Annotated in this window: 47 protein-coding genes (1 of these 47 running past the window's edge); 19 read left to right on the top strand and 28 right to left on the bottom strand. The window is 49.2% G+C overall.

From position 1 onward, the window contains the following. The 16 genes from H164_RS0105425 to H164_RS0105345 form a co-directional block, all read right to left on the bottom strand. Positions 1 to 93, bottom strand: partial view of a sodium-dependent transporter gene (locus tag H164_RS0105425; protein WP_019967677.1) — the beginning only. 1,266 nt of this gene lie to the left of the window's left edge; 93 of the gene's 1,359 nt are visible here — the first part of the coding sequence; its start codon is at positions 91 to 93; its stop codon lies off the left edge, out of view. A gap of 152 nt (positions 94 to 245) precedes the next feature. Further along, positions 246 to 602 carry an MmcQ/YjbR family DNA-binding protein gene (locus H164_RS0105420; RefSeq protein WP_019967675.1) on the bottom strand — a complete coding sequence of 119 codons (357 nt, stop codon included), beginning with the start codon at positions 600 to 602 and terminating at the stop codon, positions 246 to 248. A 4-nt stretch (positions 603 to 606) separates the two neighbouring features. Next, complete coding sequence (locus H164_RS0105415) at positions 607 to 1,110, bottom strand: CYTH domain-containing protein (protein WP_019967674.1); 504 nt, start codon at positions 1,108 to 1,110, stop codon at positions 607 to 609. Further along, positions 1,107 to 1,256, bottom strand: a complete 150-nt coding sequence (locus H164_RS15675; protein WP_008564423.1) for a hypothetical protein — start codon at positions 1,254 to 1,256, stop codon at positions 1,107 to 1,109. The genes H164_RS0105415 and H164_RS15675 overlap by 4 nt, the downstream gene beginning before the upstream one ends. A gap of 44 nt (positions 1,257 to 1,300) precedes the next feature. Then, complete coding sequence (prfB, locus tag H164_RS0105405) at positions 1,301 to 2,428, bottom strand: peptide chain release factor 2 (protein WP_008564422.1); 1,128 nt, start codon at positions 2,426 to 2,428, stop codon at positions 1,301 to 1,303. After that, positions 2,425 to 4,236: an AMP-dependent synthetase/ligase gene (locus tag H164_RS0105400; RefSeq protein ID WP_019967673.1), complete on the bottom strand. Its 1,812-nt coding sequence runs from the start codon at positions 4,234 to 4,236 to the stop codon at positions 2,425 to 2,427. Before H164_RS0105400 ends, prfB begins: the two co-directional genes overlap by 4 nt. Positions 4,237 to 4,645: 409 nt before the next feature. Continuing rightward, positions 4,646 to 7,426: an outer membrane beta-barrel protein gene (locus H164_RS0105395; protein WP_019967672.1), complete on the bottom strand. Its 2,781-nt coding sequence runs from the start codon at positions 7,424 to 7,426 to the stop codon at positions 4,646 to 4,648. Positions 7,427 to 8,710: 1,284 nt separating this feature from the next. Continuing rightward, positions 8,711 to 9,565 (bottom strand): DUF3108 domain-containing protein, encoded by an 855-nt coding sequence (locus H164_RS0105390; protein WP_238315083.1) that lies wholly within the window; start codon positions 9,563 to 9,565, stop codon positions 8,711 to 8,713. Positions 9,566 to 9,595: 30 nt separating this feature from the next. After that, positions 9,596 to 11,704 carry an Ig-like domain-containing domain gene (locus H164_RS0105385; protein WP_026356248.1) on the bottom strand — a complete coding sequence of 703 codons (2,109 nt, stop codon included), beginning with the start codon at positions 11,702 to 11,704 and terminating at the stop codon, positions 9,596 to 9,598. 31 nt (positions 11,705 to 11,735) lie between these two features. Further along, a complete protein-coding gene (locus H164_RS0105380; RefSeq protein WP_019967669.1) occupies positions 11,736 to 13,274 on the bottom strand; it encodes a GH3 auxin-responsive promoter family protein in 1,539 nt (512 codons plus the stop codon). 165 nt (positions 13,275 to 13,439) lie between these two features. Next, on the bottom strand, positions 13,440 to 14,507 hold the full coding sequence (locus tag H164_RS0105370) for a bifunctional methionine sulfoxide reductase B/A protein (RefSeq protein ID WP_019967667.1): 1,068 nt from the start codon (positions 14,505 to 14,507) through the stop codon (positions 13,440 to 13,442). Positions 14,508 to 14,591: 84 nt separating this feature from the next. Then, positions 14,592 to 14,876 (bottom strand): helix-turn-helix domain-containing protein, encoded by a 285-nt coding sequence (locus H164_RS0105365; protein ID WP_238315075.1) that lies wholly within the window; start codon positions 14,874 to 14,876, stop codon positions 14,592 to 14,594. A gap of 28 nt (positions 14,877 to 14,904) precedes the next feature. Next, on the bottom strand, positions 14,905 to 15,228 hold the full coding sequence (locus H164_RS0105360; RefSeq protein ID WP_248616183.1) for a type II toxin-antitoxin system RelE/ParE family toxin: 324 nt from the start codon (positions 15,226 to 15,228) through the stop codon (positions 14,905 to 14,907). An 89-nt stretch (positions 15,229 to 15,317) separates the two neighbouring features. Then, positions 15,318 to 15,863: an RNA methyltransferase gene (locus H164_RS0105355; RefSeq protein WP_019967664.1), complete on the bottom strand. Its 546-nt coding sequence runs from the start codon at positions 15,861 to 15,863 to the stop codon at positions 15,318 to 15,320. Beyond that, a complete protein-coding gene (locus H164_RS0105350) occupies positions 15,860 to 16,273 on the bottom strand; it encodes a SufE family protein (RefSeq protein ID WP_008564413.1) in 414 nt (137 codons plus the stop codon). Before H164_RS0105350 ends, H164_RS0105355 begins: the two co-directional genes overlap by 4 nt. Positions 16,274 to 16,484: 211 nt before the next feature. Beyond that, positions 16,485 to 17,738: a peptidase U32 family protein gene (locus H164_RS0105345; protein ID WP_019967663.1), complete on the bottom strand. Its 1,254-nt coding sequence runs from the start codon at positions 17,736 to 17,738 to the stop codon at positions 16,485 to 16,487. Positions 17,739 to 17,778: 40 nt separating this feature from the next. Here H164_RS0105345 and H164_RS0105340 point away from each other — a divergent pair, with 40 nt between their 5' ends. Continuing rightward, entirely contained in the window at positions 17,779 to 18,798 is a 1,020-nt protein-coding gene (locus H164_RS0105340; protein WP_019967662.1) for a C1 family peptidase, read from the top strand. Positions 18,799 to 19,201: 403 nt separating this feature from the next. Here the strand turns inward: H164_RS0105340 and H164_RS0105335 are convergent, their stop codons facing one another. The 4 genes from H164_RS0105335 to H164_RS16055 all read right to left on the bottom strand — a co-directional run bounded on the left by H164_RS0105335 (position 19,202) and on the right by H164_RS16055 (position 22,588). Then, positions 19,202 to 19,720: a hypothetical protein gene (locus tag H164_RS0105335; RefSeq protein ID WP_025829633.1), complete on the bottom strand. Its 519-nt coding sequence runs from the start codon at positions 19,718 to 19,720 to the stop codon at positions 19,202 to 19,204. A 78-nt stretch (positions 19,721 to 19,798) separates the two neighbouring features. Further along, positions 19,799 to 20,923 (bottom strand): AAA family ATPase, encoded by a 1,125-nt coding sequence (locus H164_RS0105330; RefSeq protein ID WP_019967660.1) that lies wholly within the window; start codon positions 20,921 to 20,923, stop codon positions 19,799 to 19,801. A gap of 313 nt (positions 20,924 to 21,236) precedes the next feature. Then, positions 21,237 to 22,274, bottom strand: coding sequence for a Holliday junction branch migration DNA helicase RuvB (gene ruvB / locus H164_RS0105325; protein ID WP_008564408.1), 1,038 nt, complete (start codon positions 22,272 to 22,274; stop codon positions 21,237 to 21,239). A 191-nt stretch (positions 22,275 to 22,465) separates the two neighbouring features. Beyond that, positions 22,466 to 22,588, bottom strand: coding sequence for a hypothetical protein (locus tag H164_RS16055; protein WP_019967659.1), 123 nt, complete (start codon positions 22,586 to 22,588; stop codon positions 22,466 to 22,468). Positions 22,589 to 23,387: 799 nt separating this feature from the next. On the opposite strand from H164_RS16055, the gene H164_RS0105310 reads away from it, so the two are divergent. Beyond that, the gene (locus tag H164_RS0105310; protein ID WP_019967657.1) at positions 23,388 to 24,287 is read left to right on the top strand and encodes an SPFH domain-containing protein; all 900 of its coding nucleotides are present in this window, start codon (positions 23,388 to 23,390) and stop codon (positions 24,285 to 24,287) included. Between the two features lie 37 nt (positions 24,288 to 24,324). On the opposite strand, the gene H164_RS0105305 is transcribed toward H164_RS0105310, so the two are convergent. Next, on the bottom strand, positions 24,325 to 25,386 hold the full coding sequence (locus H164_RS0105305) for a M20 family metallo-hydrolase (protein ID WP_019967656.1): 1,062 nt from the start codon (positions 25,384 to 25,386) through the stop codon (positions 24,325 to 24,327). 276 nt (positions 25,387 to 25,662) lie between these two features. Here H164_RS0105305 and H164_RS0105300 point away from each other — a divergent pair, with 276 nt between their 5' ends. The 6 genes from H164_RS0105300 to H164_RS0105270 all read left to right on the top strand — a co-directional run bounded on the left by H164_RS0105300 (position 25,663) and on the right by H164_RS0105270 (position 37,978). After that, complete coding sequence (locus H164_RS0105300) at positions 25,663 to 26,964, top strand: glycoside hydrolase family 28 protein (RefSeq protein ID WP_019967655.1); 1,302 nt, start codon at positions 25,663 to 25,665, stop codon at positions 26,962 to 26,964. Positions 26,965 to 27,007: 43 nt separating this feature from the next. After that, a complete protein-coding gene (locus tag H164_RS0105295; protein ID WP_019967654.1) occupies positions 27,008 to 30,007 on the top strand; it encodes a SusC/RagA family TonB-linked outer membrane protein in 3,000 nt (999 codons plus the stop codon). A 21-nt stretch (positions 30,008 to 30,028) separates the two neighbouring features. Further along, complete coding sequence (locus H164_RS0105290; protein WP_019967653.1) at positions 30,029 to 31,663, top strand: RagB/SusD family nutrient uptake outer membrane protein; 1,635 nt, start codon at positions 30,029 to 30,031, stop codon at positions 31,661 to 31,663. 635 nt (positions 31,664 to 32,298) lie between these two features. Next, positions 32,299 to 35,067, top strand: coding sequence for a TonB-dependent receptor (locus H164_RS0105280; RefSeq protein WP_019967652.1), 2,769 nt, complete (start codon positions 32,299 to 32,301; stop codon positions 35,065 to 35,067). 96 nt (positions 35,068 to 35,163) lie between these two features. Beyond that, positions 35,164 to 36,438: a DUF4876 domain-containing protein gene (locus tag H164_RS0105275; protein WP_019967651.1), complete on the top strand. Its 1,275-nt coding sequence runs from the start codon at positions 35,164 to 35,166 to the stop codon at positions 36,436 to 36,438. Then, complete coding sequence (locus tag H164_RS0105270; RefSeq protein WP_019967650.1) at positions 36,428 to 37,978, top strand: DUF6850 family outer membrane beta-barrel protein; 1,551 nt, start codon at positions 36,428 to 36,430, stop codon at positions 37,976 to 37,978. The genes H164_RS0105275 and H164_RS0105270 overlap by 11 nt, the downstream gene beginning before the upstream one ends. A 20-nt stretch (positions 37,979 to 37,998) precedes the next feature. Here H164_RS0105270 and recO read toward each other — a convergent pair whose 3' ends face one another. Beyond that, positions 37,999 to 38,718, bottom strand: coding sequence for a DNA repair protein RecO (recO, locus tag H164_RS0105265; RefSeq protein WP_008564397.1), 720 nt, complete (start codon positions 38,716 to 38,718; stop codon positions 37,999 to 38,001). Between the two features lie 217 nt (positions 38,719 to 38,935). Between recO and rpsT the strand changes: the two genes are divergently transcribed. Further along, on the top strand, positions 38,936 to 39,190 hold the full coding sequence (gene rpsT / locus H164_RS0105260) for a 30S ribosomal protein S20 (protein WP_008564396.1): 255 nt from the start codon (positions 38,936 to 38,938) through the stop codon (positions 39,188 to 39,190). Positions 39,191 to 39,546: 356 nt separating this feature from the next. On the opposite strand, the gene H164_RS0105255 is transcribed toward rpsT, so the two are convergent. Together H164_RS0105255 and argS are read right to left on the bottom strand one after the other, a co-directional pair. Then, positions 39,547 to 40,479, bottom strand: coding sequence for a DUF559 domain-containing protein (locus H164_RS0105255; RefSeq protein ID WP_019967646.1), 933 nt, complete (start codon positions 40,477 to 40,479; stop codon positions 39,547 to 39,549). Positions 40,480 to 40,668: 189 nt separating this feature from the next. Next, on the bottom strand, positions 40,669 to 42,486 hold the full coding sequence (gene argS, locus H164_RS0105250; RefSeq protein ID WP_019967645.1) for an arginine--tRNA ligase: 1,818 nt from the start codon (positions 42,484 to 42,486) through the stop codon (positions 40,669 to 40,671). 440 nt (positions 42,487 to 42,926) lie between these two features. On the opposite strand from argS, the gene H164_RS16050 reads away from it, so the two are divergent. Beyond that, on the top strand, positions 42,927 to 43,049 hold the full coding sequence (locus H164_RS16050) for a hypothetical protein (RefSeq protein WP_262502948.1): 123 nt from the start codon (positions 42,927 to 42,929) through the stop codon (positions 43,047 to 43,049). A 274-nt stretch (positions 43,050 to 43,323) separates the two neighbouring features. Here the strand turns inward: H164_RS16050 and H164_RS0105245 are convergent, their stop codons facing one another. The 3 genes from H164_RS0105245 to H164_RS0105235 form a co-directional block, all read right to left on the bottom strand. After that, positions 43,324 to 45,585 (bottom strand): thiol protease/hemagglutinin PrtT, encoded by a 2,262-nt coding sequence (locus tag H164_RS0105245; RefSeq protein ID WP_019967644.1) that lies wholly within the window; start codon positions 45,583 to 45,585, stop codon positions 43,324 to 43,326. Positions 45,586 to 45,884: 299 nt separating this feature from the next. After that, positions 45,885 to 46,679 carry a hypothetical protein gene (locus tag H164_RS0105240; RefSeq protein ID WP_019967643.1) on the bottom strand — a complete coding sequence of 265 codons (795 nt, stop codon included), beginning with the start codon at positions 46,677 to 46,679 and terminating at the stop codon, positions 45,885 to 45,887. Next, a complete protein-coding gene (locus H164_RS0105235; RefSeq protein ID WP_019967642.1) occupies positions 46,676 to 47,776 on the bottom strand; it encodes an AAA family ATPase in 1,101 nt (366 codons plus the stop codon). Before H164_RS0105235 ends, H164_RS0105240 begins: the two co-directional genes overlap by 4 nt. 343 nt (positions 47,777 to 48,119) lie before the next feature. Between H164_RS0105235 and H164_RS0105230 the strand changes: the two genes are divergently transcribed. The 9 genes from H164_RS0105230 to H164_RS0105190 all read left to right on the top strand — a co-directional run bounded on the left by H164_RS0105230 (position 48,120) and on the right by H164_RS0105190 (position 57,005). Next, the gene (locus H164_RS0105230; protein WP_025830286.1) at positions 48,120 to 49,787 is read left to right on the top strand and encodes a sigma-70 family RNA polymerase sigma factor; all 1,668 of its coding nucleotides are present in this window, start codon (positions 48,120 to 48,122) and stop codon (positions 49,785 to 49,787) included. Between the two features lie 91 nt (positions 49,788 to 49,878). Beyond that, positions 49,879 to 50,946, top strand: a complete 1,068-nt coding sequence (locus tag H164_RS0105225; RefSeq protein ID WP_019967640.1) for a radical SAM/SPASM domain-containing protein — start codon at positions 49,879 to 49,881, stop codon at positions 50,944 to 50,946. Positions 50,947 to 50,951: 5 nt separating this feature from the next. Next, the gene (locus tag H164_RS0105220; protein ID WP_019967639.1) at positions 50,952 to 52,016 is read left to right on the top strand and encodes a Gfo/Idh/MocA family oxidoreductase; all 1,065 of its coding nucleotides are present in this window, start codon (positions 50,952 to 50,954) and stop codon (positions 52,014 to 52,016) included. A 50-nt stretch (positions 52,017 to 52,066) separates the two neighbouring features. Further along, positions 52,067 to 52,597: a hypothetical protein gene (locus H164_RS0105215; RefSeq protein WP_025830285.1), complete on the top strand. Its 531-nt coding sequence runs from the start codon at positions 52,067 to 52,069 to the stop codon at positions 52,595 to 52,597. A 531-nt stretch (positions 52,598 to 53,128) separates the two neighbouring features. Next, entirely contained in the window at positions 53,129 to 53,455 is a 327-nt protein-coding gene (locus tag H164_RS0105210) for an NINE protein (protein ID WP_019967637.1), read from the top strand. 207 nt (positions 53,456 to 53,662) lie between these two features. Then, positions 53,663 to 54,301 (top strand): orotate phosphoribosyltransferase, encoded by a 639-nt coding sequence (gene pyrE / locus H164_RS0105205; protein WP_019967636.1) that lies wholly within the window; start codon positions 53,663 to 53,665, stop codon positions 54,299 to 54,301. 163 nt (positions 54,302 to 54,464) lie between these two features. Further along, the gene (locus H164_RS0105200) at positions 54,465 to 54,875 is read left to right on the top strand and encodes a hypothetical protein (RefSeq protein WP_019967635.1); all 411 of its coding nucleotides are present in this window, start codon (positions 54,465 to 54,467) and stop codon (positions 54,873 to 54,875) included. Positions 54,876 to 55,102: 227 nt separating this feature from the next. Then, complete coding sequence (gene argH, locus H164_RS0105195; protein ID WP_019967634.1) at positions 55,103 to 56,440, top strand: argininosuccinate lyase; 1,338 nt, start codon at positions 55,103 to 55,105, stop codon at positions 56,438 to 56,440. A gap of 4 nt (positions 56,441 to 56,444) precedes the next feature. After that, a complete protein-coding gene (locus H164_RS0105190; protein ID WP_019967633.1) occupies positions 56,445 to 57,005 on the top strand; it encodes a hypothetical protein in 561 nt (186 codons plus the stop codon). A 406-nt stretch (positions 57,006 to 57,411) separates the two neighbouring features. Here the strand turns inward: H164_RS0105190 and H164_RS0105185 are convergent. Continuing rightward, a partial coding sequence (locus H164_RS0105185) for a transposase (RefSeq protein ID WP_019967632.1) occupies positions 57,412 to 57,671 on the bottom strand: 260 nt, incomplete at its 5' end.

Raw genomic sequence — 57,671 nt, 5'->3', positions numbered from 1 at the left:
GAAACGCCAAATGTTTCCAAGCCCTACAGCCGACCCGGCTGTGGCCAATATCACGCCAATCTTGCTCCCGAAGTTTACTCTTTCTTCTGACATTTCATCATGGTTTGATGGAATACTGACGACAAATTTATAAAAAATATTCCGCTTTTATGGTATAATAGAAAGAATATATTGCCTTTTTGTTGCTGTTTGTCATTGCAGGATAACGTTCAATCATATTATGTGAGATGGCAAACCGTGCTCCATCAGTCGGCCAACGACAGATTTTCGCGGGCTTTCTTGGGCAGTTTTCCAACGATGTTCACATAAGATTGGCGAATGAGTTGCCTGACTAACCCGTCGTCAAGCCGTTCAATGAAGAGGTCGCTCCAATGTTCTTTGTTCAAGTGATAGGCCGGCCGGATAGCGTCAAAGCGTTCTCTCAGCTCGCGAGCCGTGTCGGGTTGTATGTTGACGGCTATGCGTGGCTCAGGCGATTCGAGCCAAATCAGTACGAACCATTTGCCATGTATGCGGAAAGAAAGCCAGTCGCTGGCAAACAGGTCTTCGGTAACTTCGGGGTGAAGCGACAGGACATAGGTGCGGATTTCTTCTATATTCATAAGCCTATCGGTATGCTTCGGGCAGCGACTCGCGCCATAGTTTGAAAGGATAATGCAGCATGTGCGAGTTATAGAAGCGTTTGTCGCCCGTCACTTCCATGCCGATGAAGTCGGGTTTCTCGTAAGATTCTTCAGCGTTTTGCAGTTCCACCTCAGCCATAACGAGCCCCTCATTGTCGCCATGGAACTCATCCACCTCGAAGATATGGCTGCCGCACTTCACCAAATAGCGGTGTTTATCGATCACACCACCCTTACAAAGCATCATCAGATGGGCTGCTTCGTCGACAGAAATCTCCTTTTCGAACTCGTAACGTGACAGTCCGTTGTCGGTAGAACGGCTCTTGATGGTTAGAAAAGCCTTGTCACCTCGGAGCCGAATGCGCACAGTTGCGCCCTCAGCTGGAATGTAACCTTGCTTGATGTGCACACAGTTGAAAGCGGCATCTCTATAGTTTCCGCCTTTCTTGACAAGGAACTTACGTTCTATTTCCAGCCCGCTACTCATTGCATGGCAACCATAATAATCAGATAAAGGACGGCAAGAGCTATCAAACCAATGAATATCCAGTTGACGATATTCTTGCCTTCCGACTCTTGTTTCTTCTGATAGGCTTCGCGTTTTGCCTTTCTCAATGTTTTGTTATTACTCATTGTGTCAGTCTTTTAGATTATTATTTTTATTTGTTTCTCCATCTCTACGCTTCCTTTTCGGCGTCGGTTGCCGCGAATTCCATCAGATATGCCTTGATGAAACCATCTATTTTGCCATCCATTACGCCGTCAACATCAGACGTTTGATAGCCGGTTCTGTGGTCTTTTACACGCCGATCATCGAACACATAGCTGCGAATTTGGCTGCCCCACTCAATCTTTTTCTTCCCTGCTTCCACCTTTGCTTGCTCTGCTTGCTTCCTTTTTAGCGCCCTATCATAGAGCTGCGACTTCAACAGAAGCATGGCTTTTGCACGGTTCTTCGGCTGGTCTCGCGTCTCGGTATTCTCAATCAAGATCTCTTCATGCTCCCCTGTATCGGGGTCTTCATACTGATATCGCAGGCGAACTCCAGACTCTACCTTGTTCACATTCTGCCCTCCTGCACCGCCAGAGCGGAATGTATCCCAGCTCACCTTGGCCGGATCGACATACACTTCGATGGAATCATCGACCAAAGGTGTGACAAACACGCTCGCAAAACTGGTCATTCTCTTTCCCTGCGCATTGTAGGGCGAGACTCTCACCAAGCGATGAACGCCGTTCTCGCACTTGAGATAGCCGTAAGCGTCGCCGCCTTCGATGGTCATAGTGACGCTTTTAATGCCGGCTTCGTCGCCGTCTTGAATGTCAGTTATCTTCACTGTGTAGCCGTGGGCCTCGCTCCAACGCTGATACATGCGCATCAACATCTCGGCCCAATCCTGACTTTCGGTGCCACCCGCGCCCGAATTGATTTTCAATACCGCGTCCATAGCGTCCTCTTCTTGGCGCAACATGTTTCTCAACTCCAAGTCCTCGACGGCCTTGATGGCCTTGGCATAGTCGGCATCCACCTCTTCTTCGGTCACCATTTCGTCCTTATAGAAGTCGAAAGCCAGCTGAAGTTCGTCGGTCAACTCACGGCAATGGGCATACTCTTTCAGCCATTTCTCAATGCCTTTTACCTTTTTCATCTGCGCTTCGGCACGCTTGGGATCGTCCCAAAAGTCGGGAGCTTGCGTACGCAACTGCTCTTCTTCGAATTCTATTTTCTTTTGGTCGATGTTCAAATATCGCCGCAATGCGTCGGTACGTTCAACGATATCTTTCAACTGATCTGCTGTAATCATACTTCTTCGTACATTTTATCAATCTTCTCAGCATAGTTTTTATAGATTACAGGTCGCCGCAATTTGAGCGTATTCGTCAGTTCTCCGCTCTCCATCGAGAAGTGATGAGACAGCAAAGTGAAGCGTTTGATTTGCTCATATGAGGCCAGTTGCTGTTGCAAAGTCTCGATACGGTCTTGCATCATGGCGTGGATAGCCTCACTGTCGCACAGGTCTTCGCGACTCGAGAAAGGGATATTCCGCTCGCGAGCCCAGTCTTCAAGCAATCGAAACTCGGGCACAATGAGAGCCGAAACGAACTTTCTTTGGTCGGCAACCACGGCAACCTGATCGATATACTTATCCACAAGAAGCAGCGATTCCACCAGTTGTGGGGCCACATACTTGCCATTCGACGTTTTAAAAAGGTCTTTGATACGTTCTTTTAAGAAGAGTTCTCCGTTCTTGAGATAGCCGGCATCGCCCGTATGAAAGAAGCCATCGGCATCGAAAGCCTCTGCATTTATCTGGTCACGGTGATAATACCCGCGCGTAATCGTGGGGCCTTTAAGCAACACTTCGTCGTTATCTCCGATCTTGATTTCAAGTCCTTCGATGGGCCTTCCCACCGACCCAATCGTGTAAGGCTCGCCTTTATGGTCGCAAGAAACGGTAGCGAGGCTCTCCGTCAGACCGTAACCAACGATCATACAGATGCCGACTGAGTGGACAAACTCTTCCACTTCGGGCGACACATAAGCTCCCGCCGTGGGAAAGATGTTGGGATTTTCCAAGCCAATCTGCTTGCGCACAAGACTCAAAATGGTCTTGTTGACGAGCTGATATTCAAGTTCCAAGGCCAGCGGAACACGCTTTCCGCGACTCAAATATTCGATGTTTCGCTTCCTTCCTACGCTCAATGCATGCTGAAAAACCTTGCGTTGAACGGCATTGGCCTCGTCAATTCTCGACTTGACTGCAATATATACCTTCTCCCAAAAGCGCGGAACGGCACTCATACTCGTTGGATGCGTCTCGCGCATGCTTTGCTGTATCTCGTTCGGATAGGTGTTGATGATGAGCTGTGCGCCCTCCGTCAGTGACAGATATGCCCAACCTCGCTCGAAAATATGCGTCAACGGGAGGAAGCTAATCACGCGGTCTTGCTCGCCCACAGGCACACATTTGTCATTAGCTTCCATGGCTGCGTGATACTGTCCGTAGCTCAATATCACGCCTTTGCTGTCACCTGTCGTCCCACTTGTATAGAGAATGTTGCATATATCCTCGTCGTTAGCCTGTCCCCATAGCTGCTCCACCTCGCTTTGCCGGGGCAACTTCTCGCCCAAGGCAATGAAATCATCGAAATAAAGTGCGTGAGGGTCGTGCGTACTGATGCGCACACTGGGGTCGAAGATGATGATTCTTTCGAGCGAAGGGCACAGTGCAAAGATGCGATGGGCCTTGTTGTACTGCTCTTGTTCACCCACGAAAAGGAAGCGAACCTGCGCATCATTGACCATATATTGTATCTGTTGCTCGCTCGTTGTGGCATAAAAAGGAATCGAAACCACGCGAACACCGTAGGCTCCGAAGTCGGTATAGAGATACTGAATGCAGTTTTGTGCAAACACAGCAATGTTCTCTTGCGGCTTGACCCCAAGGTTCAAGAGGGCGTTGCTGACCTGTTTCACACGCAAGGAGAACTGATTCCACGATACTGTCTTCCACTCCAAGCTACCGAAACTGCGGAAGGTAAGCGCGTCACGCTCCCCGTATTTCTTGGCTTGCTCATGTATCAACACCGAAAGATGACATTTTGTTTGCATAGCAAGATACTCTTTTAATGATGCAAAGATAGCAGAATTGAGTGAAACCGCAAAGGAAAACAGTTTTTTATTCCGTTTCCCCTGCGACATCGTTAATAAGTTTTTGGTTGGCGGACAGGCGTGTCGACGACAGAACAAAGGCCTTTCAGATGTTCAAATGCGGCATATTCCTTGCCTGATATTGGTGCTTTCGATAAATCCTGTGGCGTAAATATTTCGCTGAGAGGGGGATGTCGTTTCGCTGAGAGGGGGATGTCACGAGCGTGAGACCCGGGTCTCGTGCTCGTGAGACCCGGGTCTCGCCAGCGCGAGAGGGGGATGTAATTGAAAAGAGAGCCCCCTCTGACGGGAAAAGGGATAACAGCTGCGTTGAAACGGGCGTGGAAATAAGCCGCTCCGGGGGCGCGTTTCACCTCTTCGGCTTGGGGTCTAATTGATAACCAAACGAGAGCGAGAGGTAATGATGATTGGTTTCATACCACTTTTCCGTGCGGCTATAGGCTTCGGAACGGCTCATGAAGTTGACTTCCCGGTTGAAAATGTCGGCCATTTCCAAGGCAATTGTGGCCTTGTTTTTCAGGAAACGATAAGTCGTCCTCACCGTCCAAAGCAGACGATGCCCGTCGAAACCGGCCACATTGCCTGCGCGATAGACATCAATCAGGTTGGATATCAAACGGAACTGCCCCGCTTTCACGGTCGTTTCCAAGCCATAGAAACTCCTTATCCAATAGGAATTGTTGGCCGAAGCCACCGGATAGCGATAGCGGTTATAATAGTATTCGACGTAAGGACGAATGATCCAGTGCTCGCTTTCATAGGTCACTTCCAACTTATCCGTGAACGAAAAGCGATGAATGGGGTTGAGTTGAAGCGGCCGACTGAAGTCTTTGGCGAGCAGATAGCCGTGACCTTTCGCCCACTCCACAGCCACGTTGTTGTGCACCCGCCAGTAAACGCCGAGGCCTTGGTCGTAATCCAAACCTGCTTTATAGCTGTTCCCACCCCGCACATTCATGGGTTTGGCACGATAAACGCCCGTGGCATCGTCATACGAAAAGGCCGTGGTCAGCGGATTGACCGTGTGCTTGTAGTCAACGGAGAACAGGAGATTGAGTTGCTTCCGTGGGAACATTCGATGGTATTTCAGGCCGAATGAATGGTCGTGCTGACGCTTCAAAGCGGCGTTACCGTAGCTGATATAGAGCGGATCGGTGGTGTCTTCGTAGGCCAAAGTGGACAATAATGCAGGCAAGGTCGTCGTGTAGTTCCAACTCAAATCAAGCCCTTCTTTACGCCCGTTCTTCCATAGCAGTTTCACTTCGGGGCTGAAAACGCTGCTCGTTCTGCGGGCCACGGTGTCGAGACGTCCGCGGTGATAGGTCGTCTTTTCGCTCGTTTCGGCCCACGAAAGCAGGGGTTTCAGCTTCAAACGCTCGGAGAGACTGACGGTGGTTCCAAGCTTCATCGTGTTGTTCCACGCGTGGGTACGCTCACGGAGCGAGTTGGTTTCGTCGACCGTCGTGGGCACGTCGCCCCGTAGTTTCGCGGCGTTGGTGTCGGCATAGAAGTCGATCCGATGGTGCAAATCATCATAACCGACGCTGTTAGAGAGGTCTACAAGAAGCTTTTCCCCAAGCCAATAGGAGAGCGAAGCCGTGAGATGCGACTTCCATTCGGTGTCGGGTTTACGGCCATATTGCCACAACTGCGTCTCATTTCCCTGTTGCCAAATGCTCCGGTTATAGTGTTCGCGGCTCAATGCATGGGCAAAATTAGTCGTAGCCTGCACGCCGTAGCTTCCTTTCCGGCCCATGAAGTGCGTCCAATGCAGGTCCAGCTGGACATCGCCCTGCTCTTTTATGGACGATTGATAGCTGCGGTCGCGCATCACAAGATGGCGGTAGAGGTCTGAACCGGGCCCTGCAGCAAAGCTTTCTTCAATGGGAAAGTCGCCGAAACGGTAGGGATTGGTGTCGAAGCGCGCCCGGAGCATCTCGCTGTGACGGTCGGTTTTGGTGTAACCTACGGCTGCCGAGTATTCAAATTGATTGATGGAATCGGTGTAAAAGAAGCCTTCCGAGAGCAGTTTCGGGGCCAGTTCGTGGCTGTCGTAACTGTTGCGGGAGAGCGAAAACGACCGCTCTTGCCCCGGAAGAAAGTAGTCGGTGCTCTCGAAATCGGTCCCCCAACCATCGCGATGTGCCATACTCGGCCCCACGTTCACATAGTTGTTCGTCTCCGCATCAGTGCCTTTCGTCTCCCAATTGTACTGATAATTGGCCGTGGCATACTGGTTCCGACCATAGTGATCGATGTCCCATGCCGTGTACCATTCGTGTCCCAGTTCGGTGGCTAAGTTCTCATTGTTCAGGTTTCCGAATAACATCACGGGGTTCTTGTCGCTCAATTGGAACGCACGGGCCTCGAGTTTATACTCCCGTTTGGTGCGGACATTGCCAATGGCATAGCCATACCACTTGTCAAGAAAGCCCGGCTTCACTTGTATATCGAGCACTTGTTCGGCGTTACCGTCATCATTTTGCGTGTGTTTGGCCAGCTCCGACTGCTTGTCATACAGCTTTATCTTCTCGGCAACCTCGGCAGGTAACTGGCCCACAAGGCTGCTTCCGCCGAAAAGATCCTTGCCGTTCATCATCAAACGAATGGGCTTTTCGTTCCAAAAAAGCTTGCCGTCGCGTTGCTCAACGCCCGGAAGTTTGCGGATAAGTACGTCGAGTCGGTCGCCATCTTTCAGCTTGAAGGCCTCCGGATGAAACACAACTGTGTCGCCAACCATCGTGATTCGCGGCATCTTTGCACTCACTTCGACCTTCTGAAGCATGATGGCTGTGGGGCGAAGAGCTATCGTTCCGATGTTCAAAGTGTCCTTGCTTTCCATGCCATATACGTATCCCACGCTGCGATGCAGCCGATAACCGATGAACGAAAACGTGAAGACAGTGCGCCCTTCGCGCCACATCTTGAGCTTGAAATGCCCGAGGCTGTCGGTCTCACCCATCATAATATTGCTCCAATCGTCGCTCTTTGTCTCGGCTTTGACGCTGACTCCGACCAGCGGCCGGCGTGTTTCGGCGTCCACAACAATGCCTTCCACCGTGTCGGCCTGCAAGGACAAGACCACGTGGAGGCTATAAACGAGCAGCAATATCCTAAGCCATCGTTTCATCTTTCAAAACCATTGATGCGTGTTTTCACTGTTTTCATTCGTTTAGGGTATCGGTTTCACGTCGTCATATCCATGAAAAACCTACACACAAATATACGTATTTCCGATAAAATCGATGTTATCTCTCTCCGAAATTAAAGAACATTAACTCGTCCCCCTTGCACATTTTCGGCGTAACGGTGGGGTGTGAATGTCGGAATTAAAGGGCGTTAACCCGGCAGATTGGCCTTCAGGCAATTTCAATCTCCGTCACTTTACCTCGCGATATGGTCGGGATTGCATGTAGGGACGCACGGCTCGTGCGTCCCTACATGCCTCTTGTCAACAGTTCATCTTATCATTTTGCTAATCATAAAGTTCAAAGGTCAAAGTTCAATATTCAAAGTCAAGGTCCCTACATGCATTCGAACGGTTTGTAATCTCAGTCATATTGCGCGGTAATCTCAGCCATTTTAGCGCGTAATATGGCTGACATTGCGCGGTAAAATGGCTGAGATTGGAACGCAGGATATAAGTTGTTGATTTCCAATGTCAAAGGCCTTGAATTTTATTCTCCTAACCGCAAGCGGTATATTGATGAAAATCGTAGAATATCCAAGCATGTTTTATAAATCAATAGGACTTATTTCCTTTTATATTATTCTCTGGTGTTTTTTATATACCGCTTGCGGTTAGGCGATAAAAGACCTTTCATCTCCATTTTACCTGATTTGAGCAAAATGGAAGATGCTTGCGGTTAGGCAATAAAAAGACTTTCATTGGGAGTTAGAAAACCTTTCATTGGAAGAAAACGCAACGCCCTTGGCGTTAGCTTCTTGCTCGTTGCTCGGTGACAGGGTTGACGTGCAACGTCAACCCTGCCCTATAAACAACGAAACCGCCATGCGGTTTACGATATGCGTATTGGGAACGTAGAGCACAAAGAGAGGATAAATAACAAAACTACAGTACGGTTTACTATAAACGTATTGAAAATGCAGAACATAAAGAGAGGATAAATAGTGAAACCGTAGTGCGGTTTGTTGGTTGCGTGCCCATATTTCCCCCGCACTTCACTCGCCTTCGCATGAAAAACGCTGTAAGCATGTAGGGACGCACGGCTCGTGCGTCCGCTCAAACAACCGAATGAGATAACAAGAGCAAGGCGTTCGTTCCGCCCCAACAACCGAATTAAAGAACGAAAACAAGGCTTTCTTCCCGTTCGATGCAGACAAACAAACGGGTAAACAAGTGGATGAAATCACGGGAAGGGAAAAATGGCGGAGCAATATGCCTTCCGGGGCATCAATTGCGCTGGCCTTTCATGTCGTAAAGGAATGCTTTGGCCGAGCCGAAACGCAGGAACATGTCGAGCCGAATGGGGATATGATTGTAGTCATCAGTCACATAAAAGTCGACAATACGCTTGTATTTCTTGTCTTCGAGCTCAAGATAAGCCAGCCGAAGACATTGGTATTTCGTGCCATTGTCGGCCTTTACGGTTGTTCTTCCATCGAAACGGATCTGCGCCGGCGTACGGTCATCGCCGTCAACAATAGGGAAATTGACCACGAAACCCTCTTTCCAGTTGGCAGGATTAAAGGAACGAGCCCGCATAAAGATGCTCATCATGTCGTAGACACAGTCGTTGTAGCTGTTCCTTGCCCACGAATGCGTGCCATCGTTGTGCATTCGGTGCTGACGCACATGACATTTGCCGCCACTGTAGCTATAGAACACTTCGTCGACGGTGTAACGCTTCCCTTCGCGGGCTCCTTTGCGGAAGTAAAGCGGTTCCATTTCGAGGCTATTGTAGCAAAGTAGTGTGTCACGCAGCACAAAGAAGTTATCAAGTCGGCCGTTTCCGCGTGTGGTAAGGCTGCAACGGTAGGCAGGCTTACCCTCATAGCGGCTCTGAACGGTGTACATGCCGGCCGTTCCCGCCTTTACCCACAGGAATTTCCAGTTATAATAGAGGTTATAGGACAGTTGTTCGCCCGATTTAAAGGCTGTGTTCCGGAACGTACAATCGCTTCCTTCGCCTGCTATGGCGGGCAAAACACTCCACAACAGCAGTGCCGCAAAACAGCAACACCTAAGCGCGAGGGTCTTATGATGGGCCATAGGACCATGCATTCCAAAGGATTTCATTACGTTCATCATAATATTTTAGGGGATTAAAATGGTCGTTCAAGGGGTGTAGGTGATGCCCAATTGTCGGGCACGCTCGGCATTCCGGCGCTGAATGGTCTTCTGTTTGTCGGCCTTCTGCTTGGTGATTTCGGTGGGTTTCTGCCTGTAAAGTGGCGTAGCCTTCGGGTTCCAGGTCTCCGTCATGTCCCATTTGGCCTTGCATTCAATCTTTCCCGGATAGTAAAAAACAGCCTCCGGTTGGCGGTCGGCAGCGTAGTCTCCCGTGTCCCAAAGGCCATTATGGTTGCTGTCTACAAAGAGGCGGAGGTAGTAAGTGTCAGGTTTCAGATAGAAAAACTCGGCCTGTCCGTTTGCAGTTTGAGCCTCTTTGACCACGTTGTCGTTGCGGTCGAGCAGCTGAACGACGCAAGACAGACTGTCCATACCATTGAGGGTGACGAGCAAGGTGCCGTATTCATCGTTGCTCTTCACCTTCAATCCCTGTTTGAACTTCTTGGTCACGGCCCCATAGATGTCCGTAAAAGCAGCGCTATCTGCCTCAAGACTATACTCCCGACCGGGCTTCCATTCGCCCAAAAGCTCGTAGTTCATGCCGTGTTCGAGCGTCTTGCTGCGCACAAGTCGGCCCTCGTCATCGCGTCGGGCAACGGGTTGAAAACGGTAACGTGCCCTATACCAGAGGGTATCTACCTTTGTATAGAGGTGTATCTTGGTTGTATCTGCGGCGGCAAGTGGCGTATTGAACTGTATCTGCACGTTCTTGTCGGGGTCGAAATCGGTTGAAGATTTGACGTTGATGGCCAGAGGTTCGCGTGGCATCTCCGTCTCAAAAGGGTCTCCTTTCTTCTTTGCTTTCTCCTGTTTCTTCTGCCATTTTTCGTAAGCGGCCTTCTGTTGTTTCATTCTTCGCTCGTAGGGCTGCTTTGAAAGCACCTCCATCGTGTCGGTATGCTGCACGAGTTGGCCCAAAGAATCGGTCATCAGGTAAGACAGTTCCATGCGCAACGTGTCTTGATTGACCAACGCCGTGTCGCGCAACCAATAGTTGATGCTGTCTTTTCTGACGTTCGGAATGACCACGAATGCATTGTTTTCATTGAAATTCAGGCCCTTTATGCGAGGCAATTCGGCGTTACCATAGCTGAATTTCACGGTGAAATGATTGGCTTCATTGCGAGTGACGCCTTGCAAATAGCGGTTGGTGAGCGTCTCGGTAAAGGCACAAAGCGTCACGTCATCGGGCAGGAAATGCTTGTAACCCACGCGCTTGATGTCGGCAATATGCAGAGAATCGGTCCACAAGGTGTCCTGTCTTGTATCGTCTTTCACCGATGTTGTGATGATATCATGGCTGAAACCGATGGTCTCACCCTTCTGACTAAAGCGATAATTCCCGTCCATATCCTTCAAAGCATACACGCGATAGCTGCCTTGTTTCACGCCTTTGATGACGAAATGTCCGCGACTGTCGGTCCTTCCGACACGCAACATGGGTTGCTTTTGGAATGCCGAATCGGCCGTGTTTGCATAAAGTCCCACGAGAATGCCCTTGACCGGTTCGAGGTTTTCGGCTGCAACAACGTAGCCAGACACCTCCATCGTGTCGATTACCGCACCCGTAGAGAAGCTGTAAGTGTAGTTGCCGAGCGGGTTACCTTCATTGTTGTCGCTGATGGCATCGCTGAAATCAATCGTATAAGTGGTGTTGGCTTTGAGCGAATCCAGCAGCTTTATTTCGATATTTTTGCCTGCAGCTTTGATCTCAGGTGCCTGTAATTGCGGTGGAGAAACAATGACATTCTCGCTCGCATTGTCTATTTTGATGAATTCATCGAAGTTGATTTTCACTTTCCGTGTGCCTACATTCACACCCTTGTCGGCCGGACTTGCTCCGATAACCCTTGGCGGTTTCTCGTCATACCAGCCTCCGTCGGGGTTGCCCATGCGGGCGCAAGAGGAGAAAACCATCAAAACAAATCCCAAAACCAAGGAGAAGCCTCCCCCAATCCCTCTCAAGTAGGGGAGAATAAACAGCGAACGGTTTACTCGGGCTGCGTTTTGGAGTTCCTTAACCCTTGCTATAGCAATAGAATTGAATAGCAAACGGTTTACTGACAGCGTTATTTTCTTTATGTATTTCCACATATCTCTCTTGTTTTCTTTCGTGAGATAAGTCTCAATCCGATAGGCGTTCGCCTCCTTTGGAGGGGCCGGGGGAGACCTCCATCACCTCTTCTATCACCTTCCGGCTGTTACTCAACCTCGGAATCTTATGCTGTCCGCCAAGCTTTCCCTTGGCTTTCAGCCAGTCGTTGAACTGCCCCGGCCGTGCTTTGATGACCTCGAGAGGCTGCAAGGTGATGTCATGGAAACGCTTGGCCTCGTAATCGCTGTTCACTTCCTGTAGTCTTTTATCAAGCAATGCTGCAAATCTTTCGATTGAATCCGGCTCCTTTGCGAACTCAATGAGCCATTGATGGCGACACTTGGCACGGCTATCCATGTAGACAGGTGCAGCCGTATAGTCGCTGATTTCGGCCCCTGTTGCGTGGCAAGCATAGGCTAATCCCTGCTCTGCATTGTCCATGATGAGTTCCTCGCCAAAGGCATTGATGAAGTATTTCGTGCGCCCTGTGATGACAAACTTATAGGGATTCGTACTCGTGAAGCGCACGGTATCGCCAATAACATAGCGCCACAGGCCGCAACTTGTCGTGATGACCATCGCATAGTTGACGCCTTTCTGTACGCCTTCCAGTGGAACGACCGTCGGATGCTCGCTATCGAACGTGTCCATGGGAATGAATTCATAGAACACATCATAGTCCGACATGAGCAAAAGGCTCTTGTCTTGTGGGTCGCTTTGAATGCCGAAGAACCCTTCACTGGCGTTATATGTCTCCATATAATGCATCTTCGGGCTCGTAATCAGCTGTTCGTATTGCGACCGATAAGGCGTAAAAGCGATGCCTCCATGGAAGAAAACTTCGAGGTTGGGCCACACTTCTTCAAGGTGTTTCTTGCCAGATAGCTCCATGATACGCACCAAAACGCTCAGCATCCAACTGGGGACTCCCGAGATATTCGTAACGTTTTTGTGAAGACATTCGCGTGCGATACGGTCGCGTTTCAGTTCGAAATCGCTCAAGAGGGCAGTCTTTTTCTTCGGCACTCTAACGAGATTTGCCAACGGATTTATATGTTCTATGAGTATCGAACTCAAGTCTCCAACGAGCGAATCTGCCACATTATAGTTCGGAGAATGGCTACCCCCAAGGATTAAACTTCGCCCATCAAAGAGGCGACTTTCAGGGGTATTGCGCAGGTAAAGCGCCACAACATCCATGCCTCCTGCATAGTGTATGTGGTCCAATCCAGCCTTTGTAATGGGGATAAACTTGCTTTTATCGTTGGTTGTTCCTGAAGATTTGGCAAACCATCTCACGCGTCCCGGCCACAACACGTTGGCTTCTCCGTGGCGCATGCGGTCGATGTCGCCTTTAAGTTCCTCGTAAGTGTTCAGGGGAATGCGGCGTGCAAAATCATCATAATTGCCGGTTTGCATGCCGAACCTGCGTCCGTATTCGGTCTGCCTGCCATGTTCAACGAGTCGTTTCAGCACCTTTTGCTGCATACTCACGCCCTCATTGGCATAGCGTTCCAAATCCTTTTGTCGCGGAAGGAAGAGCTTTCCTACGATATTTGTCAAACTCATGCTTCGTAATTCGATTTATCCTGCAAAAGTAGTTCAATCTTTTGGAATGGCATAAGGATTTGTTCTTTTTTATCTTCTTTTAGGGCTTTCCTCCTCACATATAGGAAATGAAGCGGAATAAAGCAAAGAACAGGCCTCTTCCGGTTGCCATCTCGGCCCTGCTTTTTATTTTTTCATCTTTGCTTTACGGGCTTCTTCGAACAATTTTTGAGGAAGGTGGCAATAGCCACTGGGGTGTTTATCGAGATAATCCTGATGATATTCCTCGGCCGTATAGAAGTTCTTGAGCGGCTTTACCTCTACTCTTATCGGACTACCGAACTTCTTTTGCTGCTCAATAAACACTTTATTGATGGTCGGGAGGTCGTTTTTATCGACGTAATAGATGCCTGTTCGGTATTGTGTTCCGCGGTCGTTGCCTTGCTTGTTCAATGATGTTGGATCGATAGCTTTGAAATAAAGGTCGAGAAGAAAAGCCAAACTGATGACCTTAGGGTCGTATTTCACATGGACAGTTTCAGCGAACCCCGTTCCATCTGTGCATACTTCTTCGTATGAAGGACGCTCGGTATGACCGTTGGCATAGCCCACTTCGGTTTCCTTAATGCCCTCAACTTGCTTGAAATAGTGCTCTGCTCCCCAGAAACAACCACCAGCAAGATAGATTTCCTTCAGCGGGTGAAGCATCTTCAAGTAGGCACCATAGCCCGCTTTCTGCATCTGTTCCTCGGGCACGAAGCGCAGGGAAGCACTGTTGATGCAATAGCGTTGGCCGCCTTTCTCACGCGGTCCGTCGTTGAAGACGTGTCCCAAATGCGCATTACCAAGCTTGCTTCGTACTTCAGTACGCGTCATGCCATGCGTCCGATCGACGTGCATCGTAAGCAGGTTCTCATCAATCGGCCGCGAAAAAGCAGGCCAACCGCAACCCGAATCATATTTATCGGTAGAGATGAAGAGGGGCTGTCCTGTGGTGATGTCCACGTAAATGCCCGGTCGGAACTCGTGATCGTAGGCATTGGTAAAGGGCCGTTCGGTGGCAGCATGCTGCGTCACGTCATATTGTTCTTGCGTAAGCATCGTGCGAAGCCGCGCATCATCGGGCCTCACATAGCGGTTGGTGTCGTTGATTTCCATAGACTTTGCTTTGTTTTTCGTTTCAGTTTGTCCGTTACCATGGCAGGCAAAGAGGAGCAAAGAGAACATTAAAAAGAGCTGATAAACAAACTTCATGATATTTTTGACCTGAAAATTATGTTTGTTTGTAGGCTATTCATTCATAAAAGAATTTGCTTGGAATAGGCAACAAATAGCAAACTAAAGTACATTAAATGTAATACGACGACCTAATCCCGCAAAGATACGGAACAAAGTTGAAAGCTGTATGTCGGTATGTCCGTTCTCAATGCGTGAGATATAACTCTTCTTTGTTCCTATACGATGGGCCAATTCCTCTTGTGTAAGACCAGCCTTGCGTCGTTCTTCCTTGAGTTGTTCGGCAAGACAAAAGGCTTGTGCCTTACTTTCAAACAGGTCTCTGTCTGGTGTTCCCTTACATCCATACTCCTCGTTCAATAGCTCATCAAACGAAATACAGTTCATTATTTTTTCCTTTTTTCCCTTTTCCATCTTATAACTCCTCTTTGTCTCTGAAATATTCTCTCCTTAGTCGCTCGGCCATCTTTATTTCTTTAGACGGCGTTTTCTGTGATTTCTTTTGAAAACCTTGGAATAAAACCACAACAGAATCCACGTCCATACAACAGAACACCCTGTATATATTCCCGCCATATTCAGCACGTATCTCATAAAGACCATCTGAACCTTCTATGTTACGAAAGAACTTTGAAGGGATAATCTTCAAGGTTTCAACCATATACAAGGAATAGTTAATCTTATCACGCACTGCTTTTGGCTGGCTAATATAAAATTCTTTGAAGTATGTTTTATACAACTTGATGCTTCGTATCTTATCCAAGGCGATGGCAATTAGACTTCAAAGATAACCAATTAAGTAACAACTGCCAAATATTTCCTTATATTTTATCTCCCTATCAGCATCTTTCGCGCGAATTCCCACATGACAATGCCGGCCGTGGTGCTCACGTTGAGGCTGTGTTTTGTGCCGAACTGCGGGATTTCAAGGCAGCCGTCGCTCATGTCAACCACCTCTTGTTTGACGCCTTTCACCTCATTTCCCAAGATAACGGCATAGCCCTTGGCACCCAACTTCGGGTCAATCGTGAGGTCTTGCAACATCATACTACCCTCCACTTGCTCTACACTATAGACAAAATAACCGTCGGCTTTCAAAGCAACGACAGCCTCTTCGGTGCGCAGGAAATATCGCCATGCAACGCTATCCTCGCCTCCTAACGCCGTTTTATGTATCTCTGCGTTCGGCGGAGTGGCTGTAATTCCACAGAGATATAGGCCTTCTATGCGGAAAGCATCACCCGAACGGAACACGCTTCCCACGTTATACAGGCTGCGAACATCGTCCAGAACGACCACCAACGGCAGCTTTTTTGCTTGCTTGAACTCGGCCGGTGAGAGCCTGTTCATCTCTATCGTGCGCAGCTTTCTCATTGGTTATACACCAAAGCATAGGCCTTGATGCGCTTCACCATGGCCAATAGTCCGTTGCTACGCGTGGGACTGAGGTGTTCGCGCAGCCCGATTCGGTCGATAAAATACAGGTCGGCATCGAGGATTTCCTGTGCCGTATGCCCACTGAGCACCTGTATCAGCAGGGCAATGATGCCTTTCACGATGAGTGCATCGCTGTCGGCCGTGAAGCAAAGCAGCCCATCTTTCATGTCGCACTGTATCCAAACACGACTCTGGCAGCCGTCTATGAGGTTGCTGTCGTTCTTATATTGCTCGTCGAGCGGTTGCAGTTCGTTGCCCAAATCAATGAGCATCTGATACTTGTCCATCCAATCTGTGAACTCGTCGAACTGTTCTATTACTTCATCTTGTGCTTCGTTGATCGTCATAAAAATTAAATTGAAAGCCAAACCTCGGCAGCCTCTCTCCCAACCCCTCCCCGAAGAGGGAGGAGAGTGATATGCCTTGAAAGGAGAAAACCGTTCTTTTATTATTTAATTTAATCGTTTTAATATCTCTATTTACAACTTACCGCGAACGTAAGTCATTCTACTCCCCTCCCTCTTCGGGGAGGGGTCGGGGGAGAGGCTGTTGGGGGTGTCATGCTTGCGTGGTTTGTTTTATTTTAAAAATCTTGTCATTCGGCCTCACTTTCCCCGCTACTGGAATCGAAACCCTTGTGCCTTGCTCCGCTTTCTCAACGGGTTGAAGGTCGAAACGGATTTCATCGGCCGTGAGATACATCACGCCCGTGGTCGGCCCCGTGATAAGTAACTTCTCTCCTTTATTAAAATGGGTGGCTTCAACGGCCACTTCGGCCACATTGAGCTTTGAAAAATACTTCACAATCTTGCCAACGAGCACTTTCTTTTCAGGGGCCACGCTACCGTAATGCTTGTTCCATTCGCCCAGTTTCTGCCCTTGATAGTAGCCATCCCAAAAGCCACGGTTGAAAACGGTGGCCAAACGAGCGTCCCATTCGTCCTTTTTCGCCTCGGTGAACGAGCCATTGAGCACCGCTTCGATGGCCTCTTTGTAGCATCGAACAACGGTATATACATATTCCGGTCCACGCGCACGGCCCTCAATCTTGAACACCCTGACGCCCGCTTCCATCATCTTGTCGATGAAACGCACGGTCTTCAAATCCTTCGGACTCATGATATATTTGTTGTCCACCTCTAATTGGTTGCCCGTTTCGGTGTCGGTCACAGTGTAAGAGCGGCGACATATCTGCACACATTCGCCGCGGTTGGCCGACCGATTGGCGTCGGCAAGACTCAAATAGCACTTCCCGCTCACGGCCATACACAGTGCTCCGTGGCAGAACATCTCAATACGAACAGGCTTTCCCATGGGACCGCAGATATGTTGTCGCTCGATTTGCTCGTGAATTTCCTTCACTTGATCCATGTTCAGCTCGCGGGCAAGCACGCTCACATCGGCAAATCGGCTGTAGAACTTCAGGGCTTCAACGTTCGAAATGTTGAGTTGTGTGGAGAGGTGCACCTCTTCTCCCACCTCGTTGCAGTAGACCATCACGGCAACATCGCTGGCAATGACGGCCGTGATGCCTGCTTCTTTGGCCGCATCGATGATTTCGCGCATCGCGGCCATGTCGTTGTCATAGATAACGGTGTTCACCGTCAGGTAAGTCTTGATATTTTGCGCGCTGCAAGTGGCGGCTATCTCGCGCAAATCGGCGATGGTGAAGTGGTTGGCCGAGTGCGAACGCATGTTCAACCGGCCTATTCCGAAGTAAACGGAGTCGGCTCCGGCCTGAATGGCTGCCATAAGGCTCTCCCGGGAGCCCACCGGAGCCATCACTTCATAATCGGATAAATTCCCTTTCATGGCTGCAAAATTAATCAATTTCTTTGTAACTTTGCGGGATATGAAGAAAATTCTTGTCCTCTCGATAGGCGCCTGCCTGCTCGTTTCGGCCTGTTCGCGACCCCGGAAGGCCGAAGCGGGCCACTTGGAAAGCGCAACCGGCAACCCGTTCACGACGGACTTGCTGCTCAAAACCACGCCCGTGAAGCAGCAAGACCGCAGTCCGCTCTGCTGGGCCTACGCCATGTTGGCCACCATCGAGACCAATCATCTGATGCAAGGTGACTCGGTCAACCTGAGCATCGACTACATGGCACGCTGCTTGCTCACCGAGAGTGTGCGCCGTTATTACCTGTCGCGCGGCACAAGCCCCATCAACCTGCGTGGCATGGGCACCCGTCTGCTCGCCTTGCTGGAGATTTATGGCGCCTGCCCCTACGACTCCTATCATGCCGAATCAGCCAACTACAACGTCATTGTCCGCCGATTGGAGCAGGCCGCACGCGCATCTCGTTCACTTACGGCCCTCGATCAAAGGGCCAATGCCATTCTCGATGCTGCCATAGGTTACCTTCCCGGCAAGCAAGTTCACATGCTTGGGGCCGACTATACGCCCCGGGAATTCGCACATAGTGTGTGCCGTAGCGGTGAATATCAGGCCATAACGAGTTTCACCCACCATGCTTTTGGCACCCAATTCGTGCTCGAAGTGCCCGACAATCTCAATGCCGACCGCGTGCTCAACCTGCCACTCGACACGCTGATGCAGTTCATTGTGGATCGCTTGCGCAGCGGAAGAGCCGTCTATTGGGAGGGCGATATCACCTCGCCCGGCTTCGATTTCGCTGCCGGAACGGCCGAAGTAGGGCATCCTGTCACGCAACAACAACGCCAACAAGCCTTCGAAAGCCTGCAAACTACCGACGACCACGCCCTTGAACTCGTGGGATTGGCCCACGACAAGCAGGGCCGACGCTATTTTATCGCGAAGAACGCATGGGGAACGGCCAACCGTTTCGGTGGTTTCCTCTACCTTAGCGAAGATTATCTGCGCCTGAACACTGTGATGGTAGTGGGTTGATTGTCCAATCTCGCCCATTTCACCGCGTAATCTCAGCCCTATTAGACGCTAATCTCACCTATTTTGCACGCTAAAATGAGTGAGATTGAAATGCAGGCTGCAAGCCGTTGATTTTCAGTTGAATGCATGTAGGGACGTACGGCTCGTACGTCCACTCATGTTATAGTTGACAGTTGACGAATATACGGGTGAACAAGTTGATTGTTGCGTGGCATGTAGGGACGCACGGCTCGTGCGTCCACCCCGACACTCCTGCATACTTGCTTGCAATTCAGCTTGAGCGGACGCACGGACCGTGCGTCCCTACATACCCATCATGGCAAAATTGGTGCGCAAAATGGGGAAAATCAGTTGGCAAGATTGTTGAAGAGACGGACCGGCCAAGGCCGTTGTTCTTGCAGTCTCATGGTTGAAAGCTCTTGTTCAGCCGATGTGTGAATTCAAGGAAGGCCGGAGAAAATTTGATTTGCACTGACGTAGAATAGACAATGCCATCTTTTTCCTCGCCGGTTTCGTAATAATAAACCTTTTCCTTCCCTTTCTTAAACACATGAACGGAGAGAATGGGCCAGTCAGTACTACCATATTTGTAGGGTTTTGTCCACAAAGTATCTGGCTTTGAGCATTCAACAAAGAGCTGACGCGCCAATCGTTGAATGACCGGAATATCGTTAGGAGCAACCTTTCTGACAGGTTCAAAGAGATGAGGGCAATCGTTCCCAAGGGTATCATGAAAGAAAACGCCATGCAATATCGTGAGCGTGTCGCTGTGATCAATGACATATCGTGTTGTTCCTCCCATTCCACAGTATTCCACATGAATAGAATCGGCCTTCCCTATTCCCTCACTTTGCTGAATTGAACCACAACTACTGACAAAGAACAACCCTATCATTGCCAGACTATAAAACATTTTTTTCATACGCGTTACAGTCATTTAAAACTACGATTTGCAGACGATTTACTCCCCTCTCCTTGGAAAGGGGCTGGGGTGAGGCTTCTATAACCGCGCAAGCCACAGGCCGAAGAACCTGTCATAGACCATAAAACCTTCGGGTTTGCGGTAGATGAACTGCCGATCGATGAGTGCATTCAGGGCCGTGCGCACCGAACTCGTGGCCTTCAACCCATATTTGGCAATGAATTCGTGGGCAAGTGGGGCCGCAACAATATCCTCCTTGGCCACAGCAGCAATGAGTTTGGCTTGTATTTCGGTCAGCGAAGCATAGTAATTTTCGTAGACTGACTCTTGTTCGTTGACGAGTTCATAGATGATTTTATCGATGAAATCGGCCGAAATCGCCGTTTCTTGGTATTGATAAGCCCGGTTCAAGATGGCTTGGACATACCATGTGATGCCGTCTACCTTATGATATAGGTAATCAAAATCGGCTTTGCTGACGGTCCGTTTCTGTGCTTTTAGAAAGCGATTGGCAAAGGAAAGGTATTTCTCGGCAGGCACATTACGGAGCAACATGATTTGCGAACTCTGGAAAAACGGGCGGTTGGCCGAGGTGAACATCTCTTCCATGAGGTGCTGCATGCTGCCCGCAAAGATGAAATAAACATTGGGTAGGAACTGAATATACGAGCGCAAGGTGGCCTCGATGCCTTGATGATTGTAGGAAAGTATCTGTTGAAACTCGTCAATGGCCACGTAACAGCGGTGGTTCGACTGCTGCATATAGTCGAAAATACGCTTCAGGGTCTGCGCTTCTTCATTGGGTCGGATATCAAGAGACACCGTGGGAAGCCCGGTAAGTTGGTCGAAACTCACCGTGGGGCGCAGGCTTCCGAAGAACGCTTGCAGTCTTTTGAGCGCCGATTGCGACGTAGTGTCGAGCCTTCCGAGAATGTTTCGCGCCATGAGTTGCACCATCTGTTCGAGGTTTTTCGTAGCGAAAATGTCGATATAAAAGCATTTTGCGTGCTTGTCTTGCCGCTCTATCTGATCGAAAACATGCTTGATGAGGCCCGTCTTCCCCACGCGTCGCGGTGCAATCAGGGTCACATTGCGCTCGTTCTGCAGTGCTTCGATAAGCTGACGGCTCTCGTTCTCGCGGTCACAAAAGTAGCGGCTACCTTTGTATCCATAGGTGATAAAGGGGTTATTGATGGTCTTCATTTCAGTGATATTGCGGATTTTACGTTGCGCAAGTTACGCAATTAGATTGAAAAATGCAAGGAAAAGCCTCACCCCCACCCCTCTCCGAAGAGCGAGGGGAGTGATATGTTTTCCTCTTATATCCACTACTGTGAGTCATTTACATGTGTATTATCATTTATATACAGATATATTATATTCTATGACCCATAAAATTATCGCCCTACATATGCTGAATAGTATTCAGATTTAGCCTATCAGTCTCCAATTCCCAAGGCTTTTTACTCCCCTCCCTCTTTGGCGAGGGGTTGGGGGAGAGGCTTTTTGGGGGCTTTTATTGCTCAAACAAGTCGGGCTGCATCACGTTTCCCGCATAAGAATTACGGCCAAGATGTTCGTAGGCCAATGGGGTTGCCATGCGACCGCGTGGGGTTCGCTTGATGAAACCCTCCATGATGAGGAACGGTTCGTAGACTTCTTCGACGGTACCGGCATCTTCTCCGATGGCTGTTGCAATGGTACTGACGCCCACAGGCCCCCCTCTGAACTTATCGATAATCGTGAGTAGGATTTTATTATCAATCTCATCGAGTCCGTATTGATCGATGTTGAGCGACTGAAGTCCGATGTGTGCAATCTCATTCGTGATGGTTCCGTTGCCCTTTACCTGTGCAAAATCACGCACACGGCGCAGCAATGCGTTGGCAATACGGGGCGTTCCGCGGCTCCGTCTGCTGATTTCTATGGCAGCATCCTCCTCGACCGGCACTTTTAAAAGCATGGCCGAGCGTCGGATAATGCGCTTCAATGTTTCGGGATCATAGTATTCCAAGTGCATATTGATGCCGAAACGAGCTCGCAAAGGAGCCGTAAGCATGCCACTACGTGTTGTGGCTCCGACAAGCGTAAAGGGGTTCAAATCAAGTTGAATCGACCGTGCCGAGGGGCCTTTGTCAATCATAATGTCGATGCGATAGTCCTCCATGGCGGAGTAAAGATACTCTTCCACGACGGGAGAAAGGCGATGAATCTCATCGATAAAGAGCACATCATTGGGTTCGAGTGAGGTCAATATGCCCGCAAGGTCGCCCGGTTTGTCGAGCACGGGACCGCTGGTAATCTTGAAACCCACACCGAGTTCGTTGGCAATGATGTTGCTCAACGTGGTTTTCCCCAGCCCCGGCGGACCGTAAAGCAGTGTGTGGTCGAGGGGTTCGCCGCGGTATTTTGCTGCTTCGACGAATATTTCAAGGTTCTCAACCACATTTTTCTGTCCGTTGAAATCCTTGAATCTCAGCGGTCGAAGCGCGTTCTCAAATTCCTTTTCGGCCGTGGATAGCGTTTCTTCTCTTATGTCGAAATCTTCTGCCATGATGCTTGTTGCGTTGCTGCAAAGATAGTGCAAACGAGTGCAAGAAAGCTTGCTTTCGGATTGCCGAGTGTAGCCTATCTTCTGCAAAGATAGTGTAAAAGGGGCGAATAGGCAAGAGTTTCTATCTTTTTTGCTATCTTTGTCTTCTCATCATGCAAAATCTACTGATGGCAAACATTCATTGGGCACCCCTATTGAGGCTCATCAGCGAGCATTCCGTGGCTTCGGTCTTCACCATGACGGTCTGTCTTGCGGTTGTTGTTCTTGGTGTTCTTTTCTACATCGGTGTTTTTGGGCACAAATAAACCGCCCATCTTGCTGCAATTTTGTGGCGTGGCCGTACTGTCCGGCGACCTTGGTGCGAGTTCAGCCGTTCACCGACTGTGCAATATCAGTCATTTCGCAGCATTGTTTCAGCCATTTTGCAACGTAATCTCAGCCATTTTACGCTGCAAATTCAGCCATTTAAGTTTGCTATCTCAGCCCTATTGGCTCGCTTGCGCTGCCTTGTTTCCCCCGACCGACATTGCATGCGACCCCAAGAAAATGTTTTTCGGTTCCGTCTGCATGCAAAGATACAAAATTCTGCAAGCGATTGCAAGACTTTCGCGGATTTTTTTTGACCGATATGACCCGCAATGCTTTTTAAGCACAAAAGCAGAAATGCCGACGGCGACGAAAATAAAAACTTTCTTGAGGAGAAACGGCGACGACGGCGACGCTTTCTACTTCTTTTTCTTCGTCTTTCTTTTTTCTTGTTCTTTGTTCTTTAGAAACATAACCAACTGATTATCAAGCTTTCCATTTGTTAATTAATTTAAACTTTTTATTGTTTAACATTAATTTACACGATATTTGAACAAAAAATCAGGCAAAAAAACGGTCGAAAAAAACGGTGTTTAATCCCCCATTCGTCATTGGCAATCGTACCATTATCCTTTTCTAAAATGACCGATTGAGGAACAAAGGATTTATCAGGCTAAAAAGGAAAAACACGGTTTTGCGGGAAATCGTTGCAGATGTTGTGAGAAATCATTATATTTGCAGGAAGATGCGGAGACGAACCGCAGCCGCTAACATGAAAAGAAAACCAATATCAACAGCTTATCCCCTATGAATATGCAACAAAAACCCAGCAACCAACGTGAAGGAAGTAACGACTTGATTTTATACAACATGAATATCCCTAAGAAACTATGGCTGCCGGCGATGGCACTCGCAGGCATTCTCATCGTGAGCATCTTCTTCTTTTCATTCGTAAACCCCTCTTATGACGAGGAAGCGGCCTTGAAAATGAAGCCTATCTTCTTTGGCAATACACGCGTTGACGATGAACCTGTGAACGCCATCACGCTGATTGCGCCCACGACCACAGCCGTGTATTTCAATATTCTGCCCCAGAAAATGCAGTTTCAGTTTGATGATTTGCTGTCAAACGACAACACACCGCTCGATGTAAACATGTATATGATTATTCAAGTGAAGAAGGGTCAGACCCCTGATTTGCTGAGAAACTATGGCGAACAATGGTTCGAAAACTTCATAGAGCCCTATTTTCGCAATAAAGTTCGCGAGTATGTGTCTTCCTGTTCGCCCTTCGATCTGATGAGTAATCGCGAAGTTCTGGCCGAATTCGACAATAGAATCAAGCAGTCGATGCGCCAGTATGTCGCCTCATTGTCGCGAAAAGCCAACTTTCCGATAGACATTCAGCAGGTCATTACCGACCGGGTGATGCCCAATAAAGAGCAGTTGGAGGAGATGAACAAGACCGCTGCGAGCATTCAAGCCAAGCAAACGCAGGAGAAACGTGCCGAGATGGAGCTGGCAAGAGCCAAGGCCGAGCGCAACAAAGCAGTGGCCGACAAGGCGTATATGACCGAACTGAACCTCTCTCCGGCACAGTTTATACAGCTCCGTGCATGGGATGTCATCGAAAAGAAGAACGGGGCCAACATCGATGTTCTCATTGGTGGAGGCGAGACACCGATGTGGAATATCCGCAGAAAATAAGCGTCGGGCTCTTGACGAGGCTGTCCTTGCAGGCCTGTCAAAAGGAAATGCCGTCCAACAATGCGATATATTGCGTGATGGCCTGCTCGATTTCGGAGATTAGAATGAACTCGTCGGCCGAATGAGAACGGGCAGACTGTCCCGGTCCGAGCTTGAAAGAGGGGAACGACATGAGGGCTTGGTCACTCAAAGTGGGGCTGCCGAAGGGTGTCATTCCCATGCGGATGCAACGGCGCACGAGCGGATGTTCGGGGTCGATATGCGAGGAATGAAGTCGGAAGGAATGGGCTTTGACCTCGCTCCGACAGTGCTTTTGAATGGCCTCAAACACCTCTTCATTGCGGTAAAGTTCGTTGGTTCGCACATCAATAAGGGCCGTTAAGCGGTCGGGAATCACGTTATGTTGCGTGCCGGAATGAACCACTGTGACCGTCATTTTCACCGGTCCGAGCAACTCACTTACCCGTTCGAAGCGGTAATCGCGCAGCCACACGAGGTCGTCGAGCGCCTCGTTAATGGCATTGATGCCCTCGTTTCGTGCCGCATGACCGCTCTTTCCGTGGGCAATAAGGTCGAGCACCATGAGCCCTCTCTCGGCAATAGCAGGCTGCATTCCCGTGGGTTCGCCCACGACGGCCACCGAGATCGGGGGCAAAAGCGGCAGGGCAAGGCTGATGCCATTGCTGCCCGAGACTTCCTCTTCGGCCGAAGCAAGATAGACAAGGTTGAAGTTTCGCGGCCGAAAAGCATAGTGACGGAACACCTGAAGCAGCGAAACCAATCCGCCACCACAGTCGTTGCTGCCCAAACCGTAGAGCTTTTCGCCCTCCAAAACGGGCGTGAACGGGTCGCGATGCCACGTACTGACGGGTTTCACGGTGTCGAGATGCGCATTGAGAAGCAGCGTGGGTCGCGAGGCAATAAAGCCCGGATCGAGGGCCCAAATATTGTTTCCTTCGCGCCGAACTGCAAGGCCTAAGCTTTCAATAGCATGGGAAACGATGTCGGCCGCAGCCTGTTCTTCACGGCTGACAGACGGTGTTTTGATGAGCGTTTTCAGCAGGTTTACCGCGTCAAAAGCATATTCTTTCGGTGTCATAACGCTGACAAAGATAATGATTTTCCGGCATTTTATCCTTTATTTTGGAAGATATTAAGACGCAGGGGAAATCTAATGGATTGGGAACAAGTGTGACATGGACCAAAAACCACAGCGTGGATTGTCGGTAACGAGCCGCTTATCCTCCCCCAATTATCCTTCCACCGTGCCAAATTCAACCGTTAAAAGTGGCCGAGCGACACTTTTTTGTGTAAAAAATGACGAATGTTTCAAAAAAAACTATCTTTGTGGTCTGAACAATCAACTAAACCTATAATGCATCTTAGACGAAACATGCTGGCAATTGCACTGCTGTCGGTACTGACACTGCATGCACAGACCTATAATGTGATGGCATTCGGAGCGAAAGGCGACGGCATCACCGATGATGCTGCGGCCATTCAGCGGGCTATCGACCGCTGTTCGGCCGAAGGAGGCGGTCGGGTGGTGCTTCCGGGAAGGCATGAATTCATGGCCGGTCCCATAGAACTGAAGTCGAACATCGACCTGCATTTGGAGGCAACGGCCGTGCTGAAAGCCCGCCCCGACACGCATATCTATCGGCTGAGTGCCTTTGGCGAGAATCAAGGCGAGGGTATGTTGTGGCTTTGGGCCAAGCATGCCGTGAACCTATCCGTCACGGGTAAGGGCACAATCCATGGCAATGGCATTCGCTTCATGGGTCGTGAACTCGCGGACAGTTACGATTTGAAGCCCGTCACGACGTTTGATCCGCGACCCCATGTGCTGACGCTTGTCGACGTAAGACACCTCACTATTCGTGATGTCACCATTAAAGAAGGGGCTTATTGGACGGTGCATCTTGTCGGATGTGACGGAGCCGTGATTGATGGTATTCAGCTTTTGAACAACTTGAAAATAAGGAATGGCGACGGAATAGACCTCGACCATTCGCGCAACATACGCATTTCGAACTGTTACATCACGTCGGGTGACGATTGCATCTGCCTGAAAAACCGGCGCGAGTTTGCCGAATATGGCAGTTGCCACGATATTGTCGTTACCAATTGTGTGATGCGTTCACGCTCGTGTGCCATCAAAATCGGCAGCGAGAACATGGATTCCATTCATCATGTGAGCTTTGACAACTGCATCATCACGGGCAGTAACCGTGGCTTGGGCATTCAGAATCGCGACGAAGGAACCGTGAGTGACGTCACATTCAGCAACATTCAGATGGACCTTCGCCTGTGGAGTGACGTGTGGTGGGGCAAGGCCGAGCCCATTTATGTGACCGCTTATCCGCGTGCAAACGGCAATCATAAAGATGCAAACTGGCGTTTTCCGAAGGGCGAAACGCAGGGAAGGTGCGGCAAGGTGGAGCGCATTTTCTTCAATAACATCACAGCCACGAGTGAGAACGGCTGTTTTGTGGGTGGCGATGAGCCGGGAAAAGTGAGCCATGTTTACTTCTATAACGTGCGACTGAAAGTCGGTTTCAAGACCAATGTGGCCGACCTTCGTCCGTGTCGCGACACATCCTTCTTTAATAACCGGGGGCAATTGGTGGCCACGGAGAACGTCACTGACTGCCGATTGGACGTGTTCGGCATGTGAAAACGTTGAAACCAACATATTTATAACTTAATAACTAACAATTATGCACAACGTACAAGATTCATTTCGAAGCAACTGCAAGCGTATTGTCGCTGCGGTCGTGCTTCTGTTTATCGGTACCATCGCATTCGCACAAAGCAAAGTCACGGGCACCGTCAAGGATTCCGGGGGCGAACCGCTGATAGGTGTGAGCGTGGTTGAAGTGGGAACGAGCAACGGAACCGTTACCGACATCAACGGTAACTACACGCTGAACGTGAAACCCGGGGCACGTTTGAAGATTTCCTACGTGGGTTTCAACCCGAAGGAAGTCAGGGCAGGCGATAAGACAATGGTCGTGCTCGAAGAAGACAACAAGACACTGAACGAAGTGGTCGTGGTTGGCTACGGAACGATGCGCCGTAAAGACGTTACTTCGTCCATTACGACCATCAAGTCGGACGACCTTAATAAAGGAGTCTTCACCGATGCAGCCAATATGCTGCAAGGTAAGGTCGCAGGTCTGGTGGTTACCTCCACAGGCGACCCGAACGGAAGTCCGAGCATCACGCTGCGAGGGGCCTCATCGCTGCGTAGTGGTGCGGCCATGCAGCCCTATTATGTGGTAGACGGCATTCCCGGCGTAGACATATCTATGGTTGCGCCCGACGATATCGAGAGCATCGACGTGCTACGCGACGCAACGGCTACGGCAATCTACGGTTCGAAAGCTGCCAATGGCGTCATCATCATCACCACAAAGAGCGGAAAGAACGGTGGCGAACGCACGAATGTGAGCTACAACGGCTATGTAGGTTTCGACCGAATATCGAAGACTTTGGACGTAGCTTCGGCACAAGACATTCGCGATTTCGTTACCAAGAACGGGCTCAGCTATGCTTATGACGGTGGCGGAGACACCGATTGGCAGCAAGAAGTGCTGCGCACGGGCTTCAGCCACAACCACAATGTTGCCATCAACGGCGGGTCGAAGAAGACCAACTACATGGGCAGCGTGAACTATATGAACCGCGAAGGTGTCATCAAAGGCAGCAACATGTATCGCCTGAACGTTCGTTCGCTGCTTTCGACCAAGGTCTTGAAAGACCGGCTCGACCTTTCTGTCGGTGCCAACATGATGTATGGCATGCACCGCGGCGTGAAGATGGACAACGAAGGGGCCTCGGTGCTCGATGCAATGAACTATTTTAACCCGACAAACGAGGTGACCGATGCCAACGGCAACTGGACTTGGGGCTCGGGCTCGCATAACTTCAACCCGATGTCGCTCATCTCAGAAGACACTTCCGAGACCTTTTGGAAGCGCAATCAGTTCATCGGCAAGGCAACCCTGCACATCATCGACGGCTTGCTCCTGAACATGAACTATTCCTACGACAACTTCCAACACACTTACAGTGCATACGACTCGCACAACTCGCAGTTGCCGGGCCTGAGTGCCTATTATGGCAAGGCCGACCGCAACACCTACTTCGGCAATTCGCAGACTTTTGAAACCTATGCCAACTACGACAAGACCTTCAACAAGGTGCACAAGCTCTCCCTGATGGCCGGTTATTCGTGGGAAGAGCGCAACAGCAACGATGGCTTCGGGCTCTCCGTGCACAACTTCTTCGATGACACGCTGAAATGGAATAACCTCACTTACGCCGGACAAATAGACGGAATGAAGGCCGTGAACAGCGGAACGAAGGAGACGGTACGCAATATTTCGTTCTATGGACGTGCGGGGTATTCGTTCAACAGCCGCTATATGCTTCAGGCAACCCTGCGTCGTGACGGCTCTTCCGTGTTCGGTAAAGACCACCGTTGGGGCACTTTCCCCTCGGTGAGTGCAGCATGGAACATCACCGAAGAGGCTTTCATGAAAAACCAAAGCATCTTTTCTAACCTGAAACTCCGCCTCGGTTACGGTGTCAGTGGCAATGCCTTGGGCTTCGGAGCCTACTCGGCCGTGGCCACGTATGGTGCAACCGGCTCCTATTTCCAAAGCAATGGCGTGACCTATGTGTCGTTGGGTGCCACGAAATTGGCCAATGAAGACCTGAAGTGGGAGACAACGGGCATGTTCAACCTCGGTATCGACTACGCAGTCCTTGGCGGATGGCTCAACGGTTCGCTGGAGTTCTATCACAAGAAGACCAAAGACCTGATTTGGGCCTACCCTGTTTCGTCGTTCATCTACCCGTTTGGCACCATTCAGGCCAACGTCGGAGAAATCACCAACAAGGGCGTGGAGTTCACGCTCAATGCCATTCCCGTGAAAACCAAGGACTTTGAATGGAACACGACGCTGAACCTCGCCCACAACAGCAACAAGGTGGACAGACTGTCCAACGAGAAATACCACACGGACGTCTTCGAGCAAGGCGACCCGATGGTGGCCGGTGTGTCGGCAAACGGCTACACGCAGCGTGTCATGGAGGGACAACCCATCGGTACGTTCTACATGTATGAATTCGCCGGCTACAATGATGCAGGCAAAGCCACTTACTATGTGCACGACGCAAAGACCAACGAGCGCACAGGAGAGGTCACGACAACCCCCGTATATAAGGACCGGACGGTCGTAGGCAACGCGCAACCGAAATTGAACCTCGGCTGGAACAACACCCTGAACTACAAGAATTGGTCGCTGACGATGTTCTTCACGGGTGTCTTCGGCAACAAGATTTACAACGGATCGCGGGCACATTACACGGCTCCCGACGTATTCTCGGGTGGCAGAAACGTATTGAAGGAATATATTTATGACCGTCCTTACACCGATACCTATTCGAATGTGCCGTCCACCCGCTTCCTCGAAAAGGGCGATTACCTGCGCCTGCAGAGCCTCACCTTGGGCTATACCTTCCGCCACTTCAACGGGTGGCTGCAGTCGTTGCAGCTCTACATGACCTGCAACAACGTCTTTACGCTCACCGGCTACAAGGGACTCGACCCCGAAGTGAACCTCGGCGGCATCGATCCCGGCGTGGATTACCGTTGGAGCAACTATCCCCACACGCGCACTTTCATGGTGGGTGCGAAGCTGAACTTCTAATATAACGAAAGGAATTCTAAGATGAAAACAAACATAAAGCTTATGGTTGCGGCCGGCATGGTCGCGTTTGCAACGAGTTGCACGGACTTGGACGTGCCCGTAAAGTCGCAATACACCCATTATCCAAACAGTAAGATTGCAATCGAGGCCAAGATGGCCGGCATCTACAACCAGTTGCGCGATATGCTCGGCCGCCGTTATTACGAAGCGATGAGCCTGTCGAGCGACGAACAGACTGCCGTCTCCTATTCGGGAGGCTGGATCGACGCGGGAGCTTACTCCCATCCCAGTCTGCACAACTTTACTTACGAAGACAACACCATCGACTGGATGAAGGTTCTTGGCGAAGGCTGTGTCAAAGCCAACGAAGTCATCACCAGTAATGCCGATGATAAATACAAAACCCCGGCCCGGGCCATGCGCGCCTACTTCGAGTTCATCATGATGGATTGCTGGGGAGACGCGCCAATCATCGACCCCACGGTCGAAGGCATCGACATTCGCGACCGCCAGCCACGCGCCGATGTGGCCCGTTACATCGAGAAAGAACTGCTCGACATCATTCCCCGGCTCTCAACCGAAGTGGGCGGAGAGAACTACGGCAAGCCCAACAAGTACATGGCGCAGGCACTCTTGGCCAAGCTCTACATCAACTGGGCCGTCTATACGGCTGCTTCGGTCGACCAATACGACGCGGCAACGGCCGTGAACGAGAAGCTCGACGCCTGCATCAGCGTGTGCGACGAGCTCATCAACAGCGGAAAGTTCAACCTCGGCTCCATGCCCTACCGCTTCAAGTTCGGCCCCAATAACAGCGCGCTCAACGTCGAAGACTTCATCTACGCCATGCCCTACGACACCTATACCGCACAGGGCATGCAGTACGGCCGTGCCAATTCCTACAAAGACATCAAGAGCCTGAACCCCTCTTACTATGGAATGAAGCTCTCAAACTCGGGCGGTGCCTACATGACCATGACCCCCGAGTTCGCCAATCTCTTCTCGCTTCCCGGCGACGAGCGCAACAACTGCGTCATCGGCGGGCAGGTCTACGTCTACGACCCCACCACGTTGCTCCCCACAAGTCAGCTGGCAAAAGACCGAGCAGGCAATCCGTTGGTCCTCACAAAGAGCATCACGTTGCGCTATACCGACGCAGCCCACACCACGCTCGACTGGAAAAACCTCGACGTCGGCGACGACCTTGAAGGCTGGCGGCAGGGCTATCGCTCCGTGAAGTTCTTCGTCATCGACGACGATTACAAGAACGGCCGCAACCAAAGCAACGACCTTCCCATCTTCCGCTACGCCGACATCCTCCTCACAAAGGCCGAGGCACTCGTCAGAAAAGGCACAGCCGGCGCAACAGCCCAAGCCCTGTTCAATCAAATCCGCGCCTATGTCCATGCCCCATTGCTCACACATGTGCCCACCTTACAGGACATCTACGAAGAGCGCGGCCGCGAGTTTATGAACGAAAACTGGCGCCGCAACGACATGATTCGCTTCGGACACTTCGAAGACGAGTTCTTCCCGCACTACAGAAGCAACCCGAATGCGAACTTCGAAAAGACACGTCGCATCTTCCCGCTCCATCACAAGACGCTTAACCTGAACACTTCTTGGAAGCAGAACCCCGGCTATCCGCAACCGTAAGCATAACCGCAGGCACCTGCCTCCGCCCCTTATCGGCCAACCTCCCACGAGGTTGGCCTTTTTCGTTCGTGTCCTTTGCTGCCCCGGCCGGTCATAGAAACCTCCCCCAGTCCCTCCGAAGGCGAGGCGTCCCGACTACTTGCAACTTCATTCTCCCCCTTTCGAGAGAGCCAAGGCAGGTTTCCAATGTCACGAACAACAGGAAGGAGCATCATGAAATATAGGAAAGAACATCAAGAGCAATAGGAAGAACCATCAAGAGCTATAGGAGAAACAGTCAAGAGCAATAGGACGCAACGTCAAGAGCAATAGGAGTAATCGCGTTATCTCCATGGAGAAACAACCTTATCACCATGGAGATAAAGTCTTATCACCACGGTGATAAGGTCTTCTCACCATGGTGATAAACCAAAACGAACCGCATCTCATGAGAAAACAATCCGTATCTCATAGCGAAAAGATGCGGTTCTGCCGATGCCACATACCTGATAAAAGGCTGCAACCTCGGCTGTTTCGGCCTCCGAAACTAAAATACCAAGGCTTAGGTATTACCGCTTTTAAGTTCTTTTAATACCTTTGCGGCACGATGAATAGGTAGAAACAAGAGCTTTTGAAATCAAATTCAGACAGATAACATGAAGAAAGGAATTGCACGATTGCTGCTGTTGCTCAACGTCATGGTTGCAGCAACGGCATCTGCACAGCCCAAAACCGGGGGCGAACACTATGCCGTGAGGCTCACGGTTTCAGAGAAAGGGTCGGGCGAAAGCATCATGATGGCCAGCTGTTACCTCCAACCTTTGGGCGCATACACCGTGACCAACATCGACGGAAAGGCCGTTTTCGCGAATGTCCCGCGGGGAAAATACACGCTGGAAATCAGCTACGTGGGGTTCGAGAAATACCAAACTACGGTGGAAGTAGACCGCGATTTGGACCTTAAAGCCGTGATGACGCCTTCTTCGTTGGCTTTGAAAGAGGTGGTGGTTACGGCACAACGCAAGTCATCGGGGGCCTCTACGACGAGCGTTATCGGCCGTCAGGCCATCGACCATTTGCAGGCTTCGTCGCTTGCCGACGTCATGCAGCTGCTTCCGGGCAGCAAGATGGGCAACCAAGACCTGACACAACAGCACAATCTTCAGCTGAGAACGCTGGTCAACAATAATACAAGTGCCTTCGGATCGAGCATCATTGTGGACGGAATGCCCATGTCGAACAACGCCACAATGACGCAAGGAGGCTTCTCAAGTACGGCCTTTGCGGGTACTGACCTACGCCAAATCAGTGCCGACAATATCGAGAATGTGGAGGTGATACGGGGCATTCCGTCGGCCGAATACGGCGATTTGACGAGCGGACTTGTCATCGTTCACTCCAAAGCGGGGGTCACTCCGTGGCAGTTCAAGGGCAAGATTAACCCCGCATTGCAGAACTATTCGCTCGGGAAAGGTTTTAAATGGAAGACCGGGATAGTGAATTTTAACTTCGATTACGCCAAGGCTTGGGGCGACCCTCGACAGAAAACGCGCTCGTATGGGCGTTACACGCTCAACATGGGCTATGGATTGGACTTCTCGAAACGGTGGCACACCGACACGAAACTACGTCTTCTCTATGCCAACGACTGGAATGGAAAGGACCCGGATGCCGTGAATGACGGCACGGAAAACAGCGATAAGAATTACACGTTCGGCCTGACGCACAACGGACGCATCAGCTTTAACATGCCCATGATGCGCACCTTGTCTTATACACTTGGCATAACTGCCTCGAAACTCGACACGCGCAACAGCCGTATCGTGCCTGTCAGCTCGGGCTTGCTGCCCATTCTTACGGCGCGGGAGTCGGGCTATTACCTCGTGCCTTGGGCCACTCAGAGCTACTTGGCCACGGGAATTACCGAGAGCCGGCCGGGGAATTTCTTCGTAAAAGTAAATGACAACTTCTTCTTGAAGGCCGGAAAGACGCACCAAAGTTTCAAACTTGGTGCTGAATACCGGCTCAACTGGAACAGCGGACGCGGCTATTACAACGCCGATGACCGACTTCCCTATACGCCCAACAGCAACGGACGGCCCCGCGCTTTCAGCGATGTCCCCGCGCTGCATCAGCTTTCTGCCTACGCAGAAGACAACTTTTCGTGGGCCATGAACAAGGTGAATCGCCTGCGGGCCAACCTCGGTTTGCGCTTCACGAGCCAGCAACCGTTCGGCCATGTGGCCACGACAGCCCTCTCGCCGCGCCTCAATTTGCAGTTCACGGCAGCGGAATGGCTCGATATTCGCGGCGGAATCGGTCTCAACAGTAAGGCACCCGGGCTTGATTATCTCTATCCCGACGTGAAGTATGACGACAGGGTTGCGGCCAATTATATGCCGCAAAACAACCTGGCGGGGCAGCTTTTGATGTATCACACGCAGGCCGTTCACGTCGATAACAACCGGGTGAAGAATGCAACGACCACGAAGATAGAGCTGGGACTCGACTTTAAACTGTCCGGAAACCGCAAGTTGAGCTTCTTGGCCTATCGCGACAAAACACCGAACGGCTTCAGTGCACTCACCAGCTACACCACCTATGAGAGCAATTTCTACGACCTGACGCACGGACTCACGCCAAGTATGGGCCATCAGACCATGGTCGACCTCGGCAATCCCGCCCGTCGTGACGTGGTATTCATGTCGGTTGGCGGCGTAGGCAACGACAATGTGACGGTCAATAAGGGCCTCGAACTCGACTTCGATCTTGGCGTCATCAAGCCTATCAACACCTCTTTGTTCTTCAGCGGCGCCTATTCTGAGACGCAAACGTGGGACAATGGGCTCAACAGCCGCAGTGTTCCGTCGGCCTTTCTGCCCACGGAATACGCGTCATACGGGCTGACTCCCTATAAACTTGTCTATCCTTCGGGACTCGATAAGAATACATATCGTCGCTTCATCAACACACTTCGTCTCGTGACCAACATTCCCCGACTGCGCATGGTAGCCTCGTTCACGGCGCAAGCTATTTGGTATGACTACCAATTTGACTATACGGCGACGAAGAACCCCATTGGTTTCATCACGCAGGATTTGGCCTATCACGAGATTACGGCCGACATGATGCGCGGCTATCTCGACATGCAAGGCAACTATTATGCCACGACTCCGGCTGTAAACCACATCAAATTGAGCGATATGACCATCAAGGCCAGCGATGCAGTGCCCGTGAAAACACCGATAACATGGAACCTTTCGGGGCGCCTTACCAAGGAACTTGGCAAATTGGGTGGCTTGAGTCTCTACGTGAATAACCTGATTTACTACGAACCTTACCTGAAAGGAAACACCACATCGACGCTCGTGCAACGCAACACGGGAAGTTTCAGTTACGGTGTGGAGCTGTATTTCAATCTGTAATAGAGGGCCTCTCTCCCTAACCCTACCCGAAAAGGGAAGGAGTTAACTGCAAATAGACTTTGAGAATGATACAAAACAAAAACAAGCATACGGAATATGAAGAATAAATATCGCCAAACAGGCAAGAACAAAAGCCTTTCCTTCAAATCAAAGTGGCTGACATTATGTGCCATGATGCTGGCTTTCGGTCTCGCATCATGCGTGGATTACAGTGATGAAGCAACGACCGTGTCAGCCAAAGTGAGGCTGACACTGCCCGAAGAGTTCACAAGCAACAGCGGTTTGGAGGGCCGGACGGTGGTTCTCATGGCCCAAAACGGCAACCGACTCACAGCAACCACCGATGCCGAAGGGGTGGCTTCGTTCAGCAATATCGTGCCCGATGTCTACACCGTCTCAGCATCTTGGGAACTGACGCAGGCCGAATATGCCGCCGCAACGGGCGACAACGTGGTCAACGAGGGCGCCGTGGTGTCGGGAAACCTCAACAACCGGCTCGTCAAAGGCGAAGAAACCATCGCACTCCCAACCGTTTTGGCCATCAATCGTTCGTTGGTCATCGGCAAAATCTACTATGCCGGCTCAAAAGATGCCAACAAAAAGAACTACTTGGCAGGCCAGTTTATCGAGCTATATAACCAAAGTGACAAGGCCATAAACGTGGCCGGGCTTTACATCGGACTGTTGGAAAGCAATGCAACCCCGGCCTATACGCTCGACAATCTGCACGAGAAGTTCAGCGATAGTGTCGTGGTTTGCAAGCAGGTGTTCCGCATTCCAGCCGACAAAGCACATGCGTTGAAACCGGGAGAAAGCCTTGTCATCACCAACAGTGCCATCGACCACACGGCCAAAGTGGCGACGGAACGCAACCTACTTACGGCAGATTACGAGGCGAAATTCCCCACGGGGAGAATCGTTAACAACCCTTCAACGCCCGCATTAGAGCAGAAATTCTCTTCATTTGATAAGATACCGAACATGAATTTGCTGCAAAGTGGCCCCTGTGGTGTCGTGATTTTCCGCACAGAAAAGGACGTTACGAAGTTCGATAAGGTTTATTCTTATGGCAAAACCAACGGCAGTCTGTGGCTGGCAGTGCCCAAACGCTATGTCATCGACGGCGTGGATATCCTGAAATACAACAGCAAAAGCGGCGGAGCTGACGTCGCCACGAAGCACCTCTACAATGACATCGACGGCGGATATGCCACGATCAGTGCCGTTAATGGCTATAACGGAGAAGTGGTTTACCGCAAGACTTCGACGCGAAAAGGCAAGGACGGGCACCGCATCTTGCAGGATACGAACAACTCTTTGAATGATTTCAAGCTTTCAACAACCATCAATATCCGCGAATATGATGAATAAGAACCTGTTAATATCACTTGCTTTGATGGCCGTTCCGGCCGTTGCACAAGAACAAAAGCCGATGGACCACGGAACCTACGCCCAACTCGACAACGAATTGCTGTGGCATAACACCGCAAATACAGCGGGATTGGAATTCGACAAGACGCCCAATCGGGGCTTGGCCGGCTTGGATTACAGCTATACGGGAGGCGATTTCTACCGCGCACAAGAGGGAACTTCGACCCACAACCTGCAATTCTCGACCGAAAGTCATCAGCAAATCAATAACTATCTCTATGGTTATGGCCGCTTCGCATTCAACAATGGTCGCACGAAAGACCGTGCATGGGCCGACGTGATGCGCCCTTATAACAGCAATCCTTACTTTTCCGGTTCGTCTGTTCCCGGGCGTTACGACCATCAGGACATGGAACTCACGGCTGCAATAGGCACAAGTAGCTTTGGAAAATGGCACTTCGGAGCCCGCCTTGATTATGCCCTTGGCGACCTGAGTAGGTTGCGTGACCCGCGTTCGCGGGCGCAATTGCTCGACTATAAGCTCACTCCTTCAGCGGTTTATCAGCTTGGCAAGCATGCCATAGGGCTTGCCGGATGGTACAACCGACGCAAGGAAAAGATCAACGGACTGACAACTGTGCAGCAAGATGCAACGCTGAAGTACTACTTCATGACGGGACTTGAGAATGCAAACGGCTCAACCGGTGGCTATAGCAACTTTCAACGGGAGTGGGTGAACCATGATTTCGGGGCCGAACTCTCATGGAGTTATGCGCCGATGGGCGGCATGAAGACCCTAAACAGCGTGACCCTGCAACGCGGAAGCGAGAGCGTTTTGGGGCAATATAAGTACAGTCCCGGCCATTACTACAATTATATATATGCCTTCAAGAGCCAAACGCTGATTCCAAATAATGGTTTTACGCAACGCATCGACTTCAAAGCGCGTTACGAAGAGGGCTATGCCGACGAATACCGACAGCAACTTGTCATCACGAACGACCCGCAGACAGGCCTCAATTCCTATCATTATGAAACGCAACTTTCCTTTAAAAAGCGGTATCAAGTAACGGTCTTGGACCTTGGTTTGCACTACCGCATAAGCAAACACACGGTTCCTTTAGAATGGTTCTACATGGGAGCAATAATTGATTACAAGGCGGTAAGCAATAAATATCTGCTCCATACATCAGAGTTTCAATATGAGAGCGTCAATCCCGCCTTGGAAATTGGTGGCAAACTTGGTAGGATAAGCGTCAACATGACAAGCGGTTACAGTTTCTCAACACGTAGTAAACTCGCATTAGCCAACAGTCAAACCGACTATGCAAAGCAGGTGTTGCTGCCCGACATGAAGTATTATGAACTCAATTATTTCTTTGGTCACTTCGATATCGTCTGCGATTTACCGGTCAACATCAAGAAAACAGCGACCACACTCTATGCCAAAGCGTGGTGTGATAGCTTGGAAACAAAGAAGTATGGAAGCGATAAGCTCCGCAAATATCAGGTGGGCGTGAGCCTCGGTGTTGTCTATTGAACCCTCGGAAAGGCTTTTCTCTAAAACAATTCGCGCAACACGCGGAGGGATTTCAGCTCAGGGAACTTCGGCAAGTGGAGCGTATAGTAATCCAAAACGAGGTCGCAGAAGCGGTTACGTTCGGCATGTGACATTTTAAAAAGGTGCATATTGGCATAGTTCATGCGTGAGAAGGTCGCAATAAGTGCCGTATCCTGCGGTGCCAAAAAGTCGCGATGGGCAGGCATGATGGGTGCATAACAGCCACTTCGAAGGTCGAAATAGCACCCCTCGGTATAGTCTTCAAGGTTGGGATAGAAGCCAAGGAAGCGCAGTAGATGAACGATATAGACAAGGTGGAAATTGGAAAAAGCAGTGCTACATCGGTCGAGCCATTCGATGCTTGAGGCGATATAGCCGAAGAGGGGCACGTTGGTTTGCTCGCCATGTGTGGCATATGTGGTGAATTCGGCAAGAAAAAGCGAGATTGAAAGCTTGAAAGGTTCAAAGGGAATCGAACTCAACGGGTAGGCTATCGCCACGTTGTTGAAGGTCTGAATGGTCGTTTTCTGCCGATAATCATATTCGATGTCGAGCACGGAAAAGGGCTGAAAGTATTGCTTCTTCACCCTTGCTTTGGCCGACTTCGATAGATGTGAGGCGAAAGTCACGCGTCCTTGCGCCTCTGTGAACAGCTCGACCATCAGTTTGTTCTCGCCGAATTTGAATGCATGCAGCACGATAGCCCTTGTCTTTATCATTGAAAACAAAGGTAATTGAAATCCATGAAAAAACGGCATGTCATTGAAAATAATTCGCTAAAAGTTTGGAAGGACGGAAAAAAAGCCCTAACTTTGCACCCGCAAAAATTAGCATCATGGTCCCTTCGTCTATCGGTTAGGACGAGAGATTTTCATTCTCTAAAGAGCAGTTCGACTCTGCTAGGGACTACAGATCAATTAAAAGAGAAAACAGAAGATGGCAAATCACAAATCAGCATTAAAGAGAATCCGTCAGACAAAGACCAGAACGCTTCACAATAGATATTACGCTAAGACCATGCGTAATGCAGTTCGCAAATTACGTGCAATAACTGATAAGGATGAAGCAGTTAAGTTGTATCCCGTGGTGCAGAAGATGCTTGACAAGCTGGCCAAGACCAACATCATTCATGCCAATAAAGCAGCCAACATCAAGTCGGGTTTGGCACTTCATATCAGTAAACTTGGCTGATTTCAGTCAAGAATTTGTAGTCATCAGGTCGCAGTCTCCATTGAGATTGCGACTTTTTTTTATGGCCTTTTGACCGAACTCCCGTTTTGATTTCGGCGCATGTGCATTTCTGTTCCTTCCATCTTGCGTTTCAATCTCAGCCATTTAGCCGCGCAATTCCAGCCATATTACGGTACAATCTCAGCCATTTTATGCATCAATATGGCCCATATAAGTTGCAGGGACGCACGGCTCGTGCGTCCACTCAAGGGGAATGAAAGCATATATACATGATTATTGAAGCGGACGCACGAACCGTGCGTCCCTACATGCGTTCGCATAGCTCGTTCTATCAGTTTTTTCGTCGGGAACGGACGCTATTTCCGACCGAAATCGGCAGGAACCTCGCCCCATTTCTTGGTTTCCCATTTGATGATGCGTGTCTGGATTTCGTGCGTACGCAGCCAGTTTTCAGCCCGTTCCACAATCTGATAGAGGGCTTCGGTCTGTGGGGTTCGCGCCAATTTCGTCTTACATTTCTTATTATGCACCCACAGAATGGCGTTGTAACTGTCTGAGTAAATCACCTTTTTATGGTCGCCCTGCTTGTCAAGCAAAGCCAAAGCGTGAACGATGGCAAGGAATTCTCCGATATTGTTTGTACCATGCATCGGTCCGAAATGGAACACCCTCGCCCCCGTTTGCAGGTCGATAGCCTGATATTCCATTGGCCCCGGATTGCCCGAACAAGCCGCATCGACAGTCCAAGCATTACGTTCTACCTCGGAAAAGCGCAACCTATCCCCCAAGAAGCCTCCCCCGGCCCCTCCGAAAGGAGGGGAGACCGAACTAACAGCATTATTTTCAGGGTTAATTTGCCCCTCCAACTTCGCTATTCCCGCCTTCTTGGAGGGACGAGAGCGACTTTCTATATTCATAATTGCCTGTTTTATTTTGTTGATAACCTGAAAAGGTGCATGCAAAACTTCTTCATTTGTGACCCTTAACACTTGGAACCCCATACGATTCAAGTCGTTGGTTCGGAGTTGATCATTAATGGGTTGATCGCCTTTGAAATGGTATTTGCCATCTACTTCAATGATTAAATGATAGTGAAGTGACACGAAATCTGCGATATAGTCACCGATAATGTGCTGTTGGCGGAACTTATATCCTAATGATTTTGACTTCAGTATAGCCCATAAAGCACGCTCCGCATCTGTCAAAAACATCTTGTTTTCCTTGGCATATTGCTTCAACTTGTCATACATCACAGTATCGGCAGTCTGGTAGATATAGTGTTTAGTCATAAAGGAAAGCCTCCCCCGGCCTCTCCAAAAGGAGGAGAGAGCGAACTCGTAGGGAGATATTTGTATCTAATTAAGTATATTTTCAAGTCACTTTAAGCCTATTTCCCCTTTCAATTTCGGCCTCCCCTCCTTTCGGAGGGGCCGGGGGAGGCTTTTCTTCTTGGGTCGGTTGGTGCTCAGGGTGGGGTATTACATCCGCTCCGGCACCTCTATCCCCAGCAATTCCATGCCGTTTTTAATCACTTTCGCCACGTTCTGGGCCAGCACAAGACGTGTGATTCGCTCGTTTTCAGCGTCGGTATTGAGGATACTATAGTCGTGATAGAACTGGTTGAAGTCCTTGGTCAGCTCGTAACAGTAGTTGGCGATGCCGCTCGGACTGTAGTCCTTGCCGGCCTGTTCAACGACTGTTGCGAACTCATTGAGCTTCTGAATGAGTTCGATTTCCTTTTCGTTGAGCGGCATTTTGGGGCTTAATGCCGTGGGAAGTGCGATGTTTTCGGCCTCAGCCTTACGCAGAATGGAACGGATACGCGCGTAGGTATATTGAATGAAAGGACCCGTATTGCCGTTGAAATCGATGCTTTCTTCGGGGTTGAAGAGCATGTTCTTGCGGGCATCTACCTTGAGAATGAAGTACTTCAGCGCTCCCATTCCCACGATGCGTGCCACGTTTTGCTTCTCTTCCTCGGTCATATCCTTGAACTTTCCCAGCTCATCACTGGTCTTACGGGCGTCGTCTATCATCGCAGCAATCAGCTCGTCGGCGTCTACAACCGTTCCTTCACGGCTCTTCATCTTGCCATTCGGCAGTTCAACCATACCGTAGGAGAAGTGCACAAGCTCCTTGCCCCACTTGAAACCAAGGCGATCAAGCAAGATTGAAAGCACTTGAAAGTGATAGTTTTGCTCGTTTCCTACGACGTAAATCATCTTATCTATCGGGAAATCCTTAAAGCGCATGTCGGCCGTTCCGATGTCTTGTGTCATGTAAACTGACGTTCCATCGCTTCGAAGCAACAGCTTTTGGTCGAGCCCGTCGGCCGTCAAATCGGCCCAAACGCTGTTATCCTCCTTGCGGAAGAAGAGGCCCTTGGCGAGTCCTTCCTCCACTTTTTTCTTGCCTTCGAGGTAGGTTTCCGACTCATAATAAATCTTATCGAAACCCACACCCAAGGCCTTATAGGTCTCATCGAAGCCAGCATAGACCCAGTTATTCATCTTTTCCCAAAGCGCACGCACCGTTTTGTCGCCCTGTTCCCACTTCACCAGCATCTCTCGGGCCTCTTTGATGAGGGGCGCTTCGGCCTTTGCTTTCTCCATGGCAGCGTCTTCCGAGAGGCCTTCCTGCATGTAACGGGCCTTCAATTCGTCGCATTCGGCCTTGTAATGACGGTCGAATGCCACGTAGAAATCACCTATCAAGTGGTCGCCTTTCTTGCCGGCTTGTTCGGGTGTTACACCGTTTCCCCACTTCAACCACGCCAACATCGACTTGCAAATATGAATGCCTCGGTCGTTAACGATGTTCGTTTTAACCACCTTATTGCCGTTGGCTTCCATGATTTTTGCCAGCGACCAGCCCAGAAGATTGTTGCGTACGTGGCCTAAATGCAGTGGTTTATTGGTGTTGGGCGAGCTGTATTCGATCATCACCAAGGGCGAATTGTCGGTCGCTTTCCGCTCGCCGAACCTCGCTTCGGTATTGATGTCATTGAGTAACCCGACCCAAGCTTCCTTGGCAATCACAAGGTTCAAGAAGCCTTTCACCACGTTGAAGGCGGCCACTGCCGTGCATTTTGCCACCAAAGCCTCGCCGATTTCCTGCGCCGTCTGTTCGGGATTCTTCTTCGAAATCTTCAGAAACGGGAAGACAACCAGTGTCAGGTTGCCCTCAAAACCGCTACGTGTCTTTTGCAGTTGCACCATCTTGGCAGGCACTTCCTGCCCGTAAAGCTCCTTCACTACGCCGATGACAGCGTTGCATATCGCGTTTTCAATGTTCATACCGGTAATTATAATCGTTTGAATTCAGTTGCAAAAATACAACAAAAAGGAGAGATTGCAAAATAAATAAAACGTTTTAGGTGTTTTACGGGAGTGGAATAAGAAAATAACATCAATCATGTTATCGCGCAATATAGGCGGGATTGCACGGCGAAATGGCCACGATGGAGATGTAGGGACGCACGGCTCGTGCGTCCGCCCAAGCAAAGTAAGTGAATAAGTGAACGGAGTAAACAGGTTAACAAGCGGGCAGTAATCGGGCTATAAACAGGCCATTGGAGCGGACGCACGGACCGTGCGTCTCCTATATTTGTCCAAACAACTCTCGGTTTCAACCCTTTTGATAATCAACGACTTATGCCTTGCTTTTCAATCTCAGCCATATTACCATGCAATTTCAGCCATATTGCACGCTAATCTCAGTCATTTTTGCGTGCAATATGGCTGAGATTGGATTGCTGAATGGCTGCGAGGAGATTGTAGGGACGCACGGCTCGTGCGTCCGTCCAAGCAAAGTAAGTGGACAAGTGAACGGAGCAAACAGGTTGACAAGCGGGCAGTAACCGGGCTATAAACAGGCCGTTGGAGAGGACGCACGGGCCGTGCGTCCCTACATGCAGTGTAACAATCAACTTATTTCCCTATCTACTCGTCTGCTTGTCAACTGAAACGTGAACGGACGCACGGGCCGTACGTCCCTACATGCGCATAAATAATCAACTTGTCCACCCGTTTACGCGTGTATTATCAACTAAAACGTGAATGGACGCACGAGTTGTGCGTCCATTCATACGTTTAAACGGTTTGCCACATGGGGCATGTGACGATGCAACGTCGTTACGGCTTCACGAAACGGCGGGTAAGAACACGTCCGTTGTCGGCAACCTGAATGAGATAGACGCCCGGTGCAAGGTCGGAAATCGGGAGAGCGAGGCGCGCAGGTGCAGTTGCATCAACGTGCTTCATCAGCCTTCCGTTGAGGTCGAAGAGCTTAGCCCATTGCAAACGGTTGCCTTGCAGGGTGACCATATTGCCGTCGGTGGTCAGCTTGAAGCCTGAAACGGCCGCGTTTTCAATGGCGGTGGTCAGCTTCGATACGTCGATGAAGGTGTCGTCCTTGTCATAAACCTTGCCCACGGCATAGTGATTGGCCGCAGGGTCGTCGATTCCGCTGGCATTGTCCTCTATCAATACGAGCTTGACGGTGTATTTTCCTTCGGTAAACGTGGCCGGAATGCTGACCGTGAAGGGCAGCAACGTGACGTCAAAGCCCGTGAAATCGGTCTTTTGTTCGCGACGAACCTCCATAGCCACAGTGCCGTCGGCATTGAGCAACTGGAGTTTGGCATAGCAAGTACGCTCCAATCCGCCCTTGTTTCTGACGTAGAAGTTCACTTTTTCTTCGGTTCCGGGTTTGATGCGCGCCACTGAAGGTTGCTCGGCAAGCTGGAAACCGGCATCGATATAGTCTTCTTCGGCCACGCGCACCGTACCGTTGTTAATCTCAATCACCATTCGGGGTGCCAGTTTCATGCGGGTCCACTCGCCCCAGCTGCCGTCTTCTTTCTTAGGAACGCAGATGGGGAGCAGCTGATAGTAGCCGTTGCCTTGCTTGATGGCCTCGGTGAGGTCGATTTTTATTTGCTGTGGGGTGACAATCACGTTGTCGCGCTGCATCACACCATTGTCATAGGTGCCGAATACGCGCTGCGTAAACCCACCGTTTGCATGGTCGTCGGACGGACAAGGGGTGATCAACTTGCCTTCCATGTCGTAGATTCCGACGCCGACGTCGCCTTTGAACCCTTTACCTTTGTTGATAAAGTAAACCATTTCCACGGCCGGCATGTTCTGAATGCTAAAGGTTTTGGCGTGGCCGGTGGGCAAATTGAGGGCTCCTTCCGACGTAAACTTCAGCTTCGGACTGTCGGCCAGCAGTGAAGGGTCTATCGGTTTCTCTCCCGACCTGTTGGGATGGGCGAGAATGGCTATCAGTCCGACTTTGAAGGTAAGCGGACGGCCGCCGAACTCACTGCCGCTCTGCGACACATCGGCTGCCGTTAGCGAGAAATAGCCGTCACTTTGACCGCCCCAACCAAAGTTCATGTGGAACAATCCACGCTCGTCCACGCCGTCGGTCACCCATGCATGGCCCGAAGAGCCCACACTATACGACCCGGCAAGGTAGACCGGATAGCCTTTGAGCAATTCTTGGCGCACGACTTCAGTGAAACCTGCCGTTCCTTCATCAGCCCTTCTCACGAAAGCTGTCGTATAATCGAAGTTCACTTGCAGGGCGTGCTCGGCTGCTTCATTATAAGCTCCGCTCGAACCCGGGTTATATTGCGTCTTAGTGGCCATGCCGGCATCGTTCATCAGCAGTGCCACGGCGTCTTTTTCGACGTTGGTTGAGGGGTGATGATAGTCATAGACGTTCTTCATGTGAGCCCAATCGTAGTGCGATTTGGTGAAGTCAACGTGCTTCTCCTCCTCGTCCGACACCACGGTATAAGTGACTTCGCCACGTCCTTGCACCGGCCATTTGTGGTAAAACATGATTTGTGCCATCGCTGTAGCCACGCAACCGGTGTATGGATAGCCTACGATTTTGTTGTAAGGATAGATTTGATTCCACTTGGTTGTCAGCAACGGAGCCACCGTTTGCTGTGCGGAACGCGTTCGTATGGCTGGTTGTGCGGCGTCGGGTTGCTGTTGCAGCTGTACAAAACGCTCGCGATAGGCCTGCAACAATAGCTTTACACCGGGGTTGGCATTGAGCGTATCCAACGTTCCCCCGTCGCTATAGGCAAGCAATTCGCCCATGGCATCGTCTCCGGAAACGACAACATAGCCTTTACCATGTACGTCGTTGAAGACATAAAAGGGCGACGCTTCTGCACCGTTTCCGCCTCGTGTATGCGGCACAACGGCCTTTCGACGGTCGGGAGTGATGTATTTTCGCGCGATATCGAAAGCTTGTTTCACTGAAACCTGCTTGGCATGCACCGGCAAAAAGATTGAAAACAAGAGGGCCGAAAGCACGCATGCGAGGCGTGAAGGCTTCATGAAGCTGTTGTTTGTTGGGTTCTTTTGTTGCATTGTCCTGAATGTTTTAGTTCAATATTGTTTGTTTTTCCCTCGTTCGCAGCCTGTCTAACGGTGTGTATCGGGCCTGCCAGCCGTTCAAGGGAGTCATTTTTCGTATCCTTACAATCGACTATCACCGGTTAAAAAACATGTTCAAATGATGATAATCGCCCGCAAAGGTACGGAAAATAGTTCATTCCGGCAATGATTTCAGCAAGTATTATCACGAAGTATGATACAAACCGAAAGTATTTCGTATATATTTGTATGCGATTTACATCTGTAAATCGTAGATTTTAGGCAGCTAAGACCTACTTAAAGTATTCATACAGAAACAAAGGGAATGAACTTAATATAGCTATCTCTCTTTTATCATTATCATGCCACTGCAACTGATGACGGAATATCTTTGCTTGGGAGATGGAGTCTTTGTCTTGTGGTACGGCATAAGAATGCCCACAAATATAAGCAGCCTTCATAATATTCTGCTGTTTCAGCAATTCCCAGTTGGATTTTACGATTTGAGCATCCATGGTTCCATCAAGTAAGATTCCTTGGTAGGCTTTATAGTCAGAGAACTGTTCAGCTTTTGCCTTGAAACTTCCATGGCATTCGTCCAATGTTGTTGTATAATAACAATAATTGTTGTCGGGAAGTAGTTTGGTATATTTCAATGCTTCTACCATCGGATAATTAATAAACAACTTCCCTGTCTCGGTTTCTTCATTGAAAAAAGATAGAAGTTGCGCGAGCCTTTCGTTATTCTCTTCCAACACTTTCTCCAATCCGTAGTCTGGATGCAGCTCCAAGACGTGGAAGGCATGTTGAAAATCATAATCGAAGAAAAGAAATATCTGGTCAATATCAGAAGAGTGTTCTATCGAACTTAATTGATCAGGGTAGAGTTCCCGCAATACAGCAACTATATCTGAGGCGTTTTCTATGCTTTCAAAATCAGCATCATAGTTCTTTAGCCTACAGTAAAGAGCGTAAATGTTGCTTCCGAAGACATAGATGATATCCTCTTCTTCCCTAAAATACAATTCTTTTATCGTCCTATATATATTAGGTTCGACCTTTGCTCCCTCAACAACAAACAGAATCATAGGCTAAATGCATTGCCACGGAATAGTTTTTCAATGTTATGTCCAAAGCGTAGTTCCTTGTTGGTGCACTCATTCAGCGGTTTAATCTTATTGTTGTTGATAATGAAATTACAGTCGGGACGCAACAAATCGTTGCTCATAAGATAAGTATTGTGTGAAGACGTGAATGCTTGACAATCCAAAGAGAACAGTAATTTACACACTTCATAAGACAATCGATAGTGATAAAAAGCATCAAATTCATCGATAAACACGAACGAAGCAGACGACATTTGCTTGATCCAATAGTAAAGTAGCATCAAAGCTAACGTACCGGTAGAGGCGATTTTATCAAAGGGAACCTTCTTGGCGTCAAAGGAACACAACAGAACTTTATCTCCTTCCGAGGGAGGAATAAAGTCAAAAGACTGCTCACTCACCCTTTTAATAAAGTCAGAGAAGTCATTGACAAGTCCTTTGCTAATAATAAACTCATCAAGGTTTACAGGAGCTGTTACCAAACCTATAAACTCTCGCGTTTCAAGACAACGGAACCAAAGCATGGAGTTGACAAAGGTTTGTAGTCGGATAAGGTAATGTTTCTCGGGTAGGGGATAGGAAGTGAGAAGGAAATTCACGACAGATATGTCGTTGGCATTCTCTGCAAGACCTTTCTTTACAGCATCATCCATTGGGAATTCCTTGTCATTAATTGAAAATTCTTTTCCTTTGCGGACAAAAACACCTTCACCATTCAGTGACAGTTCTTCGGCTTTGATCTTGCCGTTTGCGTCTTTTTGGTAGGTATAATCAAGTTCGTCTTCACCAAATTTGAAAGTATAGTGAAAGTGAACCAAAGGCTGTTCGCTGCCGGCATACACGAAGTTGTCATAATAGTCAGCTTTCTTCCATCGCTGAGAAAGATGATTGACGATATCAAACAAGGCCAAAGCAAAGTTTGACTTCCCCGAACCGTTCGGACCATAAACGATTCCGTTCTTCACAATGCCGTCTTTAATGGCAAAAGTATTGAATGAATAATTGCTAGGTCTATTCAAACTCCATGCTACCTTATCGTTAAACCCGCGATAGTTGGCTACAGCAAACTTTATAAGCATATTACATTCTTCCGTTAAATGTGTCTTGTTGCAAAGATACGATATTATTTTCGTCACCCGTAATAATTTTACGGATATTTAATCTTTTCTATATTCTTATTAAATGTAAATGACTTCGTATCGATTGACTTCCTATATTTCAATTCATCATGGGGACAAAAATGTGATAGTATTTATGCCGAACCGACATAAATCTTCATACCTTTGCAACAACAGACGATGACTTGACATGGCAAATCCCTTGAAGAACTTTAATTCCGATACACAAAAAAACGTTAAACCGTGCAGTCTTTCCACACAACCCGACTCTTATTCCAAATGGATATTTCTTGTTGAAAATCGCATGATACGGATTGATGCTTGCAAAAACGGGGACAAACAGGCCCTCGGAGAACTCTATACGACTTATGCCGACAGGCTTCTTGCCGTTTGTCGGCACTATATGAAAGACGAACATGTAGCCGAAGACGCTCTGCACGACGCCTTCATCATCATCTTCACGGCCCTGCCCAATCTGAAAGACGAGGCGAAATTGGAGGGCTGGATGACCGCTATCGTGAAGAACCTCTGCTTGAAATATCTTCAAAATGCTGACAAAGACATCGTTTCCCTTTCGCAAGCTGCCATCGAAAAGCAGGAAGATAATGGCGAAGAATCACAAGAAATAGAACTTGATACCTTGCTTTCGGCCATCGAAAAGCTGCCGAATGGAAGTCGGGAAGTATTCAAACTCTCGGTGCTGGAGGGTCTTTCTCATCAAGAGATCGGGCAACTTCTCGGCATCAACCCACACAGTTCGTCGTCGCAGTTGGCCCGTGCTAAGAAGCTGTTGCGCACATTATTGAGCGCTTATTGGAAGCTGTTCTTGCTGCCCGTGCTCATTCCGTTGTATGTTTATTTTGTGACAAGAGAGCGAAACGGCGGAATTTCGGAGGAAAAACCGGTACGGAGAAGTCTCGGTAAAGCACATCCGAAGCCAACATCCGGTCCATCAAAGCCGGGCACGGAGCCGCCCCGATACGTCACTCCCGCCTATACTGACGCCAACCTGCGCCATATAGCGGCAAAGACGACCGGCAAAACCGCGGAAATCTGCCCCGAAACGGACAGCATGCACATGGCCTTCCGCACGGATTCCCTGCCGAAAAGTATGCCGACAGACCTCGGATCGGCAGACTCACTGCTCCGTCTTGCGCCGCGTTTTAAGGACAAGATGACGGCATTGCACGGAAATACGGCCCCCGACATCGGCTCTCGGCAACACTATCCATGGACGTTCAACCTCGGATATGCGTCGAATGCCGACGCAAACGGGGCTGCTGCTCAACTGAACTATCTCTCCGTGGTGGACTATGCCAATGGCGGTGCCACGGCAAAGCTCCGTTCTTGGGCCGATTATGAGGACTATCTGACCCGCAACAATGCACTGATGGACTCCGTGGAGCGGGCAAAATTGCGATGGATCGCACAGAACAATGCTTTTAACGGCAGTACTTTGGGCGAAAAGGCACACCATCATCGTCCGAGGACCCTCGCCCTTTCGGTCAGCAAGCAGCTGAATCCGCACTGGACTTTCGGCACGGGACTGACCTACACGCGGCTGAAATCCGACTTCGAAAGCGAGTTCCACCGTGCAACCCTGCTGAAAACGCAAAGGATAAGCTATGTGGGCATACCGTTAAGGCTCACTTATCGCCTGTGGAGCAAGGGGCGTTTCAACGCCTATACGACCGGCGGCGTGACCTTCGAGATGCCGGTCTACAGTTCAATCCAAAAGAAATATGTCGTCACGGCCGACTCTTCCTACACGCTCAAAGGCAACATCAACGCCCGTTGCCAGTGGTCGTTGAACCTCGGCATCGGCGTGCAATACAAGCTATTCCGCCCATTCAGCTTCTATTTCGAGCCCAACCTGTTCTACTATTTCGGCAATGGTAGTGGCCTCGAGACCTATCGCACGGAGCACCCGCTGATGATTTCCGTGCCCTTCGGCCTGCGATTTACGTGGTAGACAGCAAGGATTAGCAAGGAAAAAGTCATAAATCGGATGCAGTCTTTCTCCAGATTCCGACTCTTTATCATAGAAGAACCGAAAGAGAAAGATGTACACTTTTTACGACTATATCCACAATGGAATCGTTTTTGCAAACAATATATTGCGCAGACGGCACAAAAAGCTCACTTCATTAATGATCTACGCCACGACAAGCTGTCAATCGCGCTGCAAGCACTGCTCCATTTGGAAGAAACCGACAGAACATCTGCGCCTAAAAGATATCATCGCAATCATGAACAGCAAGTGCATCACAAAGCATACCGTGGTGGGTTTGGAGGGTGGAGAGTTCATCTTGCACCCCGAAGCCGACGAGATTCTGAGCTGGTTCGACGTGCATCACCCCGAATATACACTGCTGTCGAATGGTCTTGCGGCCGAGAAAGTGATTTCTGCCGTGAGGAATCACCGGCCCAAACACCTGTATCTGTCGCTTGACGGCAACCGAAACACTTATCAAAATATGCGTGGGTGCGATGGCTACGACAAGGTGATTAAGGTGCTAAAGGCCTGCAAAGACAGTGTTCCTGTGTCGTTGATGTTCTGCCTTTCGCCGTGGAATACGTTCGAAGATATGGCATATGTGATTGATATTGCAAAGAAACAAGGGGTTGATGTGCGTATCGGTATCTACAGCACCATGTCGTTCTTCGACACAACAAAAGGCTTATTGGAAGCTAATAACACCGATTTTATCCGACAAATACCGCCATCTATACACCAAACCAACGAGAACTTCGACTTCGTTGCCTTGTATGATGAGTGGAAAAACGGCCGACTGAAGCTTCGTTGTCACAGCATTTTTAACGAATTGGTGATTTATTCCAACGGTGATGTTCCGCTATGTCAGAACCTCAATGTGGCTTTGGGAAACAGTCACAAGCAGTCACTTGACGAGATATTCAACGCGCGAACGAGTTGTAATATCCAATGCCGGCATTCCAAGGAATGCAACCGTTGCTGGATAAACTACCATCGGAAGTTCGACATTATCCTGCTGAGAAACTTGGAAATTGTGCTCCCCAAGCGCGTGATAGCATGGTTTTACGGCCCATACCAATGGACCACGGACGACAAAACGACCTACAAAAAGCATTTCAAACACTTAACAACATAACGAATATGGGATATTCAGATAAACTTATCGGCCGATACAAGCACCTGCGTAGCATGCGCGAACTCGACAAAGTCTATGCCTGTGAATACGCACTCGTGGGCTTCGGCAGTCATTGCACGGCCAATCTGCTACCTACTATACAGCATCTTCAATTGCCGTTGAAGTATGTTTGCTGCACATCGGAGCGCAAGGCCGCGCTAATTTCAAGGAAATACGGCGGCATCAAGGGTACAACCTCTCTGCAAGACCTATTGAATGATAAATCCATTGCAGGTGTTTTCGTGGCTACCCGCCCACAGTTTCATTTCCAAATTGCAAGCGAAGTCATCAAAACCGGCAAGGCTTTATTCATCGAAAAACCACCTTGTGAGACCGAAAACGAACTGAATGCGTTGACGGATAGCGCCAAACAGTATGGCCCGGCGGCTGTCGTCGTGGGCCTTCAAAGGCGTTTTGCACCTGCTACACAAATCCTTTTGAAGCGGTTGAAAAGTGAATACACACACCATTATCATTACCGCTACTTGACCGGACACTATCCTGAGGGTGATGCCCTACTCGAATTGTTTATCCATCCGCTTGATTATGTCACGTTCCTTTTTGGTAAAGCCAAGGTGAAATCAGCCGAAACGATAGCTTGCAAAGGTGGCGGACAGACCTTGTTCCTTATCTTAGAACACCGAGGGGTAACGGGAATGCTCGAGCTTTCGACGGCTTATTCATGGCAACATGCCCAAGAGCGACTAAGCATCAATACGAATAAAGGCCACTATGTGCTGGACCGAATGGAGCAACTCAATTTCATTCCCTGTTCATCTTCGGTGTTCGGCGTTCCGATGGAGAAAGTTTTCCGACGCAATACGCCTGTTGTCAGCCTCTACGGTCGCAACGGTTTCGTGCCGACCATAAGCAACAATCAGCTCGTTTCGCAAGGATTCCTCTCCGAAATCGAGACTTTTGCCGACAGTGTTGAAGGTCGAAGCGAAGCAAACAATGCGTTCGGCCTTGAAAGCATCAGGCTTGTTTATGCGTTAATGGCAGAAATAAACGCACAGACAGGCAAGGAATGAAAGCGAATAGCGTTTATATAATATATTGATAACTTATTAAATTCCTCATGATGAAAAAGATTTTTATGGGTTTGATCGGGCTTATCGGCTTGTCGGCCTGCTCATCCGAGAACATTGTTCTTGAAGCTTTCAAGGTTTACGACGTATCGAACGGACCTTGCACAGATGCTTTGTCAAGGACAGAAACGCGGCCCGACTTCTTTGCTGCACAGTATGAACAACCCACCACACTGAATATGGAGTTGGGAAAAGACGGTGTTGCCCGGTGCAGACTTGAAGATGTAAAGGGCAACTGCGGTGTAAAGAAGATTTATGTAAACTGCGTCAATCAAGCCAATCGACTGATTCTGCTGGTGTATAACAACCTTGTCGAGGCGCCACTTGACTGCATTTGCAAATATGATGTGGATTTCAAGATGAATATAACGGCCCCCGGAAACTACGATTTGCGCGTGTATTATGCGCGATCTGACATGAAGTACGATGAAAACGACCTCGCATACAAGGGCGAAGTCAACCTTTCTGCGGGCAAGAAAACAAGCGTGAAGCTCAATCCCGAAATGATGTTGCGGGAGAAATAAAATCAGAGAACAAGAGTTTCATGCAGAAAAGAATATGTAAGACTATATTCCTTTGTTATTCATTAAACTTTATTACCTCGTATAAACGATATAATAACATCTTAATATTAGTGCGTATGAGTTAATATAGGAGTATAAGATTCATATGTCCGCTCAAAAGTATAAGTACTTTTCAAGAAGTCTTTTGCCCTATAATTTATACTCTTCTATAAAAAATAAGAAAAAAAATAATGTAATTATATTGTAATTTACATATAAAATACTATCTTTGTAGTCGTTAAGTAGAGAGTTCGCACTCTCTATTGAACAATAGCCTAATCGTCGTCGAACTACCACACTGACATGAACAGGCTAATTTACAGAACTTACCCATTTGGTAAATGTTTCTACGTCACATGCGTAGAACTGCTCCTATGGGTAAGTTGGCTGTGGTAGGCCATGACGACGTTAGGTAGTGGTTCTACGTTTTATTGCGTTTCATTATGCTGCTGCCGTTTACAGATTATTGTCTAATTAAAAATAAAATGTAACATGAGAAGTAAAAAAACAGCAACAATTCTTAGTTTCTTTTTAGGTGGCTTAGGTATTCATCGTTTTTATCTTGGTCAAACAGGGTTGGGGGTATTATATTTCGTATTCTGTTGGACTTTTATTCCTGCTTTTATTGCATTAATTGACTTCATCGTTTTACTCTCAATGAGTGAAGAAACATTTAATCAAAAGTACAATTTTATGGGAAACCCTCATAGTAACGGTGTTAATTCAAGTAGTGAAGAGATAAAAAAGCTATACGAACTAAAAGAAAAAGGGATAATTACTCAAGAAGAGTTTGATTTAAAAAAGAAAACCACACTTTAATACTAAAATACGGGGCCAAGGCTCCGTATTATTTTTTCTTTATCCGTAAATTGTCTACAAGGTCTATACTTCCTTATTGTGTTTGTCTCTTATTTTATAGGACTGCAACCATATGTGATAACATGATAAAAATACGGCATAAAAGTTTGGAGTATGGCATAAAATAAACTAACTTTGCAACGAGTTATCACCAAAAACCGGACTATAATGGACAAACTAAAGAAAGATTTTGCATCAAAGTTGCTGAAGGTGAAAGCCATCAAGCTGCAGCCAAACAATCCTTTTACATGGGCATCGGGCTGGAGTTCGCCGTTCTATTGCGACAATCGCAAGACATTGTCTTATCCCGTGCTGCGCAACTACGTGAAGTTGGAGTTGGTGCACAAGATATTGGAGCACTTTCCCGACGTGGAAGCCATCGCAGGTGTGGCCACTGGGGCCATTGCACAGGGCGCGTTGGTAGCCGATGCACTGAATTTGCCTTTCGTTTATGTCCGTTCCAAACCGAAAGACCACGGCTTGGAGAACCTCATTGAGGGCGAATTGAAGCCCAACATGAAAGTGGTTGTCGTGGAAGACTTGGTTTCTACCGGTGGAAGCAGCCTGAAAGCGGTAGATGCTATCCGCCGGAATGCCTGTGAGGTCATCGGTATGGTGGCCAGCTATACCTATGGTTTCCCCGTTGCCGAGGCCGCTTTCAAGAAAGCCGACGTGAAACTTGTCACGCTCACCGACTACGAACACGTGGTTGCCGAGGCTCTGTCCACGGGCTATATCGCCGAAAGTGACATTGATGTGCTGCACGAGTGGCGCAAAGACCCGGCTAATTGGAAAAAAGAGTTTTGAATGTTATTGATTGAATGTGTAATGATTTTTATGTAAAATGAGGAATGAAAGCTTCAGATTTGTGCATGAATGCAACGCTACACACCTCATTTCTCACTTCACGTTCAACATTTCTCATTAACAACAATCCTCATTCAACACTCCACAGTCCACATTATATCTCATGACAACATTTGAAAGTACAATCCGACAAATAGACTATTCGCAGCAAAGCGTATACAACTTGCTGAGCGATTTGAGCAATATCGACAGGGTAAAAGACCGCCTGCCCGCGGACAAACTCAACGGGCTGACGTTCGATACCGACTCCATTGCCATCACAACGCCCATGGGTGCCGTGAAACTGCACATCATTGAGCGCGAAGAACCCAAGTGCATCAAGTTCGAAACGGCCGAAAGTCCGCTCCCATTCAACTTCTGGATACAGATTCTTCCCATGGATGAGCAACGCAGTAAGATGAAACTCACCATCAAGGCCGACCTCAATCCCTTTATCAAAGGCATGGTTTCGAAACCCTTAAAAGAAGGAATTGAGAAGATTGCCGATGCATTGCAGGCGATAAAGTATGAGTAGGGGCCTCCCCTAACCCCTCCAAAGGAGGGGAAAACTAATCGGAAAGACTCCCTAAACTTATTAAAAAGAAGTGCCAGACCTTGGTAAAGGAGCGGGAAAGCAACCATGGAACAACTTGTTCGTTCTTGTATTGCCATCGATAATCATTCTAAATATAAACTATTCCTAATAAAACCCCGCGCAAATTAGGGCTCCCCTCCTTTGGAGGGGCTGGGGGAGGCTCTCTTATGTCTAACAAACTTTGGGAAAAAAACTTTGAGGTGAACCGTGAAATCGAGCGGTTCACGGTGGGTAACGACCGCGAGATGGACCGCTATCTTGCCAAATATGACGTGCTCGGGTCAATGGCCCACATCACCATGCTCGCCCACATCGGACTCTTGGAGCAGCGAGAACTGACGCCACTCTTGGCCGAACTCAAACGCATCTACGCCCTTTGCGAAGCCGGAACATTTGAGATTGAAGACGGAGTGGAGGACGTTCATTCGCAAGTGGAGCTGATGCTCACCCGCAAGTTGGGCGACATGGGCAAGAAAATTCATTCGGGACGTAGCCGAAACGACCAAGTGCTCGTCGATTTGAAGCTTTTTACGCGCCACGAACTCAAGGAAATCGTAGACCAAGTAAAACTGCTTTTCGACGAATTGATAGTGAAAAGCAACCGCTATCAAACCGTGTTGATGCCCGGTTATACGCATCTTCAAATTGCTATGCCCAGTAGTTTCGGCCTTTGGTTCGGTGCCTATGCCGAAAGTCTGGCCGATGATATGCTTTTCTTGCAGGCAGCCTACCGGCTCACCAACCGCAATCCGCTGGGCTCGGCAGCCGGATATGGTTCCTCGTTCCCACTTGACCGCACGATGACTACCCAACTATTGGGCTTCGATTCCATGAACTATAACGTGGTATATGCCCAAATGGGGCGCGGAAAAACGGAGCGCAACGTGGCCTTTGCCATAGCTTCTGTGGCCGGAACGCTGTCAAAACTGGCCTTTGATGCCTGTCTGTTCAACTGTCAGAACTTCGGTTTTGTCAGACTTCCCAAGGAATGTACCACCGGAAGCAGCATCATGCCGCACAAGAAGAACCCCGATGTCTTCGAGCTTATTCGGGCAAAAAGCAATAAGATTCAGGCGCTTCCGCAACAGATCGTGCTGATGATGAACAACCTTCCCACAGGCTATTTCCGCGACCTTCAAGTCATCAAAGAGGTCTTTCTGCCCGCTTTCAACGAACTGAAAGACTGCCTGCAGATGACAGCCTACATCATTAACCGAATGGAAGTGAACGAAAACATCTTGGAAAACCCGATGTACGACCCGATTTTCTCGGTCGAAGAGGTCAATCGAAGGGCTGCTTCGGGTACGCCGTTCCGCGATGCTTACAAGCAAGTGGGGCTGGAAATCGAGGCCGGAACCTTCAAAGCCGACCGCCATATCCGCCATACTCACGAAGGAAGCATCGGCAATCTCTGCAACGACCGGATAGAACAACTGATGAACGAAACCCTGAAAGGCTTCCATTTTGAGCGTATGACCGAAGCCGAACGAAAGCTGTTGGAATAAAAAAATGAAGAAATTGATTTCTCTCTTGGCTGCTCTCCTGTGGCTGACCGGCTGCGGTGACGTTCAAAACGAATACAGCAACTTCCGACCTTATTTCATGTTCGAGAATAATGTCCACCAAAATCCCCGCTTGGCCGAGGCGATGACGCCCCATAGCGGTATGTTTTGCACGGTAAGATTGCAGAACACGGGCGGTGTCCTCTGTTATGTGTTCACCAACAGCAACGGGCAAACCAAGGAAACGCTCCTCAACGACCGCGATAAACAGCGCACACGGGTGCTCGGAATCAACAATGGTCTCATCGTTGGTTATGGCAATCTGAACGATCCACCAACCTTTTATGCCTACGATTTGGAGTGTCCCAACTGCTTCAACCCCGATGTTTTCCCACTTAAAAGCAAGCCCTTGCAACTCGCTTCGGGCGGCATTGCCGACTGTAACGTGTGCAAACGCCGCTATAACCTCAATGCCGGAGGGCTCGTTATCAGCGGGGAACGGGGCAAACCCCTCACGCGTTACCGTGCACAAACCACGGGACCGTATGGCACACTGACCGTAAATTGACGCCAAAATACCTGCCGTTCCCTACCTTACCCTTTATTTCGACCCACGATATCCACCCATTGGCAACCCATTGTGCCCGCAACAAGCATGTAGGGACTTTGACTTTGAACATTGAAGTTTGAATATTGAACTTTGGGATTTGCTATGTTAAAAAATGATTTGCATGCTTTGAGGCATGTAGGGACGCACGGTCCGTGCGTCCGCGCAAGGAGAATGAAATACAAATGCACGATTATTACGGCGGACGCACGGACCGTGCGTCCCTACATGCATTCGAACAGCTCATTCAATCAATCATTTTATGCATTAGTATGGACAATGTGGGTATGTAGGGACTTTGACTTTGAACATTGAAGTTTGAATATTGAACTTTGGGATTTGCTATGTTAACGTGAGTTCGATGAATTTAGAATAAAGCAAGCTGTGTGTCAAATGTCCTTTGCACTCTGACGCATGGCTTCTTTGGAAATAGGCAATAGGCAGCAATGGCACCCAGAAGGTTGACGATGAAATTGTCGAAGCACCTATGTCGGGAATGTTCTACCTGCGCTATATTCTTAAGTTCATCGTTTATGGTTTCTATGATGGCCCTCTTTCTGAGTAGTAACTTATCGGGAACGCTCATCAACGCACCTTTCATATTATTTTTCAGCTTGGTAATAAGCT

Source organism: Segatella maculosa DSM 19339 = JCM 15638, from assembly GCF_000382385.1.
Classification (GTDB): domain Bacteria; phylum Bacteroidota; class Bacteroidia; order Bacteroidales; family Bacteroidaceae; genus Prevotella; species Prevotella maculosa.
This window is presented reverse-complemented; position numbering and strand designations above follow the sequence as displayed.

What these genes read in the sequence shown, in the direction of transcription:
- H164_RS0105275 (WP_019967651.1), top strand. Translation starts at nt 35,164, where the DNA reads ATGAAGAATAAATATCGCCAAACAGGCAAGAACAAAAGCCTTTCCTTC.
- pyrE (WP_019967636.1), top strand. Translation starts at nt 53,663, where the DNA reads ATGGACAAACTAAAGAAAGATTTTGCATCAAAGTTGCTGAAGGTGAAA.
- H164_RS0105215 (WP_025830285.1), top strand. Translation starts at nt 52,067, where the DNA reads ATGAAAAAGATTTTTATGGGTTTGATCGGGCTTATCGGCTTGTCGGCC.
- H164_RS0105190 (WP_019967633.1), top strand. Translation starts at nt 56,445, where the DNA reads ATGAAGAAATTGATTTCTCTCTTGGCTGCTCTCCTGTGGCTGACCGGC.
- H164_RS0105330 (WP_019967660.1), bottom strand. Translation starts at nt 20,923, where the DNA reads ATGAAGACCATCAATAACCCCTTTATCACCTATGGATACAAAGGTAGC.
- H164_RS0105400 (WP_019967673.1), bottom strand. Translation starts at nt 4,236, where the DNA reads ATGCAAACAAAATGTCATCTTTCGGTGTTGATACATGAGCAAGCCAAG.
- H164_RS0105305 (WP_019967656.1), bottom strand. Translation starts at nt 25,386, where the DNA reads ATGACACCGAAAGAATATGCTTTTGACGCGGTAAACCTGCTGAAAACG.
- H164_RS15675 (WP_008564423.1), bottom strand. Translation starts at nt 1,256, where the DNA reads ATGAGTAATAACAAAACATTGAGAAAGGCAAAACGCGAAGCCTATCAG.
- H164_RS0105235 (WP_019967642.1), bottom strand. Translation starts at nt 47,776, where the DNA reads ATGCTTATAAAGTTTGCTGTAGCCAACTATCGCGGGTTTAACGATAAG.
- H164_RS16055 (WP_019967659.1), bottom strand. Translation starts at nt 22,588, where the DNA reads ATGGGCGGTTTATTTGTGCCCAAAAACACCGATGTAGAAAAGAACACC.
- H164_RS0105340 (WP_019967662.1), top strand. Translation starts at nt 17,779, where the DNA reads ATGAAGAAAATTCTTGTCCTCTCGATAGGCGCCTGCCTGCTCGTTTCG.
- H164_RS0105295 (WP_019967654.1), top strand. Translation starts at nt 27,008, where the DNA reads ATGCACAACGTACAAGATTCATTTCGAAGCAACTGCAAGCGTATTGTC.
- H164_RS0105335 (WP_025829633.1), bottom strand. Translation starts at nt 19,720, where the DNA reads ATGAAAAAAATGTTTTATAGTCTGGCAATGATAGGGTTGTTCTTTGTC.
- H164_RS0105290 (WP_019967653.1), top strand. Translation starts at nt 30,029, where the DNA reads ATGAAAACAAACATAAAGCTTATGGTTGCGGCCGGCATGGTCGCGTTT.
- H164_RS0105280 (WP_019967652.1), top strand. Translation starts at nt 32,299, where the DNA reads ATGAAGAAAGGAATTGCACGATTGCTGCTGTTGCTCAACGTCATGGTT.
- H164_RS0105355 (WP_019967664.1), bottom strand. Translation starts at nt 15,863, where the DNA reads ATGAGAAAGCTGCGCACGATAGAGATGAACAGGCTCTCACCGGCCGAG.
- H164_RS0105200 (WP_019967635.1), top strand. Translation starts at nt 54,465, where the DNA reads ATGACAACATTTGAAAGTACAATCCGACAAATAGACTATTCGCAGCAA.
- H164_RS16050 (WP_262502948.1), top strand. Translation starts at nt 42,927, where the DNA reads ATGGCTGAGATTGGATTGCTGAATGGCTGCGAGGAGATTGTAGGGACG.
- prfB (WP_008564422.1), bottom strand. Translation starts at nt 2,428, where the DNA reads ATGATTACAGCAGATCAGTTGAAAGATATCGTTGAACGTACCGACGCA.
- rpsT (WP_008564396.1), top strand. Translation starts at nt 38,936, where the DNA reads ATGGCAAATCACAAATCAGCATTAAAGAGAATCCGTCAGACAAAGACC.
- H164_RS0105345 (WP_019967663.1), bottom strand. Translation starts at nt 17,738, where the DNA reads ATGAAAGGGAATTTATCCGATTATGAAGTGATGGCTCCGGTGGGCTCC.
- H164_RS0105365 (WP_238315075.1), bottom strand. Translation starts at nt 14,876, where the DNA reads ATGAACTGTATTTCGTTTGATGAGCTATTGAACGAGGAGTATGGATGT.
- H164_RS0105270 (WP_019967650.1), top strand. Translation starts at nt 36,428, where the DNA reads ATGATGAATAAGAACCTGTTAATATCACTTGCTTTGATGGCCGTTCCG.
- H164_RS0105390 (WP_238315083.1), bottom strand. Translation starts at nt 9,565, where the DNA reads ATGAACGTAATGAAATCCTTTGGAATGCATGGTCCTATGGCCCATCAT.
- H164_RS0105255 (WP_019967646.1), bottom strand. Translation starts at nt 40,479, where the DNA reads ATGACTAAACACTATATCTACCAGACTGCCGATACTGTGATGTATGAC.
- ruvB (WP_008564408.1), bottom strand. Translation starts at nt 22,274, where the DNA reads ATGGCAGAAGATTTCGACATAAGAGAAGAAACGCTATCCACGGCCGAA.
- H164_RS0105220 (WP_019967639.1), top strand. Translation starts at nt 50,952, where the DNA reads ATGGGATATTCAGATAAACTTATCGGCCGATACAAGCACCTGCGTAGC.
- H164_RS0105210 (WP_019967637.1), top strand. Translation starts at nt 53,129, where the DNA reads ATGAGAAGTAAAAAAACAGCAACAATTCTTAGTTTCTTTTTAGGTGGC.
- H164_RS0105245 (WP_019967644.1), bottom strand. Translation starts at nt 45,585, where the DNA reads ATGCAACAAAAGAACCCAACAAACAACAGCTTCATGAAGCCTTCACGC.
- H164_RS0105240 (WP_019967643.1), bottom strand. Translation starts at nt 46,679, where the DNA reads ATGATTCTGTTTGTTGTTGAGGGAGCAAAGGTCGAACCTAATATATAT.
- recO (WP_008564397.1), bottom strand. Translation starts at nt 38,718, where the DNA reads ATGATAAAGACAAGGGCTATCGTGCTGCATGCATTCAAATTCGGCGAG.
- H164_RS0105230 (WP_025830286.1), top strand. Translation starts at nt 48,120, where the DNA reads ATGATACGGATTGATGCTTGCAAAAACGGGGACAAACAGGCCCTCGGA.
- H164_RS0105350 (WP_008564413.1), bottom strand. Translation starts at nt 16,273, where the DNA reads ATGACGATCAACGAAGCACAAGATGAAGTAATAGAACAGTTCGACGAG.
- H164_RS0105370 (WP_019967667.1), bottom strand. Translation starts at nt 14,507, where the DNA reads ATGAAGTTTGTTTATCAGCTCTTTTTAATGTTCTCTTTGCTCCTCTTT.
- H164_RS0105310 (WP_019967657.1), top strand. Translation starts at nt 23,388, where the DNA reads ATGAATATGCAACAAAAACCCAGCAACCAACGTGAAGGAAGTAACGAC.
- H164_RS0105300 (WP_019967655.1), top strand. Translation starts at nt 25,663, where the DNA reads ATGCATCTTAGACGAAACATGCTGGCAATTGCACTGCTGTCGGTACTG.
- H164_RS0105225 (WP_019967640.1), top strand. Translation starts at nt 49,879, where the DNA reads ATGTACACTTTTTACGACTATATCCACAATGGAATCGTTTTTGCAAAC.
- argS (WP_019967645.1), bottom strand. Translation starts at nt 42,486, where the DNA reads ATGAACATTGAAAACGCGATATGCAACGCTGTCATCGGCGTAGTGAAG.
- argH (WP_019967634.1), top strand. Translation starts at nt 55,103, where the DNA reads ATGTCTAACAAACTTTGGGAAAAAAACTTTGAGGTGAACCGTGAAATC.
- H164_RS0105420 (WP_019967675.1), bottom strand. Translation starts at nt 602, where the DNA reads ATGAATATAGAAGAAATCCGCACCTATGTCCTGTCGCTTCACCCCGAA.
- H164_RS0105395 (WP_019967672.1), bottom strand. Translation starts at nt 7,426, where the DNA reads ATGAAACGATGGCTTAGGATATTGCTGCTCGTTTATAGCCTCCACGTG.
- H164_RS0105380 (WP_019967669.1), bottom strand. Translation starts at nt 13,274, where the DNA reads ATGAGTTTGACAAATATCGTAGGAAAGCTCTTCCTTCCGCGACAAAAG.
- H164_RS0105415 (WP_019967674.1), bottom strand. Translation starts at nt 1,110, where the DNA reads ATGAGTAGCGGGCTGGAAATAGAACGTAAGTTCCTTGTCAAGAAAGGC.
- H164_RS0105385 (WP_026356248.1), bottom strand. Translation starts at nt 11,704, where the DNA reads ATGTGGAAATACATAAAGAAAATAACGCTGTCAGTAAACCGTTTGCTA.